Here is a 57,671-nt window from a genome sequence, read left to right on the forward strand (position 1 = left end):
CGCCAGGCTCAATGACAGCTCAGATCTAGCCAAAATCATCATGCCGCTGCTCGAGGCTTGGCGTAGCGTACGCCTACGCGCTGCCGAGTTAACCCGCCGTCTGATCGGCGATGCACGCCAGAACGAGGCTTGCCAGCTGCTCATGTCCATCCCAGGAGTCGGGGTCGTCACCGCAACCGCCTTTGCCACCGCCATTGAAGACCCAGCCAACTTTCAGAAGTCGCGATCCGTCGGTGCCTGGCTCGGCCTCACCACTCGTCGATACCAATCCGGTCAGGTCGACTACAACGGACATATCTCAAGGCGAGGCGATCATCAGGTACGGAATCTTCTTTACGAAGCAGCCTGCGTCATGCTGACTCGTAGCTCGGCTGAAAGCACCCTGCGAGACTGGGGCATGAAACTTCGCGAACGCGTGGGCTTCAAGCGCGCTGCCGTCGCCGTGGCAAGGAAGCTTGCCGTCGTGATGCATGCCATGCTCAAGTCAGGCGAACTGTTTGACAGGACCGGGACCGCTCCAGCGTAGCATCTTCGCCGGCAGGCCGCCGGCGAGCAGATCGTCCCTGCCGGGACGTGGGCTGAACCATTCCGCTTGATGGGATGCACCGGCTTCTACCGAGTGCGCCGTCCACATTGGAAAGTTCCGTCCGCCGAAGACCCACCGTGCGGCAGCTCATGCTGACCGCGAAGACGACCCTGAACTCGGCATACGATCAGCTCAAAATCTGCTTGCAAAAGAGGCTGCGATTAGACGACCCCATCACCCATCCCGACTGTCTTATTCCATCAGCCGTTCGCGAAATCGGCGCCGATCACGCGATAGAGGAGGATGCGGTTGCGGACCAGCGCCAGTTCCGTCGCGATCGCGCTTTGCTGGGCGTTGTAGAGGCTGCGCTGGCTGGTCAGGCTGTTGAGGAAAGTGTCGATCCCCGCCCGGTAGCGCTCGTCGGCGAGCGCATAGCTGCGCTGGCTGGCCACCACCAGCCGTTGCTGGGCGGCCTGCTGGTCGTCGATCGTGCCTTCGCGGGCGAGGGCGTCGGATACTTCCTGAAAGGCGGTCTGGATCGCCTTTTCATATTGGGCGAGGGTGAGGTCTCGCTGCGCCTTGCTATAGTCGAGATTGCCGCGCGCGGCGCCGCCGAAGATCGGCATGCTGGCCGAAGGAGCGGCCGACCAGGCGAAGCCGCCGCCGGTGAAGAGCGAGGACAGCGCCGAGCTGGCGACGCCGATCGCCGCCGTCAGGCTGATCTTCGGGAACATGGCCGCGCGGGCCGCGCCGATATCGGCATTGGCGGCCTTGAGCTGATGTTCGGCCTGCAGCACATCGGGGCGCTGGAGCAATATGTCCGAGGAGAGGCCCGCGGGCACCTTCGCGATGCTGCCGGTCAGCGCGTCCAGCGACTGCGGCAGCAGCGCGTCTTCCACCGGCGCACCGGCGAGCAGGTCGAGGGCGTTGCGGTCCTGCGCCACCTGGGTCGTATTGGCGGCGATATCGCTGCGCGCCTGTTCCACCGTGGTTTCCGCCTGATGGACGTCGAGCTTGCCCACAAGGCCCGCCTGGTTGAGCGACCGGGTGAGCGAGAGCGAGCGTTCGGCGCTGGCGAGGGTCTGGCGGGACAGCGCCAGCAATTGCTGATCGGCGGCGAGCGTGGCGTAGGCCGTCGCCGTTTCCGCGATCAGGGTGATGCGGGTGGCGCGTGCGCCCTCTTCCGTCGCGAGATAGGTTTCGAGCGCCGCCCGGCTGAGATTCTTCACCCGGCCGAACAGGTCGAGCTCGAAGGCGCTGAAGCCGATGTCGGCGCTGTAGCTGTTCTGGCGACTGTCGTCCTGACGGGAAAAGCTGGCGGCGGCTGCCCCGGTCACGGCGGGAAGCTGGGCGGCGCGCTGGACCCGATATTGGGCGCGGGCCGATTGCACATTGGCGAGCGCGGCGCGCAGGTCCCGGTTGTTGGCGAGCGCCCGGTCGATCACCGTCCGCAACCGTTGGTCGGCGATCAGCGCGGTCCAGGGCAGGCCCGGCTTTTCCGTGGCCGCGGCTGGCGCATAGGCCGGACCGGCGGGGAAGCTGGCCGGCACGGGCGGCGCCGGGCGGACATAATGCGGCGCCATGTTGCAGGCCGACAGGCCGGTCAGCGACGCGAGGAGGAGGGCGCGCTTCATGCCGGAAGCTCCGTTGCGGGGGGGCTGGCGGCGGGCGGCGTATCCTTGCGGTTGAAGATGCGCATGATCGTCAGGAAGAAGAGGGGGACGTAGAAGATGGCGAGGACGGTCGCAGTGAGCATGCCGCCCACCACCGCCGTGCCGATGGCGACGCGGCTCTGCGCGCCCGCGCCGGTGGCGATGGCGAGCGGGATGACGCCCGCGATGAAGGCGAGCGACGTCATCAGGATCGGGCGGAAGCGCAGGCGCGCGGCCTCGATCGCGGCAGCATAGGCATCCTTGCCCTGAAGCCAGGCGAGTTCGGCGAACTCCACGATCAGGATCGCGTTCTTCGCGGCCAGGCCCATGGTGGTGAGCAGGCCGACCTGGAAATAGATGTTGTTTTCCAGCCCCCGCAGCGTCACCGCCAGCACCGCGCCGACCAGGCCGAGCGGGATCACCAGCAGCACCGCGAGCGGGATCGACCAGCTTTCATACAGCGCGGCGAGGCAGAGGAAGACCACCAGCACCGACAGGCCGTAGAGCAGGGGCGCCTGCCCGCCGGAAAGCTGTTCCTGATAGGACAGGCCGCTCCAGGCATAGCCGGTGCCGGGGGCGAGCTGTTTCTGGAGCTTGACCATTTCGTCCATCGCCTCGCCCGAACTGGAACCGGGAGCCGACTGGCCCTGAATTTCGTAGGAGGACAGGCCGTTGAAGCGCGCCAGCGTGGTCGGCCCCATGGTCCAGTGGCTGGTGGCGAAGGCGGAGAAGGGCACCATTTCGCCGGTCGAGCTGCTGCGCACCTGCCAGTTGTCGAGATCGTTGGGCAGGGCGCGGAACGGGGCGTCGGCCTGCATATAGACGCGCTTCACCCGGCCACGGTCGACGAAATCGTTGATATAGCGGCTGCCCCAGGCGGAGCTCAGCACATTGTCGACATCGCTTTGCGTCAGGCCCAGCACGGCCAGCTTTTCGGAATCGATATCGACCTTGAGCTGGGGCGTGTCCTCCAGCGTGGCGGCGCGGACGCCCGCCAGCTTGGGATCGTCGCCCGCGGCCTTGAGCAACTGGTTGCGCAGTTCCAGGAAGCGTTCGCGGCTGAGACCCCCGGTGTTGAGCAGTTCGAAGGTGAAGCCGTTGGACTGGCCCAGGCCGCGAATGGCGGGCGGCGTCATCGCCAGCGCCTTCGCGTCGCGGATGGCGGCCAGCTTCTTGGTCGCGCGGTTGGCAATGCCGGTCGCGCCGTTGGTGGCGCCCTTGCGCTGGTCCCAGGGCGTGAGGGCGATGAAGCCCTGGGCCGTATTCTCGCCCTGTCCGGCGAAGCTGAAGCCCTGGGCCACGAAGATGAAGGCGACATTGTCCTTCTCATCGTTCAGGAAATAATTCTGGATCTGTTCGAGAGCGGCCGAGGTGCGGGAGGATTTGGCGCCCGCGGGCAGCGTGACCTGCACCATCACCTGTCCCTGATCCTCCACCGGCAGGAAGCTGGTGGGCAGGCGGACGAACAGCAGCCAGAGCAGGCCGAGGACCAGCACATAGCCGACCCAGAAGGCTGTGCGCCGCCCGATGAAGCGTTCCAGCCGGCGCATATAGCCATGCGTCACCCGTTCGAACCAGCGGTTGAACCTGCCGTGCCAGCCGCTGTCGCGATGTTCCTGCGCGATCGGCTTGAGGATCGTGGCGCAGAGCGCGGGCGACAGGATGAGGGCGACCAGCACCGAGAGCAGCATCGAGGAGACGATGGTGATCGAGAATTGCCGGTAGATGACGCCGGTGGACCCGCCGAAAAAGGCCATCGGCAGGAGCACGGCGGAGAGGACCAGCGCGATGCCCACCAGCGCGCTGCCGATTTCCTCCATCGACTTGATCGTGGCGTCGCGAGGCGAAAGCCCCTCCTGCTCCATGAGCCGTTCGACATTCTCCACCACCACGATGGCGTCGTCGACCAGCAGGCCGATCGCCAGCACCATGCCGAACAGCGTCAGCGTGTTGATCGAATAGCCGAACAGCGCCAGCACGCCGAACGTGCCGAGCAGCACCACCGGCACGGCGATGGCGGGCACCAGCGTTGCGCGCCAGCTTTGCAGGAACAGGAACATCACGACGACGACCAGCCCGACCGCTTCGATCAGCGTCTGGATGACCTCTTCGACCGACAGCTTGATGAAGGGAGTGGTGTCGCGCGGATAGGTGACGGCATAGCCATGGGGCAGATTGGCCGACAGTTCGGCGACCTTCGCCTTCACCAGTTCCGCGGTCTTGAGCGCATCGGCGCCCGGCGCGAGCTGAAGCGCGATGCCCGAGGCCGGGTGGCCGTTGAGATTGGCCGAGGAGGTGTAGCTTTCATTGCCAAGCTCGACCCGCGCTACATCCGAGAGATGCACGACCGAACCGTCCGACTGCGTCTTGACGATGATGTTGCGGAACTGTTCGGGGGTTTGCAGGCGCGAGCGGGACGTGACGGTCGCGTTGATCTGCTGGCCGGGGGGGGCGGGATCGGCGCCGATCTGTCCGGCCGAAACCTCCACATTCTGGGCCGAGATCGCGGTCGCGATATCCGAAGGCATCAGCTTGACGGTGGCAAGCTTGTAGGGGTCGAGCCAGATCCGCATCGCATATTGCGAGCCGAAGATCTGCGAGGAGCCGATGCCGTCGATGCGGGCGATCGGATCCTGGAAATTGTTGACCAGATAGTCGGCGATGTCGGCCTGCGAAGCCGTGTCCGTCCTGTCGTAGATGCCCACCAGCATCAGGAAGTCGGTCTGCGACTTGGTAACGGTCAGGCCCTGTTGCTGCACCGCATTGGGCAGGCGGCTGAGGGCCTGCTGCACCTTGTTCTGCACCTGCACCTGCGCGGTGTCCGGATCGGTGCCCTTCTTGAAGGTGACGGTGATCCGCGCCTGGCCGTTGGCGGTCGAGGAGGAGGAGAAATAGAGGAGGCCGTCAATGCCGGTCAGCTGCTGTTCGATGACCTGCGTGACGCTGGTTTCGACGGTGTCCGCCGATGCGCCCGGATAATTGGCGCTGATGCCGACCGAAGGCGGTGCGATGTCGGGATATTGCGCGATCGGCAATGTCAACATCGCGCCCAGGCCGCCCAGCATGATGCCGATGGCGATGACCCAGGCGAAGATCGGCCGTTCGATGAAAAAGCGACTGAGCAAGGTCCGGCTCCCCCTATTTCGCCGGTTGCTGGGCGGGGCCGGACTGAACGGGGCCGGACTGGACGGGGACTGGCTTGACGCTGTCGTCGGGCTGCACCTTGTCCGTGCCCTCCACGATCAGCCGGTCGCCCGGCTTCAGCCCGCTGGTGATCAGCCATGCGTCGCCGATCGCCTGCGCGGCGGTGACGATGCGCCGTTCGACCTTGTTCGCGCGGTTCACGACGAGGGCGGTCGCATTGCCCTTGGGATCGCGGCTGATGCCCGTCTGGGGCGCCAATATCGCGTTGGGGACCACCGACTGCGGGGCGACCACGCGCACGAACATGCCGGGCAGCAGCAGGCCGTCGGGATTGGCGAAGCGCGCCCGCAGGGTGATGGTTCCGCTGTTGGGATCGACGATCGGCTCCGCGAACTCGATCCGGCCTTCCAGCGGATAGTCGGTGCCGTCGTCCAGTTTGAGGCGGATGCTGGCGCTGGCGGGGAGCGCCTTGCCGGCGGCGAGAGCACGGCGCAGTTCCAGCACCTTGGCGCTGGACTGGGTGATGTCGACGAAGATCGGGTCGAGCTGCTGGATGGTGGCGAGCGCGGTCGTCTGGCTGGCTGTGACCAGCGCGCCGGGCGTCACCGAGGAACGGCCGATGCGCCCGCTGATCGGGGCGCGGACCTGGGTGAAATTGAGGTTGATGCCCGCCGTCTGGAGCGTCGCGCGGGCCTGTTGCACGGCGGCGCTCGCCTGGCGGGCGGTGGCGATGACATCGTCGCGGTCCTGCGCGCTGACCGCTTCGCTGGTTCCCAGGGTGCGATAGCGGTTGGCCTTGGCCTGGGCGGCGGCGGCGGTCGCCTGCGCGCTGGCGAGGGTCGCCTGCGCCTCGTCACGCGATGCGCGGTAGAGGGAGGGATCGATCTGGTAGAGCGGCTGCCCGGCCCGGACATAGGAGCCTTCGGTGAACAGCCGTTTCTGGACCACCCCGGCGACCTGGGGGCGAACCTCCGACATCATGGTGGAGGCGGTGCGGCCGGGCAATTCGGTGGAGACGGTGACATTGCGGGCCGTCAGCGTCACCACGCCGACCTCCACCGGTCCCTTTTTCGGCGCTTCCCTGTGGCCGCAGGCGGCGGTCATGACGCAGAGCATGACGGGGGCGGACCGGAGGATGGTGAAACGGCTGGGCATGTCGAAACGCGTATCCCGATCGAGGAAAAAGGGTCTTCGCCCGGCGCAGGGGGAGGGGAGGGACGCGCCGGGCGAAGGTCGGCGCCATCGCATGAGGCCGACCCTGCCCTCATCCCCGCTTGGCGCGTAGCACGCTAGTGCGACTTATTGTCCGGCTGGATCATTGTGTAGCGGATTGTATCGCTCTGTATCGTAGCGGCGTTCGAGCCAAGACTTGCCGGGGAAAAGCGGCTAGGGCATGGTCCGATCCAGCTGAATCGGACCATGCTCCACTTGCCTTGGTTTTCCGCATTTTCCGAGCCAGCAGGTGATGCCACCTGCTTCGAAAATGCTCTAGGAAGCGTTCATGCCCGAACTGTCGTCCCGCCAGCCCCGCGTGATTGTTGTCGATGATGACGAAGATATCCGGAGCCTGATCGTCGGCCAGCTCGCGCAGGAACATTATGACGTCCTGTCGGCGGGCAGCCTTGCCGAACTGGGCGCGGCGATGGCGGTGCAGCCGGTCGACCTGATCGTGCTGGACCTCAACCTGCCCGACGGGGACGGCCTGTCGCTGTGCCGGGAATTGCGGTCGCAGGGCAGCGGGGTGCAGATCATCATGGTCACCGCCCGGGGTGGCGCCATCGACCGGGTGCTGGGGCTGGAACTGGGCGCGGACGATTATCTGACCAAGCCCTTCGAGCCGCGCGAGCTGCTGGTGCGTATCCGCAACCTGTTGCGCCGGTCGCGGAGCGCCGAGAAGGCGCAGCAGAAGGCGGCGCGGATCGCCCGGTTCGGTTCCTGGAGGCTGGACCTGTTCCAGCGGCGGCTGATCGCGGGGGACGACCGCCTGATCATGCTGTCGTCGGCGGAGTTCCGGCTGCTGTCGCGCTTCATCGAGGAACCCAATGTCGTCCTGTCGCGCGAGACGCTGGTGCCGGAGCGGCGGGCGACGGCGGCGTTCGACCGGTCCATCGACCTGCAGGTCAGCCGGCTTCGGCAGAAGCTGGCCGGAAGTCCGGGCGGAGAAGGGCTGATCCTGACGGTGCGCGGCGAGGGCTATGTGCTGGCCAGCACGGTGATCTACGAATGATACGGGCATGATCATACCGGTGGTCGCGCGGGCGCGCAGCTTCTTCCGGTCGCTGGTGGGCCAGATTTTCCTGCTGCTGACGGTCGGCATGACGACGGCGGCGGTGCTGGCGCTGGTGGTCGCCGAACAGACCCGCCATCTCGATTTCGAGCGCTGGCGGCTGCAGCGCGTGGTGGCGAGCGCGGCGGACATAGCGCAGCGCCTGAGTCATGATCCCGTCCGGATCCAGGCGATGCTGAGCGACCAGCAGATCATGGGCGCCCGGATCGCGCCCGGCGGGATCGCCCTGACGGAGCCGGACCCGGCGCTGGCGGCGGCGCTCAGGGACCGTTTCGGCCCGCATTCCAATCCGGAGGCGGGGCAGGTGCCGATCGGCCTTTGCTTCGGTCCCAGCAAGGCCGATCCGAACAATCGCGCGGCCGGGCTGATCGGCGCACCCCGGCCCGATTGCTGGATCGTGCGCTTCACCGACTTGATGGGCGAGCGGCGGTCGCTGGCGCTGTATCTGCCCCGGCTGGTCAAGCCGCCCAGCAACCTCGCCAATCCGGTCTATCTGCTGCTGATCCTGCTGTCTTCGGCGGGCCTGGCGATCATCGTCGCGCGTTTCGTCTCCAAGCCGTTGCGCCGGCTGGAGCAGGCGGCCGAAGCCTTTTCGGTGTCGATCGATCCGGAGGAAATCCCCGAGCGCGGGCCGGAGGAGGTGCGCGCCGCGCTCTCCACCTTCAACCTGATGCAGCGCCGGGTACGCGCGGGCTTTGCCGAACGGACCCAGTTGCTGGCGGCGATCAGCCATGATCTCCAGACGCCCCTCACGCGGCTGCGGCTGCGGCTGGAACTGGTCGAGAATGAGGAGTTGCGGACCCGGTTGCTGCAGGATCACCAGGCGATGATGACGCTGGTGCGCGAGGGGCTGGATCTGGCGGAAAGCACCGAATCGCAGGAAGACTGGTCGGTGATCGACATCGATTCGCTGCTGATCAGCATGACCGAGGACGCGCAGGATCTGGGCGCGCCGGTGCGGTTCCTGAAGGGGTGCGGCGGCACCGTGCGGGTCAAGCCCAATGCGCTGACCCGCTGCATCAGCAACCTTGTCACCAATGCGGTCAAATATGGCGGCAGTGCCGACATTAGCTGCGCACGGCAGGCGGGTCATGTGCTGATCGAGGTGCGGGATCATGGTCCGGGCATTCCGCCCGGCCAACTGGACCAGATGTTCGAACCCTTCACCCGCGGCGCCGCGAGTCAGCCCGGCGGACGGCCCGGAACCGGCATCGGCCTGACCATCGCCCGGTCGCTGGCGCTGAGTTTCGAGGGGGCGGTGCGGCTGGCCAACGCCACCGGAGGCGGGCTGATCGCCACGATCGACATGAAGGGTTGAGAGTCGGCTCGAAGATCGCACCTTTCGGCGCCTGGCGGTGCCGGCTTCTCCCCCCACCCAGCCGCCCGACGGCCATATCCTGTGCGTGGCCGGGTGACGGGAGACGGCCGCTGCCGCACGAAAATCCGCTTTTCAGCGCATTTCCGAACAGCCCGTGAGGGAACTTAAGGCCGGGCCGGACGATTTCTCCATTACCCTCTTCCCTCTGACGGCCTCAGGTGACACTATGCCACTATCGCGGCGGGGGACGTCGCGCTGATTTGATGTTGCACGACCGCGGCGTGACGCCTGATGTCGTCACCCGAACAATGATCAGTCGTGCCTGTGCCGGAAATGCTCTTGCATCGCCGGCGAGTAGACTTGCGTTCATCTTGCGGACATTTTCAGATGAATTTTTGGAAAGGTTCAGATTTTTTAGACTATCCTTCCTCTATTGCACTGTTTTTACAGTCCGTAAGGGGCTATATTGACTTGCACGGCTACTTTAGCGGGAGTCGCCAGTGACGAAGAATGAGCTGTTTTCCAGCTTCACGCGGAAGTTCGACGATCGGCGCCAGGCCGAAATGTCCATCGAAGACTATCTGCTGGGATGTCGCAACGATCCATTGATGCACGCGTCCGCCGCCGAGCGGCTGCTGGCCGCGATCGGCGAGCCGGAGATCATCGATACGTCGCGCGATCAGCGGCTGGGCCGGATCTTCATGAACCGGACGATCCGCCGCTACAAGAGCTTCACCAACTTCTACGGCATGGAAGGGACGATCGAACATATCGTCAGCTTCCTGCGCCATGCGTCCCAGGGGCTGGAGGAGCGCAAGCAGATCCTCTATCTGCTGGGTCCGGTAGGCGGCGGCAAATCCTCCCTCGCTGAACGGCTGAAGGCGCTGATGGAGGTCCATCCCATCTATGTGCTGAAGGCGGGAGACGAGATCAGCCCGATCTTCGAGAGCCCGCTGGCGCTGTTCGATGCGGAGCAGCATGGCGACTTCATCGAGCAGAATTATGCGATTCCCCGGCGGCGGCTGACCGGCATGATCAGCCCCTGGTGTCGCAAGCGGCTGGACGAGTTCGGCGGCGACCTGTCTCAGTTCAAGGTCATCCGCATGATGCCCTCGCGCATGCGCCAAGTCGCGATCGCCAAGACCGAGCCGGGCGACGAGAACAACCAGGATATCAGCTCGCTGGTCGGCAAGGTCGACATCCGCAAGCTGGAGATGCTCTCGCAGAATGATCCCGACGCCTACAGCTATTCGGGCGGCCTCAACCGGGCCAACCAGGGGATGCTGGAATTCGTCGAGATGTTCAAGGCGCCGATCAAGATGCTCCACCCGTTGCTGACCGCGACGCAGGAGGGCAATTATATCGGCACGGAGAATATCGGCGCCATTCCCTATACCGGGATCATCATGGCGCATTCCAATGAATCGGAATGGGCGAATTTCAAGAACAACAAGAATAATGAAGCTTTCATCGACCGTATCTATGTCATCAAGGTGCCCTATAGTCTGCAGGCGACCGAAGAACGGCACGTCTATGAGAAATTGCTGAGGGAATCCGACCTCAGCAAGGCGCCCTGCGCGCCGGGGACGCTCGACATGCTGGCGCGTTTTTCGGTGCTGACGCGGCTGCGGGAGCATGAGAACAGCAATCTCTACTCCAAGATGCGCGTCTATGACGGCGAAATGCTGCGGGAGATCGATCCGCGGGCGAAAAGCCTGCAGGAATATCGCGACGCGGCGGGCGTGGACGAGGGCATGTCGGGCATTTCGACCCGCTTCGCCTTCAAGGCGCTGTCGGCGACCTTCAACCATGACACGATCGAGATCGCGGCCGACCCCGTCCACCTCATGTATGTGCTGGAAGGCATGGTGCGGCAGGAACAGTTCCCGGCCGAGGTCGAGGCCCGCTATCTGGAGTTCATCAAAGGCGAACTGGCCCCGCGCTACGCCGAGTTCATCGGCAATGAGATCCAGAAGGCCTATCTGGAATCCTACCATGATTATGGCCAGAATCTTTTCGACCGCTATGTCGCCTATGCCGATGCGTGGATCGAGGATCTGGACTTCAAGGACCCGGACACCGGGCAGCTGCTGGACCGGGAGGTCATCAACCAGGAACTGTCCAAGACCGAAAAGCCCGCGGGCATCGCCAATCCCAAGGATTTCCGCAACGAGGTGGTGAAATTCGCGCTGCGCATGCGGGCCAGCAATGACGGGCGCAATCCGAGCTGGACCAGCTACGAGAAGATCCGCGAGGTGATCGAGAAGCGGATGTTCAGCCAGGTCGAGGATCTGCTGCCGGTCATCAGCTTCGGGTCGAAGAAGGATGGCGAGACCGCGACCAAGCATGACGAATTCGTCGCGCGGATGATCGAAAGAGGCTATACTGAGCGGCAGGTCCGGCGGCTTGTCGAATGGTATATCCGGGTCAAGCAGGCGGGTTGATGGTTTACGCGGAGGTGCCCAAGGCCTCATGCACATAGTCGACAGACGGCTGAATCCGGGAGGCAAGAGCCTGGTCAACAGGCAGCGCTTCCTGCGAAGGGCGAGAGCTTATGTGCAACAGGCGGTGCGCGACAGCCTGAAGGACCGGAGCATCAAGGATCTGGACAAGGAAGGCCAGATCACCATCCAGCGCGACGCGATCCATGAACCGACGCTGCACCGCGCCGCGCAGGGCGGCAATCGCGAGCGCGTCTTCCCCGGCAATCACGACTATATGGAAGGCGACAAGATCAAGCGGCCCGACGGCGGTCAGGGCGCGGGATCGCAGGCCGGGCAAGGCGAGGGGAATGACGATTTCCAGTTCGCCCTCAGCCGCGAGGAGTTTCTGGGCCTGTTCCTCGACGATCTGGAACTGCCCGACCTTGCCAAGCGGCGGCTGATCGGCGGGGCGGTCGACGGGATCAGGCGGGCGGGCTATTCGGTGGTCGGCAATCCTTCCAACCTTTCCGTGCCGCGCACCATGCAAAGGGCGATGTCGCGCCGTATCGCGCTGCGGCGGCCCAAGGGCGCGGATCTGGAGAAGGTCGAGGCGGAAATCGCGCTGATCGAGGCGCGCGATCCGCCTTTGCCCGACGATGCGGTGCGGCTGGAGGCGTTGCGGGAGGAGCGGTCGCACATCATCCGCCGCCGCAACCTCATCGCTTATATCGATCCGGTCGACCTGCGCTATCGCCGGTTCGAGACGGTGCCCAAGCCGGTCGCGCAGGCGGTGATGTTCTGCCTGATGGACGTTTCCGGATCCATGACGGAGCATATGAAGGATCTGGCCAAGCGCTTCTTCGCGCTGCTGCACCTGTTCCTGACGCGCTGCTACGAGCATGTGGAGGTGGTGTTCATCCACCATACCGACCGGGCGGCGGAGGTTGACGAGCAGACCTTCTTCTACAGCACGGTGACGGGCGGGACGCTGGTTTCGAGCGCGCTCGACAAGCTGATGGAAGTGGTCAAGGAACGCTACCGGCCGGACGACTGGAACATCTATGTCGCGCAGGCTTCGGACGGCGACACGATGCAGTCGGACAATGGCCGGGTCGTGAGCCTGATGAACGATGAAATCTTGCCCATTTCGCAATATGTCGCCTATCTGGAGGTCGGACGGGAGGAATTTGCCGATATCGAGACGGTGGGGACGATGACCGGCCTGTGGCAGGCCTATGCGCCGGTCAGCGAGGCCAACCGTAATTTCGTGATGCGCAAGGTGCATCACCGGCGCGAAATCTATCCGGTGTTCCGCGAGCTGTTCCAGCGCAAGGGCGTGGCGGAGCGCAGTGCATGATGGTGGAACGGGCATGACGGCCAAGCTGGCGAACGCGCCGCTGTTCACGGGCAGCGATTGGGATTTCGGCCTTATAAACCGCATCTATGAAGCGATCGAACCGATCGCGCTCAAGGAAATGAAGCTGGATATCTATCCCAACCAGATAGAGATCATCAGCGCGGAACAGATGCTGGACGCCTATTCCTCCATAGGCATGCCGCTTTTCTACAAGCATTGGTCGTTCGGCAAGCAGTTCGTGACCAATGAGATGATGTACCGCAAGGGGCTGCGCGGCTTGGCCTATGAGCTGGTGATCAATTCAGACCCCTGCATCAACTATCTGATGCAGGAAAACAGCGCGACGATGCAGACGCTGGTCATCGCCCATGCGGCCTTTGGCCATAATCATTTCTTCAAGAATAATTATGTCTTCAAGCAATGGACGGACGCGGAAGGCATTTTGGACTATCTGGAATTCGCCAAGCGCTACATCGCCCAATGCGAGGAGCGTTATGGCCAATTGCCGGTGGAGCGGGTGCTGGACGCGGCCCATGCGCTGATGAACCAGGGCGTGCATCGCTATCCGCGCATCCGGCCCCGCGACCTCAAGAGCGAGGCGGCGCGCGAGGCCGAGCGGCAGGCCTATCGCGACCGCATCTATGACGATCTGTGGCGGACCATCCCGGTGGGCGCGAAGGCCGATGCCGTGCCCGGCGATGCGCGGCGGGAGGCTTTGGGCCTGCCGCAGGAGAATATCCTCTATTTCCTGGAGAAGACCGGCCCCCGGCTGGAAAGCTGGCAGCGGGAGATATTGCGGATCGTCCGGCTGATCGCCCAATATTTCTATCCGCAACGCCAGACCAAGGCGATGAATGAGGGCTGCGCGACCTTCACCCATTACCGCATCATGACGACGCTGCATGAGCGCGGCCTGATCACGGACGGCGCCTTCCTGGAATTCATCCAGTCGCATACCGGCGTGGTCTATCAGCCGACCTATGATTCCGGGCATTTCGGGGGCTTCAATCCCTATGCGCTGGGCTTCGGGATCATGTCGGACATCGAGCGCATCTGCCGCGAGCCGACCGAGGAGGATCGCGAATGGTTCCCCGAAATCGCCGGGGCGGGCGACGCGGTGGAGGTGCTGAAGGACATATGGGCCAACTACAGGGACGAAAGTTTCGTCTCGCAATTCCTCAGCCCCCATCTGATCCGGCAATGGCGGCTGTTCAAGATCATGGACAAGGCGGGCGAGTCGGAACTGCGGGTCGATGCCATTCATGACGAGCGCGGTTATCGACGGATTCGGCGGTCTCTGGCGCGGGAATATGATATCGGACGGCAGGAGCCGGACATTCAGGTGGTCGATGTCGACCTGGCCGGGGACCGGCGGCTGATCGTGGAACATGCCGTGATGGATGGCGTGCAGCTCGATCCCGGCGATGCGGCTATGGTCTTGCAAAATCTGGCAAATTTATGGGGTTATGAGGTCGTGTTGAAGGAAATCGACTCGGAGACCCGCAAGGAACTGAAAAGCCATAGCGGAAACCCCAATCCGGCCTGGCTGCGCTGAATGGGGGCAGGTGACCGACGGGCGCGGCGGCGCTCCAAGATTCCATTTTCAATCCGTGGCCGAAAAGGATAAGTTGCGGGCCGGTTTTTCGTGGGCTGGACCAATGTCTGCCGCTGTTGCGTCAGGTCTTTGCCGCCAGTCCGGGACAGGCAGGAGTTCGGTTCATGACCAATGCTCTCAATCCGGAAGAGTGTCTTGAGCGGGCAAGAATGCATGAGCAATTGGCGGCGACCACGGCGGATGCCTCGGCCCGGATGATGCATCAGGCGATGGCGGCCGAATTCCGGCGGCGGGCCGAGAATGGCGCGATGGCCGCGCATCAGGCTGCCAACAGGCCGATCGTGGAATTGTGTCCCAACGTCGCCTGACGATGTGACGGCCGCCCCGGGGGCGACCCAACTCCTGTCATCGCTGGCGGACCGCTTTCGAGGCAGAGGCCTTGCGCCGGTCAGGGGCGCCTGCGCAGCAGGTAGATGTCCATGATCCAGCCATGCTCCCTGCGCAGGGCGGCCCGGCGCTTGATGATGTCCGGTCCCGCCGCATGGAGCGGCCCGCTGGCGAGCGCCTGATGTGGCATGCCGAGATAGGCGCCCCACCATATGTCGACCGGCTGGCCGGTCAGGGTCTGGAAGGCGCAATGGCCGTCCAGCATGACGACCAGCGTCCTGGCCGCGCCCGGCCAACCCTTCTCGCGCAATTGGCGGCCCGTGGTGATGAGCACGGGTTCGGCCAGTTCGTTGAGGCAGATGCCGTGCGCCGCGGTCAGTGCCTGGATGCTGGTGATGCCGGGGATCACCTTGACGCTTGCTCCGGCGATGCGCTGCACGATGCGCAGGCTGCTGTCGTAGAGGGAGGGATCGCCCCAGACCAGCAAGGCGAGCGTGCCGCCGCCGGGCAGGTGCCGGTCGATCTGTTCCTGCCACAGGGCGGCGATGGCGTCGTGCCAGTCGGTCACGGCGTCGATATAGCGGCCCTGATCGGCGCGTCTGGGCATGTCGAACTCGACGATCCTGACCGGCCTGGTCAGCAGCTCCGCGCAGATGGTGCGGCGCAGGTCGGCAAGGCCGGACTTTTCCTCGCCCTTCCGGGGCAGCAGGATCAGGTCGGCCTCGTTCATCGCCTTGACCGCCGCATGGGTCAGATGATCGGGATTGCCGGTGCCGATGCCGATGAGGTTGAGGGTGATCATGCGTTTCGCTCCGATGCGGGTGCGATGAGGTGGAAGAAGCTGCCGGTCACATGACCACGGAAGGAGCCGGTGGAGGCGACGGGCCGACCTTGGGCGTCGGTGACGGCGGCAAGCGGGCTGTCGGGCTGGTCGATGATGGTCGAATAGTGGAATTCATGCCCATTCAGGACTGTTTCCTCAGGGAAGCCGCCCATCGGCGCCGCCAGCCGGGCCTGGCGATAGCCCAGATGCAGGCGGCGCTGCGCGAAGCTGGTGACGAGGCCGAGCAGCCCCGCCATGCGATGCGCCTCGCCCTTCGCGTCCAGCAGCGCCTGCCCCAGCACCATATAGCCGCCGCATTCGCCATGGACGGGGCGGTTTCGGGCGTGATGGCGCAGCGCCGACAGGAAGCGGCCGGCGCCGGCGAGGCGGCCCGCATGCAGTTCGGGATAGCCGCCGGGAAGCCAGACGATGTCGGCATCGGCGGCAGGCGCTTCGTCGGCCAGCGGAGAGAAGGGCAGGATTTCCGCGCCCGCCCTGCGCCATTGGGCCAGCAGATGCGCATAGGTGAAGGAAAAGGCTTCATCCTGCGCGATGGCGATCCGCTGACCGGGGGGCGGGAAGGCGATTTCCTCGCCATGCGATCCATCGGGCAGCGACGCAGCCACCGCGCGAACGGCGGGAAGATCGACATGGGAAGCGATGATGTCCGCCATCCGGTCGATCATGGGGTCGAGTTCGCCCTGTTCGCTGGCCTGCACCAGTCCCAGATGCCGTTCGGGCAAGGTCAGTTCCCCGCACCGGGGAATGGCCCCGAACACGGCTATTCCGGCCTCTGCCATGGCCTGGCGGATGAGCTGTTCATGGCGGTCGCTGGCGACGCGGTTCAATATCGCCCCAGCCATGGAGATGCCGGGACGCAGGCTGCGGAAACCCTGGGCGATGGCGGCGGCGGACTGGCTCTGGCCGCTGACGTCCATGACGAGCATGACGGGCCAGCCGAGCGCGGCGGCGATGTCGGCGCTTGACCCGTTGCCGCTTTCGCCCCGGCAGGGGGCGCCGTCGAACAGGCCCATCACGCCTTCAGCGATGATGAGGTCCGCATCGTCCGCCTGCGCCGCGATGCGGGCGATTTGCGGGCGGGGCATGGCCCAGCTGTCGAGATTATGGGATGGGCGGCGGCTTGCGGCCTGCTGGAAACCTGGATCGATATAGTCGGGGCCGGACTTGAAGGGCTGCACCTTCAGGCCCGCGCGGGTGAAGGCGCGGAGCAGGCCCAGCGTTACCATGGTCTTGCCTGATCCGGAACGCGGTGCGGCGATGAGGATTCCGGGAGTCATGTCCTGTCCACGAAGATCGACTCCGCGCTCGACGGGCGGAAGCGGCGGTCATAGCCGGGGGCATAGAGGCTGCTTTCGGCGAAATTTTCGTCGCCCAGGACCGGGCCGACAAGGATGATGGCGGTCCGCTCCGGTCCGTTGGCGGCGGCTTCCCCGATCGTGGCGAGCGTTGCGCGGGCGATCCGTTGATCGGGCCAGCTGGCGCGCCAGACCACGGCGGCGGGACAGCCCGCGCCATAATGCGGGGTCAGGTCCGCGACCACCTGCGCCAGATTGTGGATCGACAGATGGATGGCGAGGGTGGCGCCGGTGGCGGCGAAGGCGCTCAGGCTCTCGCGCGGAGGCATGCCGCTGGCCCGGCCGGGCGTGCGGGTGAGAACCAGCGACTGGCCGAGTTCGGGCAGGGTCAGCTCCGTCCCCAGCGCGGCGGCGGCGGCGGCGAAGGACGGGACGCCGGGCGTGATGCTGTAGGGGATGTCCAGCGCCTTCAGGCGGCGGAGTTGCTCGCCCATGGCGGACCAGACCGACAGGTCGCCGGAATGGAGGCGGGCCACGTCCTGGCCTGCTTCATGCGCGTCGCGGAGTGTGGCGATGATCCCGTCCAGCGTCATGGGCGCGCTGTTGATGATCCGGGCGCCGGGCGGGCAATGATCCAGCAGGGCGGCGGGCACCAGCGAGCCTGCATAGAGGCAGACGGGAGAGGCGGCGATCAGGTCGCGGCCGCGCAGGGTGATGAGATCGGGCGCGCCGGGACCGGCGCCGATGAAATGGACGGTCATGCGGGCTGTCTTTCGTGAAAGTTGCTGGCGGCAAGGGCGCAGGTCGCCAGGCGATCCGGCGAAACATGGCGCGGCGAGAGAAGGCGGGCGGCAGGGCCGGCGGCGGCAAGGGCCGTGGCTTCTGCGACGCTGCCGGTGCCATGGATAGCCTCTGACATGGGGGAATGGGTGACGACGGATTGCCTTGCCAGCGTTTCGCGCGCGACCTGAAGGAGCGGCAGGCCCAGCTTTCGCGCGAGCGGGGCGAGTTGGTCCGCCTTGCTGTCGAGAGTCGCCAGCGCCGCAACGGAAAGGCTATCATGGGCAGCGGCCCGCAAGGCGCCTTCGAGCGAGGCGAGCGTCGCGCCCTCGCGGAAGCCGAAGCCCGCGACGATCACAGGGTGACGCTCCATTGCACCAGCGGATAGGCCGAGCGCCATGCGCGGCGACTGCCGAGGGGGACGGATTCCGCCAGTTCGATCCGCAACAGTTCGCCGCCCTTTTCGCCATGCCAGCGGGCGAGCAGAGCCTCCGATTCGAGCGTGACGGCGTTGGCGACAAGGCGGGTGGGACCGCCGGGCAGGCTGAACAGAATTTCCAGCAGGGACTGGCTGAGGCCGCCGCCGATAAAGATTGCGTCAGGCCGCCGCCGGTCGCGCAGCAGATCCGGTGCCCGGCCTTCGATGATCGTGAGGCGGTCGGTGCCGAGGGCGGCGGCATTGGTGCGGGCTCGCGCCGCGCGCGAGGCATCGGCCTCGAAAGCGACGGCCTGTGTCGAGGGGTGGGCAAGCAGCCATTCGATGGCGATGGACCCCGAACCGGTGCCGATGTCCCAGAGCGACTCGCCCGGACGGGGGGCGAGGGCCGAGAGGGTCAGGGCGCGGGCGGGGCGCTTGGTGATCTGGCCGTCATGGTCGAACCAGTCGTCGGCTATGCCGCTGCTGAGGGGGAGCGTCCTGCCGCCGCCCGCGACAGTCAGGCCGACCGCGACCGGATGGGCGATATCATCGAAATTCAGCATATGGGCGGCGCTTTTTCTGATCCGCTCGCGCGGCCCGCCGAGCGCTTCCAGCACATGGAGGGTGGAGGCGCCGAAGCCCGCCTTCGTCAGATCATCGGCCAATTGTCCGACCGCCGGGCCGTCGCGCAGCAGGATGAGTGCGCGGCGGCCGGGCGTCAGGTCGGGGCGCAGCCGCGACAGGGGCGCGGCATGGAGGCCGTGGCATGCGACGTCCTGGATCGACCAGCCGAGACGGGCGGCCGCGAGGGTGAAGGTGGAGGGGGCGGGATGGGCGGTCCATTCGCCGGGCGACAGATGCCGGGTGATGCTGGCGCCCGCGCCGAACCAGAAGGGATCGCCGGAGGCGAGCATGACGGTGGGCCGGCCACGGCGGGCCAGCAATGTGGCCACGCCATCCTCGAACGGGACTGGCCAGGGATGGAGTTCCGCCCTACAGGGGGCCAGCAGCGACAGGTGGCGGGGCGCTCCGCTGATGAAGGCCGCGCCCTCCAGTGCTTCGCGCGCGGCGCGGGACAGGCCGTCGGGGCCGTCTTCGCCGATGCCGATGATCGTCAGCCAAGGCCCCGAGGACAGGGCGTCAGGAGTTTCGGCCATTTCCAACATCCTCATATTGGGCGGGACGACCGAGGCCAGCGCGCTTGCCAGCGCCCTGGCGGAGCGGGGGGAGCGGGCGGTGTTGAGCTATGCCGGGCGCACCGGCCAGCCCCGCGCGCAGCCCGTGCCGGTGCGGGTCGGCGGCTTTGGCGGGGTGGCGGGGCTCGTCGATTATCTGCGCGGGGAAGGGGTGACGCATCTGGTGGACGCGACCCATCCCTTTGCCGCGACGATGAGTGGCCATGCGGTGGCCGCCGCGCGGGAGGCGGGCATCGCGCATATCATGCTGACGCGGCCGCCATGGGTCGCGGGCGAGGGCGATCGCTGGACCCATGTGCCGGATATTTCCGCTGCCGTCGATGCGCTGGGGGGTAAGGCGAAACGGATCATGCTGGCGCTGGGGCGGATGCATGTGGATCGCTTCGGTGCGCAGCCGCAGCATCATTATCTGCTGCGTTTCGTCGATGCGCCGGATCAGGCCCCGGCTCTGCCCCGGCACAGTCTGATCGTCGATCGTGGGCCGTTCACCGTCGATGGCGATATGGGGCTGATGCGCGAGCATGGCATCGAACTGATCGTGTCGAAAAATGCCGGGGGTGACGGGGCGGAGGCCAAGCTGACCGCGGCGCGGAGGCTGGGGCTGTCGGTGCTGATGATCGACCGGCCGCCCTGTCCCGCAGCGCGGGTGACGCATGAGGTCGGGGAGGTGCTGGACTGGCTGCGTCATTCGGCCGAGCGGGGGGTGTAGAGGATCGGCTGGCCGGGGCGCTTGATCAGGCGGGTGCGGCTCGATCCGACGATGACCATGGTCCGCATGTCGGCCATGTCCGGCGTTGCCTCCCCCAGGGAGACGATGCGCAGCTTTTCCTCCGGCGTGGAGACGGCGCGGGCGAAGAGGATCAGGCGATCGTCCCCACATTCCTCGCGCAGGAGGGTGAGGGCGCGGGCAAAGCCATCCGGGCGCGCCCTGGAGCGCGGATTGTAGAAAGCCATGGCGAAGTCGGCCTGCGCGGCGAGGCGCAGGCGGCGTTCGATCAACGCCCAGGGTTTGAGATTGTCGGAGAGGTTGATGGCGCAGAAATCATGGCCGAGCGGCGCCCCTGCCCTGGCGGCGGCGGCGAGCATGGCGGTGATGCCGGGCAGGACGCGGATGTCGAGCGTGCGCCAATGGTCCGGGCCGGTTTCGAGCGCCTCGAACAGCGCCGAGGCCATGGCGAAGACGCCGGGGTCGCCGGAGGACACCACCACGACCCTCTTGCCCTCCGCCGCCAGCGTCAGGGCATGGCCGGCGCGCTCCAGTTCGACGCGGTTGTCGCTGGCGTGGAGGGTGAGGCCGGGGCGTTCGGCCACGCGGGCGACATAGGGGATGTAGCCGATCATGTCGGTGGCCTGCGCGAGCGTCTCCAACACTTCGGGGGTGATCTGCGCTTCGGCGCCGGGACCAAGGCCCGCCACGGCGATCCAGCCGGTCATGGGCGGCGGCCCTGTCCGTGGATCAGCAGGATCGAGAAATAGGCGGTGACATGGTCCGCTTCGGCCAGCGGGGTGATCCGCTGGTCGGCCATGGTCGCATATTCGACCAGCCAGGCGCAGTCCTGTTTGCCCGCGGCCTCGACCGCCCGGCGCAGCTTGGGCAGGTTGCGGCCGATCTTCATGACGACCAGCGCATTGGTGTCGTGGATGCGCCGGGCCAGCTCCTCTTCGGGAAGCGTCGCCATCAGCACGGTCGTCACATCGTCGCCCCAGCTGATCGGCGTGCCGCTGGCGGTCCAGGCGCCGGACATGCCGGTGATGCCGGGCACGATCTTCACCGGCGCGGCGAGGCGGCTGTGCAGGTGCATGAAGCTGCCGTAGAAGAAGGGGTCGCCTTCGCACAGGACGACGACTTCCTCGCCGGACGCGGCCAAGGCGTCCAGATGCGCGGTGCATGCCGCGTAGAAGTTCGACAGAATCTCGTTGTAGCGCGGATCGGTCAGCGGAATTTCCGTGGTCACGGGATATTCCATCGCAAATTCGACGACATCGGGATGCAGCAGGCCGTCGACGATGCGGCGGGCATGGCCGGATTTGCCCGCCTTGCGGAAATAGGCGACGTGGCGGGCGTTCCGGATCAGGCGGTCGGCGCGGACGCTCATCAGGTCCTGCGCGCCGGGGCCGAGGCCGACGCCATGGATGGTGCCGGTGGTCATTCCGCTGCGCTCGCTATGGCGTTGATGGCCGCTACCGTGATGGCGCTGCCGCCCAGGCGGCCCTCGACGATGCAGCAGGGTACGGGCTGGCCTTGCCAGAGGGCATGTTTGGATTCCGCCGCGCCGACGAAGCCCACCGGGCAACCGATGATCGCGGCTGGGCGGGGGCAGGCGGGGTCTTCCAGCATGTTGAGCAGGTGAAAGAGCGCCGTCGGGGCGTTGCCGATCGCGACAAGGGCGCCTGTGAGATGGGGGCGCCAGAGTTCGAGCGCGACGGCGGAACGGGTGTTGGCCATGCGCTCCGCGAAGCCGGGTACCTGCGGATCATGGAGCGTGCAGAGGATCGGATTGGCGGCAGGCAGGCGCCTGGTCGTGATTCCTTCCGACACCATGCGTGCGTCGCAGAGGATGGGGGCGCCCGCCTCCAGCGCGGCGATCGCTTCCCTGGCGAAGGTCGGGGAGAAGCGGATATGCGGGGCAAGGTCCACCAGCCCCGCCGCGTGGATCATGCGGACGGCGATGCGCTCTTCCTCCGGAGTGAAGCGGGCGAGGTCCGCCTCCGCGCGGATTGTGCGGAAGGATTGGCGGTAGATGGCGGCGCCGTCGGTTTCGTAGAGATGGGGCATTTTCTAACGGGCTCCGAAAAGAGCGAGGATCTGGTCGGGGGTCAGGGCGGCATGTTCGGCAGGCGATCCGGCGCGCGCCTTGCGGGCGAGGTCGAAGCCCCCATCCCGGCCGGTGAGGACGATATCGGCGGGCGCGGGGCGGGCGCAGCCCTTGGCGCAGCCGGACACATGCAGCGACTCGCCGACATGCGGCGCGAGGCGGGCGGCGAGCCCGCGGGTGGCGACGCTCGCCTGCGGGCAGGCCGGGGCGCCGGGGCAGGCATCCACGCGCAGCAGCGGATCGGAGGCGGCGAGTCCGGAGTTTTGGGTACCTCCCTCCACGACCAGCCCGCGCCAGGGGGTGAGGCGCAGGGCGATGACGCCCGGATGCGACGCCATGGCGGCCAGATCGCCAGCCTCGATCTGGCCGAAGGGGATGCCATGAAATGGGCCGGGCGCTTGCGCGAGGGCGGTCTGGAGGGAACGGGCGGCGGCAGGGGCCATGTCCGCTTCGCCGGGCATCGGGGCATGATGACGGGCCATGCGTCCGGAGGCCGTACCGCCGCTGGCGACGAACCAGCGGGCAAGGGCGATCAGCGCCTGAGCGGACAGACCGGTCCTGACGGGCGTGCCCATGGCGCGGCCGTCCGCGCGCAGGATGATGGCTCCGCTTTCGCTGCGTTCGAAGCGGAAGTCGGCTGGCACTTGCTGGAGCGCGGGTGCGGGGCCGGTGTCGATCGCGATGCCGATCTTGGGTGGAAGGTTGGGCAGATCGTCCAGCCGTTCCAGCAGCGCCTGGGCAATGCGGTAGCTGTCATCGCCAGCCTGCCAGTCGGGGGTCAGGATGATGGCGCGGCGCGCTTCGCGGGCGGGATCGGCATCGGTCAGGCCGAGTGCGACCAGTTGCGCGATCAGGACAGGATGGCTTTGCGCGGAGACGCCCCGGATCTGAAGGGCGGCCCGGTTGGTGAGGTCGATCAGGCCATTGCCATGCTGGCGGCCAAGATGGGCCAGCGCCACGGCCTGCATTGCGGTCAGCCGCCCCAGCGGCGGGCGCACGCGAACCAGCAGGCCGTCCCCCGCCTCCATCGGACGCCAGGCCGTCGGGCACCAGCCGCGAATGGCGGGCGCGGATGGCGCGGCTTGCGCGTCTGGCACTGGACTTCACCTCCCACGTCGCAACGGTGGGCTGAAGGCAAGCCTCCAGCCGCACATCCGTCGCCCGTGCGGAGAACCGAGCCGTGACCATCCCCTGGACCATGGCAAGAGCGACCCTTTGCGTACGGCAGGTCTCCTGGCTTGCGGGTCACAGCTTTGGCAGGGGCCTTCCCGGATCGCTCCAGTGGCTGACTTTCCCCGGTTCCCTGGGGGCGTCGTCCTTGCCTCGCTCGCCGCTCACAGTTGCAGGGACAGCCGCGGATTGGGAAGTTTCCTTCCGCACCGCATTCCCATTCAAGCCCTTTCAGGGCACCGACGCGATCGAATGGAACCAGCACCGCCGGTTCCAGCCGCGCTTCATAAGGCGAGTGGCAGCGAAAGGGAAGTGGGTTGGTCTATCGCGTGACGACCGTCGAATGCCAGTCGGTGCGATGTTCCCAGCCGCGCCTTTCCAGTTCGGGCGTGGCCTCCTCGCTGGTGGGATAGCCCAGGCACAAAAGGCCCAGGCAGCGCCAGCTTGGCGGGACTTCCAGCATCGCGTCGACCGTGGCGGGGTCGAGGATCGAGACCCAGCCCATGCCGATCCCGCGCGTGCGGGCGGCGAGCCAGAGGGTGTGGATCGCCATGACGCAACTGTAGCGGCGCGCTTCGGGCATGGTCATGGCGCCCAGCCGGTGGCCGGTTTCGGTGCCTTCGTCGCAATAGACCGCAAAGAGGGCCGGGGCTTCGCGCAGGCCGTGGAGCTTCAGGCTGCGATACAGCCTGTCTTCCTGCCCTTCATAGATTTTTCCGGCCCTGGCGACCTGTTCATCCACATGGGCGGCGAGCGCTTCGCGCAGGGCTGGCGTCGCGATCCGGACGAAGCGCCATGGCTGGGACAGGCCGACGGATGGCGCGCTATGGGCAAGGGCAAGCAGCCGGTCCACCTCCGCCTCATCCAGCGGGTCGCACAGAAAATGACGGACATCGCGGCGGGCGTGGATCAGATCCTCGAAGGCGGCGATGTCAAAGAGGGTCTGGGTCAGAATTCGATTCCTGCCTGAGCCTTCACGCCGCTGCGGAAGGGATGTTTGACAAGGGTCATTTCGGTGACGAGGTCGGCGGCCTCGATCAGTCCGTCGGGCGCGTTGCGGCCGGTGATGACGACATGCTTCATCGGGGCGCGGGCGGTCACGGCCTCCAGCACTTCCTCCAGCGGCAGATAGTCGTAGCGCAGCACGATGTTGAGCTCATCGGCCAAGACCATGTCGTAGCTGGGATCGGCAATCATTCTTTTCACCTCATCCCATGCTTCGCGGGCAAGGGCAATGTCACGCGTGCGGTCCTGGGTATTCCAGGTGAAGCCTTCGCCCATCGGCTTGAATTCCACCTGGTCGGGGAACGCATCGAACACGGCTTTTTCTCCCGTGGTCATGGCGCCCTTCACGAACTGGACGACGCCGACTTTACGGCCATGGCCGATGGAACGGACGACCATGCCCAGCGCGGCCGTGGTCTTGCCCTTGCCCTTGCCGGTGTGGACGATCAGCAGGCCCTTTTCCTGGGTCTTGGTCGCCATGATCTTGTCATGGGCGGCCTGCTTCTTCTTCATCTTTTCAGCATGTTGTTCGGGGGTGCGTTCGATCATGGGCGGTCTTCCTCGATGTCGGATAGGAGCATGGCGGCGCTGTTCGATCTGGGTTTCCACAAACCGCGGTCGAGTGCTTCGCGCAGGCGCGCGGCGGTTTCGCGCAGCGCGGCGGGGTTGGCCTCCGCCATGAAGGCGCGGACGGCCTCGTCCTCGATGAAGGCGGCGTGGACGGCGTCGAAATGATGATCCTTCACCGCATGGGTGGTCGCGGCGAAGGCGAAGAGATAATCGACCGAGGCGGCGATCTCGAATGCGCCCTTGTAGCCGTGGCGCATCATGCCCGCGATCCATTTGGGGTTGGTGACGCGCGCCCTGACGATGCGGCCGATCTCATCCTCCAGCGTGCGGACGACGGGGCGTTCCGGGCGGCTATGGTCGTTGTGGTAGGATAGCGGCCTCCTGCCCGAGAGATGCTCGACCGCAGCGGCGATGCCGCCCTCGAACTGGTAATAATCGTCGCTGTCGAGCAGGTCATGCTCGCGATTGTCCTGATTCTGGATCAGCGCGTCGGCCTGGGTCAGCCGCTCCGCGAACAGGCTGCGTTCGGCATCGCCCTCCACGCCGCCGCCATAGGCATAGCTACCCCAGTCGAGATAGACGTTGGCGAGGTCGGCACGGTCGTGCCAGATCTTCTCGTCGATCATCGCTTGCAGGCCAGCGCCATAGGCGCCGGGTTTCGAGCCGAAGACGCGGGCGCCTGCGCGGCGGGCGGCGGCCTTTTCGGGCGCGCCCTGCGCGATCAGGCCGGCGGTTTCGGCGTGGTGGCGGGCGGCGGCGGGATTGTCCTCCTCCGGCTCGTCCAGCGCCATGACGGCGCGGGCGGCGCTGTCCAGCAGGTCGATCTGCTCCGGGAAGGCGTCGCGGAAGAAGCCGGATACGCGGAAGGTGACGTCCACGCGGGGGCGGTTCAGTTCGGCGAGCTTCATTACCTCGAAGCCGGTGACGCGGCCCGAGGCCCAGTCCCATTTTGGGCGGACTCCCATGAGGGCGAGCGCCTGCGCTATGTCGTCGCCGCCGGTGCGCATATTGGCTGTGCCCCATGCCGACAGGGCGATGGCGCTGGGATAGGCGCCCTCGCGCTGGAGATAGTCCTGCACGATGAGTTCGGCGGAACGCTGGCCAAGGTTCCATGCGGCGACCGTGGGCACGGCGCGGGTGTCGACCGAATAGAAGTTGCGGCCGGTGGGCAGGACGTCCGGGCGCCCTCTGGTGGGCGCGCCCGATGGGCCGGGGAGGACGAAGCGGCCATCGAGCGCGGCGAGAAGGGCGGCCCTTTCGGCGTCGCCGCAAGCCGCGACGCGGGGGGCGAGATCAGTTTCGATCGCGGCGAGGACGGCCGCGCTGTGCGGACCGGGCGGGGACGCGCCGCCGTCGAGCAGGTGGATGGCGAGGAGTTCCAGACGCTCGACCGTATCGCCGGTGGTGCGCCATGGCGAGAGGGTGAGGTCTTGCAGCAGCGGGGGCCGGGGACCAGACCATGGCGTGCCCATGGTGCAGTCGAGCGGGTCGAAATCCAATGCCAGATCGTTGGCCAGAGCGCGCGGAAGGGACTGCTGGCCGTCATGGTCCAATCCGCGCGGACAACGGGCAAGCGCGATCAGCAGGTCGCGGCGGAGTTCGGCTTCCGGGCTTCGGGTGAAGACATGCAGCCCGTTGCGGATCTGCATTTCCTTGAGATCGCAGAGATAATTGTCGATGGCGGCGAGAGCATCCTCTCCATTGCCTTGCGCGCCCGCGTCCTTGTCGAGACCCTGGGAGGCGGCAAGGGTGATTATGTCCTTGCGCAGCGTTTCCAGGCGGCGCGGGTCCATGCCGGCGGCGAGATAATATTCGTCGACCAGCGCCTCCAGTTCCTTGAGCGGGCCATAGGTTTCCGCGCGGGTGAGAGGCGGCGTCAGATGATCGATGATGCAGGCGCCGATGCGGCGCTTCGCCTGCGTGCCCTCGCCTGGATCGTTGACGATGAAGGGGTAGATTTGCGGGACCGGCCCGGCGCAGATTTCCGGGAAGCAGTTTTCCGACAGGGCGATGGCCTTGCCGGGCAACCATTCCAGATTGCCATGCTTGCCGACATGGACGACGGCGTGCGCTTCGAACGCCTGCGCCAGCCAGAGATGGAAAGCGAGATAGGCGTGGGGCGGGGGCAGGGCCGGGTCGTGATAGCTGGCCTTGGGATCGATATGATAGCCGCGTGAGGGCTGGACCGCGACCGCGACCTTGCCGAAGCGGTGGACGGGGAGGTGGAAGGCGCCATCATGGAAGAAGGGGTCGTCTTCCGGTTTTCCCCAGCGGATCTGGATGGCTTCGCGGGCGCTAGGAGGAAGGGTGGCGAGGGCGGCGCAATAGGCGGGGAGGGACAGGGCGACTTCTCCACGCTTGCCGGGCGTCGCGTTGGTGATGCCCCCTGTCATGTGGCGCATCAGGGTTGCGCCGTCGGTGGGCGCGTCGCCGGTATCATAGCCGCTTTCAGCAAGGGCGTTCAGGATCGCGGCGGCGCTGGCGGGGGTATCAAGGCCGACGCCATTGCCGATGCGGCCATCCTTGTTGGGATAGTTGGCGAGGACCAGCGCGACGTTGCGATCCGCCGGGCGGGAGCGGCGTAGTTTTGCCCAATTTACAGCAAGCTGTGATACGAAGCTCACGCGATCTTCAAGGATGCGCGGGACGATGATGCTGCATTCCGTGCGCTGGTCGAAGCGGGCGGCGGCCTTGAAGGCGACCGCGCGGGTGAAGAGGCGGCCATCCACTTCAGGCAGGGCGATGTGCATGGCAAGGTCGCGAGGGCCGAGGCCGCGCGCGCTTTCCTGCCATGCGCCCTGTTCGGCACTGGCGAAGATGGTCTGGAGGATCGGGCAATCGGCTCGTTCGAGGATCGAGGGAGTGCGCGGCTCGCCAGGGGCGCTGGCGGTGAAAGCCGTGGCGTTGAGGATGACGTCCGGCGGGCATGTTGCCATCAGGCCTTGCAGGAAGTCTCTCGCAAAGGGTTCCCGCAAGGCGCGGACATGCACGGGAAGGACGTTGAGCCCCGCCGCTTCGAGGCCAGCAATCATGGCATCCACCGCTTCCAGCGTCCCGGCGATGAGGAGGGCGCGGTAGAAGAGGAAGAGGGCGGTGGGGCGGCCTGCGGTCCAGCGGGCCTTGACCTGATCCAGCGTGGGTCGGTCGGTGCCGGGAAGGTAGAGGCCCGCATCGGCGACCGGCACCGGTGCATCGGGCGGACCTGCGTCAAGGCCGGCGAGGCGCGCGGCGCTTTTCAGGAAGGCAACAGCGTTGGCAACGCCGCCCTGGCGCAGATAGTCGCGGAGCTGGTCGCAGCTTTCGGGCGGCAGGGTGGAGGCAGCGCGCAGTTCCGGGTCATCTTCCCGGCCGTCGGCTATGGCGGCGAAGGCGATGCCCTTGTTGCGGGCCATATTGGCAATTTCTTCAATGCCATAGGACCAATAGCTCTTGCCGCCTAGCAGGACCACGCAGACGAATTTCGCTCTGGTGATGACATTTTCGACATAGAGGTCGACGGAATAAGGGTGTTTCAGTTGCAGCAGGTTGGCGAGGCGGATGGTGGGGGCCGCATCGCCCAGTTCCTGTGCCAGCGCGGCGGCGGCACTGGCGAAGCAGGCCAGTTCGCTGTCCGCCACGGTCAGCAGCACCATGTCTCCCGGCGACTGGCCGAGGTCGATGGCCTCGTCCCCGTTGGAGACGGTGCCGGGCGTGGCGGTCAGCAGGTGCATCAGGCGGCAACCATCTGGGCGCCCAGTGCGGCGGCGATAGCGGCGCGGTCGAGGCCTTGCTGGCCAATCACCACGAGACGCGAGGCGCGGGATTCCTGCGCCTGCCACGGACGGTCATAATGATGCTGGATGCGGGGACCCACGGCTTGCAGGACCAGGCGGGCCGCGCGATCCTTGACCGCGAGAAAGCCCTTCACCCGCAATATGTCGTGCGCGGCGATGGTTTCGGCCAGCGCCTCCAGCAGCGGCTCGGGGCTGCCCAATTCTCCGACATTGACGATGAAGCTTTCGAAATCGTCATGGTCGTGATCCTCCTCATCATCATGATGGGAGGGGCGTGCGTCGATCTGGTCTTCCACGCCAGCGTCGAGGCCGAGCAGGATGGCGGGGTCGATCTGTCCTCTGGCGGTGCGGATGATGCGGACGCCTGGCCGGATGTCCCCAGCCAGATCCTGTTCCAGCGTGGCGAGGCTGTCGGCGGGCACCAGATCGCTCTTGTTGAGCAGGACAAGGTCGGCGCAGGCCAACTGGTCCTCGAACAGTTCCTCGATCGGGCTGTCATGGTCCAGCGTCGGGTCCGCGGCGCGGGTGGCGGCGAGCGCCGCCTCGTCATGGGCGAAGCGGCCCGCGGCCAGCGCATCGGCATCGATCAGGGCGATCACGCCGTCGACCGTCGCGCGGGTGCGGATATCGGGCCACTGGAACGCCTTGACCAGCGGCTTGGGCAGGGCGAGGCCGGAGGTTTCGATGATGATATGGTCGGGCGGCACCGGGCGGTCGAGCAAGCGCTGCATGGTCGGCAGGAAATCGTCCGCCACGGTGCAGCAGATGCAGCCATTGGCCAGTTCGATGATGTCCTCGTCGGGGCAGGCTTCGTCGCCGCAACCCTTCACCAGCGCGCCGTCGACGCCGACATCACCGAACTCGTTGATGATGAGGGCGAGACGGCGGCCGCCCGCATTTTCGATCAGATGGCGGATAAGGGTGGTCTTTCCGGCGCCCAGAAAGCCGGTGATGACGGTGGCGGGAATTTTCATGCGGAATATCCTTGGTTGGCGTGGACGACCTCGATCTCGTCAAAGCCTTTCCAGCGGTAGATGGCCCAGCTCACGATCCAGCAGGCCGCGAACAGGCCGACGATGAAGAAGCCCAGGCTGTTGAAATGCTCGCCCAGATCGGCGGCCAAGGTCCAGATGCCGCCGCTGAGGCCGAGCTTGTCGCCCAGCAGGGCGGCCGCCTCGATCCCGCCGATGAGAATGGCGACGATGGCCGACACGAGCGTGATGGTGATGTTGTAGTAGAGTTTGCGGATCGGCTTGACGAAAGCCCATTGATAGGCGCCCATCATCAGTGCGCCGTCGGCCGTGTCAATCAGTGCCATGCCCGCCGCGAAGAGCAGGGGGAAGATGAGGACGGTCGCGATCGACAGGCCGTTCGCCGCCTGCCCGGCCGAGAGGCCGAGAATGGCGACTTCGGTCGCCGTGTCGAAGCCGAGGCCGAAGAGGAAGCCGAGCGGTGCCATGTGCCAGCTCCGTGTAACCAGCCGGAACAGCGGCTTGAAGATGCGCGCCAGAAAGCCGCGATTGCCGAGAAGAATATCCATATCCTCATCGGCATAAGCGCCACCATTGCGAACATGGTTGAAGGTCTTGAGAACCGATCTCAGGATGATGATGTTCATCGCGGCGATGGTGAAGAGGAAGGTCGCGGAAATGATCGTCGCGATGGTGCCGCCAATGGCGCCTGCCGCCTCGACCCGACTCAGCGCATTGGCGGCGACGGCGATGGTGACGGCGGCGATCAGGACGATGCCGCTATGGCCGATGGCGAACCAGAAGCCGACGGTCAGCGGCCGCTGGCCATCCTGCATCAGCTTGCGCGTCACATTGTCGATGGCGGCGATGTGATCGGCATCGACCGCGTGGCGCAGCCCGAGGCTCCATGCGAGCAGGGCCGTGCCCAGCATCATCGTGTTGCCCGCGAAGATCAGAAAGGCCCATATCCAGCAGGCGAGATTGGCGGCGATCAGCGCGGCGAACATGCCCGTCGCGCGGCGGCGCAGCAGGCCCGGCGCCACGGCCGTGCCCGAAATGGGCAGGTTGGAAACACTTGTCATCAGGGACGATCCCCCGTCGGCGTCGGCGAAACCGGACGGGAGCAGCCTTCATGCCGGGCGGACGCCAGAGCGCCCGGCATGCGGACAGCAGCTCCCGCTGCTTCAAGCGTCGCTCAGACGGAGTACCGTGCCGCGGCCATCCCCTGGACCAAGGCAAGAGCGACCATACGCAGGCAGGTTTCCTGGCTTGCGGGTCGCAGCTCGACGCATGGCCTTCCCAGGCCTCGCAGGATTTAGCGTCCGGCCCAGTGGCTGATCCCCTGGGCGGCCCCAGGGCATCGATATGCGTCTCGCTCACCGCTTACAGTTGCAGGGACAGCTGCGGCTTTACCGCATTCCCTATTAAGCCCCTTGGGAGGGCACCGGCGCGATCAGTGAAAAATGGCCGGAGCCAGATTTCGCGGCACTGCATAGAGGCTGGGACGGGGAATGGGAAGGGGGCTAATCTATACCGGTCCGGCGATGTCCGGCATCTCCGCCGACCGCTGTTCTTCCAGCAGGGTCTGGAGGAAAGCGCGCCCGGTCGGCGAAATATCCTCATGGTGGATCAGCCAGAGCGAACTCATGACCGGCACGTCGAAGGGCCGGTTGACCACATTGTCGACATGCAGCCGCGCCATCGACTGGGCGATGACGGTGGGGCCGAAGCCCGCCGCGACCAGGCCGAGCAGCGTGGCGAGGCTGCGCGCCTCGTGGGAGATTTTGGGGGTGAAACCGGCGCTGGCGCAGAGCGCCAGGAAATGCTCGGTGAAACCGGCGCCGTTGGGGGCGCCGTAGAGCACCAGCGGTTCGTCCGCCAGATCGGCGATGGCGGGTGGTGCCGACCGCAGCGCCAGCCAATGGTCGGCGCGCAGGGCGAGGACCATTTCCTCCTTCAACAGGCATTGCGACACCATGCCTTCGGGGAGGACCGGCGCTTCGAAATCACGGACGATGCCCATGTCGAACTGGCGGCTGCGGACGCTTTCGACCTGTTCGTCGCGTCCCTGTTCGCGCAGGATCAGTTCGACATTCGGGTAGGTCTGGCGAAAGCGGTAGAGGGCGCGGGCCACCGGAGGCACGAACGGGCCGGAGGTGGTGAAGGCAAGTCCGAGATGACCGATCTCCGCACGATGGGCCATGCGGGCGATCTGGGCCGCCCGATCGGCCTGGGCGATCGTCTGCCGGGCCTCCGGTTCGAAAAGCTGGCCTGCCTCCGTCAGGCGTACCCGCCGGCTGGTCCGGTCGAACAGCCGGACGCCCAATTCCTCCTCCAGGGCGCGGATCTGCTGACTGAGTGGCGGTTGGGAAATGCCCAGGCGCAGCGCGGCCCGGCCGAAATGCATTTCTTCGGCGACGCAGAGGAAGTAGCGGAGGTGGCGAAGGTCCATGGAATCATGTCGTTCAGGCTATCGATCATGCCATATTATATATTAGACGCAGAAGAACCAAGGGCGCATGGGCGATCCGGATGTGGCGGCGCTTGACGATCGTCAGGCCGATGTGCGCGGGTTATGCCCCCTCATGCCGCAGCACTCCGTCGATGTACGGAAGGCGCCGTCACATTCTTGCGCATTTCCCGCGCTGCTTCGTCTCTGCGTCTCGGGGGCGGAAGAGGATCAGGAAAGGCAGGGTGATATGCGCCGCAGCGCCTGCCGCGACGCATCGGTGGAGTCGTGAATGATCGGTATCGTCAAGCTTGCCCTGCATCGCCCGCTTACCTTCATCGTGATGGCGATCCTCATCGCGATCGGGGGGATATTGGCGGCGGTGCGCACGCCGGTCGACATCTTCCCCAATATCCGCATTCCGGTCGTCGCCGTCGCCTGGCAATATTCCGGCCTTTCGCCCGAGGACATGGGGAACAGGATCGTCAGCCCCTACGAACGGGTCCTGACCACGACGGTCAATGATATCGAACATATTGAGAGCCAGTCGCTGCAGGGCATCGGCATCATCAAAATCTATTTCCAGCCGGGGGCCGATATCCGTACGGCCACGGCGCAGGTCACATCCATTTCCCAGACGGTGCTGCGCCAGATGCCGCCGGGCATCACCCCGCCGCTGATCCTGAACTACAGCGCGTCGACCGTGCCGATTCTTCAACTGGCACTGTCGGGCAAGGGACTGTCCGAACAGCAGTTGTTCGACCTGGGCGTCAATCAGATCCGCCCGCCATTGGTCACCATTCCGGGGCTGGCCATGCCCTTCCCGTCCGGAGGCAAGCAAAGGCAGGTGCAGATCGACCTCAACCCGCTGGCGCTTCAGTCCAAGGGGCTTTCCGCCCAGGATGTGGGCAACGCCATCGCCGCGCAGAACCAGATCAACCCGGCGGGTTTCGTGAAGATCGGGGAGACGCAATATAGCGTGAGGCTGAACAACGCCCCGCAGTCGATCGAAGCCTTGAACGACCTGCCGGTCAAGGTGGTGAACGGCGCGACCATCACCATGCGCGACGTCGCTCATGTGCGTGACGGCAGCGGCCCGCAGCAGAATGTCGTGCATGTCGAAGGCAGCCGGTCGGTGCTGCTGACGGTGCTGAAGAACGGCGCGACTTCCACCCTCTCCATCGTCCAGGGGGTGAAGGACAAGCTGCCGCAGATTGCCGCGACGCTGCCGGACAATCTGAAGATCCTGCCCATCGGCGACCAGTCGCTGTTCGTGAAGGCGGCGGTGGAAGGCGTCATTCAGGAAGGCGCGATCGCGGCTGCGCTGACGTCGATGATGATCCTGCTGTTCCTGGGTTCCTGGCGATCGACCGTCATCATCGCCCTGTCGATACCGCTCGCCATATTGGCGGCGATCGCGGCGCTGGCGGCATTCGGCCAGACGCTGAACGTCATGACGCTGGGCGGGCTGGCGCTGGCGGTGGGCATATTGGTCGACGATGCAACGGTGACGATCGAGAATATCAACTGGCATCTGGAACAGGGCAAGGGGGTCTGGGACGCGATCCTGGACGGTGCCGCGCAGATCGTGACCCCGGCCTTCGTCTCGCTGCTGTGCATCTGCATCGTGTTCGTGCCGATGTTCTTCCTGCCCGGCGTCGCGGGGTTCCTGTTCGTGCCCATGGCATTGTCCGTTATCTTCGCCATGGTTGCGTCCTTCATCCTGTCGCGTACGCTGGTCCCGACCATGGCCATGTATCTACTCAAGCCCCATCTTGGGCATGGCGACGAATCCGCGGCCGCTGCGGCGGGATCGGATAATATGTTCGCGCGGTTCCAGCGCGGGTTCGAGCGTCGCTTTTCCCGCCTGCGCAGCGACTATGTCGGGCTGCTGAACCGGGCGTTGAATGCGCGCAGACCCTTTCTGGCGGGTTTTCTGGCGGTGGTGCTGCTGTCCTTCGGCCTGTTGCCGATGCTGGGCAGCAATTTCTTTCCCTCGGTCGATTCGGGCCAGATCGCCATGCATGTCCGCGTGCCGGTGGGGGCGCGGATAGAGGATACGTCCGCCCGCTTCGAACGCATCGCCCGCGAAGTCCGCTCGCTCGTCCCGGCGGAGGAACTGGCGTCGATCACCGACAATATCGGCCTGCCGGTCAGCGCCATCAACGCAGTCTACAACAATAGCGGAACCATCGGCCCGCAGGATGGCGACATGATGATCGCGCTGACGAAGGATCACCGGCCGACCGGCGAGATCGTGGCCATGCTGCGCCGCGAACTGCCGCGCCGCTTTCCTGGCACGACCTTCTCCTTCCTGCCGGCCGATATCACCAGCCAGATCCTGAATTTCGGCGCGCCCGCCCCGATCGACATCCAGATCGCGGGCAAGAATGTCGCCGCCAACCGTGTCTATGCGCAAAAGCTGCTTGCCAGGATTTCCTCCATTTCCGGCCTGGCCGACGCGCGCATCCAGCAGCCGGGGCGCTCGCCGCAGCTCGATGTCGAGGTGGACCGTTCGCGTGTCGGCCAATATGGGCTGTCGGAACGGGATGTGACCACCAGCCTTGCCAGCCAGCTCGCGGGGACTTCGCAGACCGCGCCCGTGTTCTTCGTGAACCCGGAAAATGGCATCCAATATCCGGTGGTCGCGCAGGCGCCGGAATATCTGGTCGGGTCGATCAGCGACCTCAGCAACGTGCCGGTGTCGGGCAGCGCGGCGGGAACGGTGGTGCAGCCTTTGGGCGGACTGGCCACCATCAAGCGGTCGAACACCGTGCCGGTCGTGTCCCACTATAATATCGCGCCGGTACTCGACATCTTCGCGACGACGCAGGGGCGTGATCTGGGCGCGGTGGCAGGCGACGTGCAGCGGGCGATCAAATCGCTGGAGGCTGAACAGCCCAAGGGCGCCACCGTCACCATCCTGGGCCAATATGCGACGATGAACACCGCCTTTTCGGGTCTGGGCTGGGGCCTGGCCGGGGCGATCATCCTCATCTACCTGCTGATCGTCGTCAATTTCCAGAGCTGGGTCGACCCCTTCGTCATCATCACCGCATTGCCTGCCGCCCTGGCCGGGATCGTGTGGATGCTGTTCGTCACCGGCACGACCCTGTCGGTTCCGGCGCTGACCGGGGCGATCATGTGCATGGGCGTGGCGACCGCCAACTCCATCCTGGTCGTGAGCTTCGCGCGGGAGAAGCTGGCCGAACTGGGCGACGCCACCCAGGCGGCGATGGAGGCGGGCATGGTCCGCTTCCGTCCCGTGCTGATGACCGCGCTCGCGATGATCATCGGCATGGCGCCGATGGCGCTGGGCCTGGGCGATGGCGGCGAGCAGAATGCGCCGCTGGGCCGGGCGGTCATCGGCGGGCTGATCTGTGCCACCATAGCGACCCTGTTCTTCGTTCCCACCATCTTTGCCTTCGTCCATCGCAAGCATGGACGGAAGGCGCCCTCCATGGAAATGCAGCCGAGCCATGTCCGAGCATAATCCCCCGATCGACAATCCCGAGGCCCAGGGCCCGGACAGCCGCACCCTGAAGCGCGTGGGAATCGGCGCGGCGGTGGTGGCCCTCGCCCTTGTCGGCTTCGGCATCGCATCGCGGATCAGCGCGACCAACGAACTGAAGCAGGTCGCAGCGGACTCGTCCATTCCGACCGTGACGGTCATCTCGCCGAAGGCCGCCAGCCAGGGGGACGCGCTGGTGCTGCCGGGCAATGTGCAGGCCTATAACAGCGCCGCGATCTTTGCCCGGACCAACGGCTATGTGCGGCGCTGGCTGGCGGATATCGGCGATCATGTGCGGGCCGGGCAGCCGCTCGCCATTCTCGACGCGCCGGAGGTGGACCAGCAACTGGCGCAGGCACAGGCCGATTACCAGACGGCGCTGGCCAATGAACGGCTCGCCGCGACCACGTCCAGGCGCTGGGCCTCGATGCTGGCGCAGGATGCCGTGTCGCGGCAGGAGGCGGATGAGAAGGCGGGCGATCTTGCCGCGCGCCGGGCGCTGTCCAACGCCGCACTCGCCAATGTGAAGCGGTTGCAGGCCTTGCAGGGCTTCACTCGATTGTCCGCGCCTTTCAGCGGGGTTGTCACCAGCCGGTCGGCGCAGATCGGCGCGCTGGTGGTGGCGGGCAACGCCGCCGCGCAGCCGCTGTTCACCGTGTCCGACATCCACCGGATGCGCATCTATGTCCGGGTGCCGCAGGGCTATTCCGCATCGATCCGGCCCGGTATGACAGCCAGCCTGACACTGCCCGAATATCCGGGACGGACCTTCCAGGCGACGCTGACCAGCAGTTCGGGCGCGGTCGACGCGCAATCGGGCGCCGTGCTGGTGCAGTTGCAGGCCGATAATGGCGATGGGGCGCTGAAGCCCGGCGCCTTCGCGCAGGTCAGCTTCAAGGTCGGGGCCGGTGCCGGCACCGGCGTCACCCTGCCGGGCAGCGCGATCCTCTACGGCAATGAAGGGCCAACGGTGGTGGTGGCCGGTGCCGATGGGCGCGTGACGGTGAAGCCGGTGATCATCGCCCGCGACGAGGGCAATATGGTGCAGATCTCGGGCGGGATCGGCCCGAACGACCGGGTGATCGACACGCCCCCGGACGCGATTCGCAGTGGGGACCGGGTGCGTGTGCAGGCCGCCGCGAAGGAGGCGCCCCATGGCCGTTGACGGCAGGGCCGCAGCCCTGTTGCTGGCGCTGCTGACCGGCTGCTCCATGGCGCCGGCCTATCGGCCCCCGGCCACCGCCGTGCCGCAGGCCTTCAAGGAGGTGGAGGGTTGGACGACCGCCACGCCGATGGACGGCGCACCGCGCGGGAAATGGTGGGAAGCCTTCAACGACCCGGTGCTGAACGATCTGGAGGAGCGGGCGGAACAAGCCAGTCCGACGCTCGGCGCCGCGCTGGCGCGCTACGACCAGGCGCGCGCGGCGGTGCAGGCCGAAAGCGCCGATCTGTTCCCGGACATCGGCGTCGGCGGCTCCGCCAGCAGGAACCGTCTGTCGCAAGGGCGGCCGGGCAGTAATGGATCCGTGGCCCGCTACGATGATGTCAGGGTGGGCGGATCGCTGGCCTATGAACTGGATCTTTGGGGTCGTATCCGCAACAGCGTGAAAGCGGCGCGGGCCGATGCGCAGGCCAGCGGCGCCGATCTGGGATCGGCCCGGCTCAGTCTTCAGGCGGCGGTGGCCGACGCCTATGCGCGGCTGCGGGGGCTGGATGCCGAGGCGGCCTTGCTGAACCAGACCGTGGACGCCTTCGGCAAGGCCTATCGGCTTACGGCGACGCGGCACGACGGCGGCATTGCGTCGGGGATCGATGTCAATCGGGCCAGGACCGTGCTCGACAATGCCCGGGCCCAGATATCCGCTGTCGCCAACGAGCGCGCGGCGACCGAGCATGAGATTGCGGCGCTGGTGGGGGCGGTCGCCTCCGACTTTTCCATTCCGGTAAGGGTGCAGCCGCTGGTGGCTCCGTCCCTGCCCGCGGGTGCGCCATCGCAGTTGCTGCAGCGGCGGCCGGACATCGCGGCGGCCGAGCGGCGCATGTTCGCTGCCAATGCGCGGATCGGGGTAGCCAGGGCGGCCTTCTTCCCGACGCTGACGCTGGGGCTGTCGGGGGGATATGAAACCACCAACGGCCAGTTGTTCAGCGCCCCCAACAGCTTCTGGGGACTGGGCCCGGCAGCGGCGGTTCTGGCCCTGTTCGATGGCGGGCGGCGCGCCGCGCAGGTGAAGATATCCCGCGCCGAATATGAGGAATTGAGCGCCGATTATCGCCAGACCGTCCTCACCGCCTTCCGCCAGGTGGAGGATGCGATCGCGGCCAACCGGCTTCTGGCCGAACAGGCCGTCGATCAGCGCGGCGCGGCGACGGCGGCGGGGCGGACCAGCGATCTGGCGCTGACCCGCTATCGCGATGGTGCATCCGACTATCTGGAAGTGGTCACGGCGCAGACCGATGCGCTGGACGCGCAACGGGCGCTGCTGGCGGTGGAGACGCAGCGGATGCGGGCGAGCATCGCGCTGGTGAGGGCGCTGGGCGGACCGGTTTAGGCTCCAGGCCTAAAACCCGCCCCTCTAATGGACCTCAGCCTTCAGCCGCTCCACCAGCTTCTCGATCTCATAGGGTTCCAATATCCAGGTGCGGGTCTTGCGGCCCTCGCGGTGGACAGGCTGGGTCAGCAGGACACGCGCCTGCTCCTTCGCATGGGGCTTGAAGATGGCAAAATGCTGGGCGCAATCGCGGATCGTGCCGATGATCGGCGCCTTGCCGTCAAGGTCGATCATGGTGGCTGGCTGGTCCCAGGGAATGGAGAGCATGGTTGATCCTGTCCTGAACGATGAAGCGGTCAGCGCCGCTAGCGGATGACGTGGCGGAAGCCGATCGGCTGGTGGAAGTCCACGGCCTGCGGATGGCAGGCAGCGGGGCGGGAGCACCGGCAATCGTGCGGTGCGCGGAGATGGGAACCGCACTTCAGCACTTCGGCCTGGGCAATCTCCGCGAAAGCGCCGCCTTCGATGAAGCGCTTGCCTTGCGTGACGGAAACCGGTGCGTCGATCATGGACCCACCATAGCGAGGGATGGGCCAGGAGTATCGGGCAAAAGAAAGACGCCGGAAGCGTTGCTTCCGGCGTCCGGGTCGATCCGCTTCAGAAATCCTTGCGGACGGTGACGCCGATCTTGCGCGGCGTGCCGATATTATAGCCCAGCCGGCCCCGCCCGCCGCGCTCACGGTCGAGCGAGTAGAGCGGATTTTCATCGAACAGATTGTTGACGAACAGGGTGACGGACAGGCCGCTGTCCCAACTGGCCCCGGTCGACAGATTGACCAGATCGTAGGCGCTGAGCTTGTAGGAACCGAAATTATAGGCGCCGGTGCCATAGGTGCCGTTGGCCGGATTATAATAGATGGAGTTGGTGAAGCTGCCGGCGCCCGACTCCTGATCGGCAAGCTGGGTATAGCGGTCGCCGACATGCTGGTAGCTGGCGGTGAAGGACCAGCTGGTCTGCGCCGCAATCTCCATCGTGTAGGTTGCCGCCGCCGCCATCTGGAATTTCGGCACGGTGGGCAGGCGGTTGCCTTTGCGGATTCCCGCGATGGTCGCGCCGCCCGCGTCGGTCACATTGCTGTCGATCTTCGAATCGATATAGCTGCCGCTCAAGGACAGATCGAGATTGGGCGAGAGGCGAGCGCTCAGTTCGGCTTCCAACCCCGCCGTGTGCGCCTTGGGCACGTTGAAGACGACGCGGGAGGAGCAACTGCCCGCATCGGCCGTCACCTGCAGATTCTTGATGTCGTTATAGAAGACCGCGGCGTTCAGGGTGATGCCGCGGCTCGAAGCCTTCACGCCGGCTTCATAGTTCCACAGCGTTTCATCGTCGAAGGTCGGGCGGTTGCCATAGGTGGCGGCATCCGGTCCCGTCGCCCCGCCGGAACAGAGCGGCAGGTTCAGCGGATCGTTCACGCCGCCCAGGCGGAAGCCCTTGGACGCCTGCGCATTGAAGGTGAGGTCGCGACTCGCCTCATAGCTGGCGATGAAGCGCGGGGAGAAGCCGGTCGATCCGGTCTTGTCGCCCACCCGGTTGTCGCCGTTGGAAAAGACGCCGCCGGTCTTGAAGTCGCGCTCTTCCTTGAAGTCATAATAGCGTCCACCGGCGGTGAGCTTGAACTGGCCGAACTTGTAGCTGGCCTCGCCGAAGGCCGCATATTGTTTGATGATATACGGGATGTCGGCATTGTAGGGCGAGTTGAGCGGGAAGCCGTTGGCCGCCGCCGCGGACGTGCCAGCCCCCAGCGCGGCATCGATGAAAGCGTCGTAGCCCGGTGTCGGCAAGCGCTGGGCATAGGTGCGGTCGACATGGCTGTAGAAGCCGCCGAACACCCATTGGAAGGGATCGTTGCCGGTGGAGGCGAGGCGCACTTCCTGCGTCCATTGCTTGAGCTTTGTGGTGTCGCGCAGGTTCGACGGCAGGTTGGCGAGGGCGGGATTGGCGCCCAGGGCCATGATGAAGGGCGTCACCGACACGGAACCCGTAAGCGCCGAAGCGTCGCGGCTGACCAGAATGTCGCGGTGAATATAGGTGGTGATCGACGTCAGCGCGATGTCCGAACCGAGATCGACATTGGCGGTGAAGTCCGCCAGCGTGGTCTTGTCGCGAAATTCTTCCCGCAACTTCAGATATTGGGTGCGTTCGGGAAAGATATCGGCCGCGCTGATCAGCGGATTATAATAGAGATGATAGCTGTCCTCGCGATTGAAGCCGTTGGTGCGGATATCCTGATAGATGATGCGCGGCGTCAACTTGATGCCCGGCGCGGGTTCCCAGAGCAGGCTGAGGCGTCCGCCATAGCGGCGGCCATCATTGACATTTTTGCCGGCGGCGGGGCCGATGGCGTCGATGAAGCCTGCATAATGTTCACCATAGCCGACGGCGCGGATGGCGGCATTGTCACCCAGGGGAAGGTTGATCGCGCCCTTGCCCGAATAGCCGACATCGCCGCCCTTCAGCACATTGACGCCCGCCTCGACCGTTCCCTCGGTCCGTCCGAGCCTGGGTTGCTTGGTGATGTAGCGGACGGTGCCGCCTTCCGAACCCGAACCGAACAGCGTTCCCTGCGGACCGCGCAGCGTTTCCACGCGGTCGAGATCGAACAGGTCGAAATCCGGCGTGAAGAGCGACATGGAGATGACGGATTCGTCGAGATAGACGCCGACCTGTTCCTTGACGCCCGGCTGGTCGCGGACGACCTGGCCCGCCGAAACGCCACGCACCGACACCTGGCTCTGACCGGGCCCGAGATTCTGGACGGTCAGGCCAGCGACGCTGCGCGACACGTCCTCGATCGAAGTAGCGCCCATGCGCTGCATCGCCTCGGCGGTCTGCGCATTGATGGAGAAGGGCACATTCTGGATGGATTCGTTGCGCTTCGTCGCAGTGACGATGATCTCGTTGCCTGCCCAGTCCGACGTATTGTCGGTCGCCTGCGCCAGGGCGCCGCTCGACAGGCCGGCCAGCGCCAAAGCAAGGCATGAGGCCGACCAGCGGACCATAGAGTCATGGCGTGAAGATTTACCCATTTCATCCTCCCTGTAGTGAACGTCCTGTTATCTTTATTCGAGGATTTCGGCGTTTATCTTATGGTGCCGAAAGATATTCACTTGAAGCTAACCTAGATCATGTCATTCGATGGATGCAATGAAAATTGCGCGGTAGGGATCGAATCTTGCCGAGTTGTAGCTTCCTTGCCTCACTTTCGGGGGCGGAGCTGCGGTTGCCGTCGGGCTACTGCGCCTTTCGCCTTGCCGTGCACCATGAGGCGGCGGTATGACGACCGCTCTTGAGGGGGGCTTTGCACGGACATATCCGGCGAGCTTGGGGGACAAGCCTTTGAGCGGATTGGGGAAGATCATTGGAGGGCTGGCATGGGCAGGCGCCCTGAGCCTGTCCGTCGCGTCGCATGCGCAGACCGGCAGCACCCTGTTGAGTGACAGTTTCCGCGTCGGCAGCGAAGGCGGCGCGCTGTGCCAGGCGCAGAGCGCGGCTGGCGATCCGGCGGTGCGGACCATGTTCGACCGATCATGGGCGCTGGTGTGCCGGGATGCGGCGCAGCCGGTGGGGCAGATCTATGCGCTGAGGCGCGGCTCCGGCGACATGGACGCGGTGTTGCTGGACCGGCTGGCTGCCTCGCGCAGGGCCGGGGTGGAATGCGGCGCGGCGGGCGGCGCAACCCTGCCGGATATCGGCGCGGCGATCGTGCGAAATTGTACCGGGGCGGCCGGAACCTATCGTATCCTGACGGTGGCGCGGGGGCGGACGCTTTACGTCGCGCAGGGCTATGCCGCCTATGCGAGCGCGCTCGACCTGGGGCTGCGGTCCGTGATGCGGGGCCGGATCGTGCCGGGCAAGATCGATATCGCGACGACCGGCAGCGATGTGGCCGGTTTCGCGCGCTTGCAGGCGGCGACGCTGGACCCGCAGACCGTGCTGGCCGAGGGTTATCGGCGCAATGCGTCGGGCAATTATGCGGAAGCCGCCGAATTTTTCGACAGCCTGACCGACCGACTGGCGCGCGATGCCGACGGCAACAGCCTGACCCCGGCGGAGCGATCCAACCGGGCGCATGAATATCTGGTCAATCGCGGCCTGCAACTGTCCAATCTCGGCCTGTTCGATCAGGCGGATGCAGCCTTCGCCAAGGCGAGGGCAATTCCCACGGCCGACGCCGTGCAAATCCGCCTGCGTCGCAATTTCGAGGCCATGCACCACATCAACCGGCAGGATCTGGACGGGGCATTGGCCATTCTCGACCGTCCGTTGGCGGGCGGCGGCGGTGCGTTGACGGGAGGTGAGGGCGCCGTCGTGCTGCCCCCGGAAGTGGCGGCGGAAATGAGCAGCGGCGCGTCCCAGGCCCGCGCGCTGGGCGTGCGGCAGGACAGGACGCTGACCCCGGCCGAACGCGCGGCGATCATAGACGCGCAGGCGCAGCAGCTGCGCGGCACCATCCTGCGACTGTCGGGGCAACCGGCGGCGGCGCGGGAGATCTTGACCAAAGCATTGGCGAGCGCGGTCGCGATCCGTGACGGGCGGGTCACGTCGATCACCCGCCTGCGCGCGCAATTGCTGGGCGAGATTGCGCTGACCTACGAAGCGGAAGGGGATTTCGGGCAGGCGGAAGCCAATCTCAATCAGGCGTTGGCCCTGCTGGCGGCGCAATATCCCGAGACGGTGGCGCTGAACGGCGCGCGGGCGCGGCTGGGTGCCTTCCTTGTCCGGCACGGGCGGAATGACGATGCGCTGGCCATCTATCGCAGCATCATGGCGTCGACCATCGGCAATCGCGCGACGCTGACGGGGATGGCGAACCAGCTCCAGCCCTATTTCACGCTGCTGGCGCGGCAGATTGCGCAGCGCCCCGAACTGACCGCAGACCTGTTTGCGGCATCGCAATTGCTGATCCGGCCAGGTGCAGCCGATACGCTGGAGCAGCTTTCCCGCGAATTGTCCGCGGGCAATGGCGAAGCGGCGCGGCTGTTCCGCCAATCCGTATCCCTTTCCCGCGATATCGAGCGGGAACGGATCATGCTGGCGCAGTTGCGGCAGGCGGCGCAGGCCAATGAAGGCCTCTCGCCGCAGATCGCGCAGGCGCAAAGCGATATCGAGCAGCTTGCGGCCGATCAGTCGAGCACGTTGACGGCGCTGGCAGCCTATCCGCAATATCGCGCCGTCAGTCCGCAGATATTGAGCCTGACCGACATGCAGGCCACGCTGAAGCCGGGCGAGGGTTATTTCAAACTGGCCCAGTTGGGGGACGCGCTCTACGCGGTCTGGATCGATGGTGCGGGCGCGACCGGCTATCGGCTGGCGGCCAGCGCGGGCGAGGTTGCGCGCAAGGTGGCGGCGCTGCGCGAGACCATCTCCATCGAGGTCAATGGCGCGCAGACGACCTATGCGCTGGACGTACCGGTGGCGCGCAGCCTCTATCTGGACCTGTTCGCGCCGATCGACCAGCGGCTGGCGGCGGTGAAGCATCTGATCTTCGAGCCGGACGGGGCGATGCTGCAATTGCCGGTCAATCTGCTGATCGCCTCGCAGCCGGGCGTCGACGCCTATGCGGCGCGGGTGGCGCAGGGCGGCGACGAGTTCGATTTCCGGGGGATCGACTGGCTGGGCCGCGACCATGCGGTCAGCACCGCGCTGTCGGCGCGGGCGTTCCGCGATGCGCGGGCGGCGGCGCCGTCGAACGCCGTGCAAAGCTATATCGGTTTCGGGGACAATGCGCCGCTTTCGAAGGCGGTGCTGACCGCATCCACGCGGGGTGCGGTGAACGACGGAACGGCTGGAGACTGCAACTGGTCGCCGCTGCAATGGAACCGCCCCATCCCCGCGACCGAATTGCGCGAGGCGGCGCAGGCCATTGGCGGGCAGGGCAGCCAACTCGTGACCGGCGCGGCCTTCACCGATGAGGCAGTGATGGCGCGCGGTGATCTCGACAGCTTCCGCATCCTGCATTTCGCGACCCATGGTCTGGTGACGCCGCCGCATCCGGGCTGTCCGGCGCGGCCCGCGCTGTTGACCAGCTTTGCGCCGGACAAGGCTTCGGACGGTCTGCTGCAGTTCAGCGAGATTTTCGACCTGCGGCTGAACGCCGATCTGGTGGTGCTGTCGGCCTGCGACACGGCGGGCGAAGCGGGCGTGGAAACCACGCGGGCGGCCGGGCTTTCGGGCGGCGGCGGAGCGCTGGACGGGCTGGTGCGCGCCTTCATCGGTGCGGGGAGCCGCGCCGTGATCGCCAGCCATTGGCCCGCGCCGGAGGATTATCACGCCACCGAGCGGCTGATGAGCGGTCTGTTCGCGGCCAGCGCGGATCAGCCCGTCGCGGAAGCGCTTCGGGCCGCGCAGATCAGGCTGATGGACGATCCGGAGACGTCGCATCCCTTCTACTGGTCCGGCTTCGCGATCATCGGTGACGGTGCGCGCCCGCTGATCGCCCGTCGCTGACGGCGGTGCGTCAGCGGGGCCTGCTGCGCCGCGGTGCGCGACTGGTGCGGGATGCCGGGCGCTGGCGGCTGGTGGCGACCGGGCTGATCTTGCTGCTGGCGCTGTTTCTTGCCGGTTGGGACTGGAACCGGCCGCTGGGCAGCGGTGGCCCGAGGGAAATTCCGACCGCCGACGCTGAGCGGGGCCTGTATGACTGGCGGGCCGCGAGCTTCGCCCCGCGCGTCGCGCAGGACAAGCGCATCCTCATGGTCGTCTATGACGACCAGACGCTGATCGCGACGCGCAAGCGATCGCCGCTGGACCGGGGCCTGCTCGCGCGGGCCCTGCGCAATATCGATGCCATGGGCGCGCGGTCCATCGGCATCGATATATTGTTCGACCAGCCGCAGGATGAGGATCAGCAATTGCTGGCGACGCTGCACGCCATGCGTATCCCCGTCTGGCTCGGTTATGCCAATCTGGGCGACAATCAGGAACAGATCATCTTCGAGCAGCAGCAATATCTGGACCGCTTCATCGGGGAGGCGCGGACCGGCCGGGTGCGTCCGGCGAGCATCCGGCTGGAAACCGATGCCGACAATGTCGCGCGGAGCTGGCCTGTCCCGACGCCGGGACAGCCGCCACTGCTGACGCTGGCGATGCATCCTGCGCCGTCCTTTCGCGATTATCGCGGGGCGATCCGCTTTCGCCTGCCGTTGCGGCAGGCGGACGGATCGGAAGAGCCGGTCATCCCCAGCCTTCAGATCGACACGCTGGCCGATCCGGTGATGGCGGCGGCGCTGGCGCCGATGGTGCGCGGGCGGCATGTGCTGATCGGCGGCGACATTGTCGATATCGACCAGTTCGAAACGCCGTTGTCGGGACGGCAGGCCCGCTCCACCATGATCGGGCTGGAGGTTCATGCCACCATGCTGGCGCAATTGCTGGACGGCGCAAGGCTGCCCGCGGTGCCGGATGGCTGGCGCTGGGGTGCCGCGTTGCTGGTGGTGCTGGCGGCCGGGGTGACCAGCCTGGCGGAATTGCGCTGGTTCGCCCTCGTCCCGGCGCTGGCGGTTCAGGCCGGGGCGATTGCCGGGATGCCGCTCTGGTTGCAGGCGAAGGGCTGGGACACGAAGGGGTTGCCTGCCGCGGGCTGGGGTCTGGGCTGGATATTAGCCTTCGCCGCCATCGGCGTCGCGGCGCGGGCGGTGACCTCCCAGCAGAGGCGCTTCGCGCAGGCGGCGCTGGGCAAATATCTGCCCCGCGATATCGCCGCGCAAATATTGGCCGAGCCGGAGAAACTGGCTCTTCATGGCGAAAAGCGGGCCATCTTCACCCTGTTCACCGATCTGGAAGGCTTCACCAAACTCAGCCACGCCATCGCACCGGAAATGGTTGCCCAGCTGCTGAACCGCTATCTTGATATGTTGAGCGACGTGGTGCTGGCCCATGGCGGGACCATCGACAAATTTGTGGGCGACGCCGTGGTGGCCTTCTGGGGCGCACCGATCGCCCGGCCCGATGACGGACGCAATGCGGCGCTGGCGGCCTATGCGATGTGGCAGGCGGGGGAGGCGTTCCGCCGCGACCTGCCGCCAGGCGTGCCACCGATCGGGCGGACTCGCGTCGGGTTGCATCATGGCGAGGCGATCGTGGGCAATTTCGGCGGCGAGGGACGCATCCAATATACCGCGCTGGGCGACAGCATGAACACGGCATCCCGGCTGGAGGCGGCGAACAAGTCGCTGGAAACGACCATATTGGTCAGCCGGGAAGCGATGCTGCTGTCCGGACTGGACTGGTGGCGGCCGATGGGACGGGTGCGGCTGAGAGGCCGGGCCACGCCGGTCGACCTGTTCGAACCGGCACCCGATTTCCCGGTCGGGGACCGGGCGGTGCTGGGCCAAATTCTGGCTGCGTTCGACAGCGAGGATGCGGAGGCGCGGACCAGGGCGCTGGAACGTCTCAAAGCGATGATTAACCATCATCCGGATGATGCGGCGCTCGCCAATCTGCTGTATCGTTACGAGTATATCGGGGAAGGAGGAACCTATGGTCTGGGGTAGGATTGCCGCGCGCTGCGCGTTGGCGGGATGGGTCGTTGCGGGCCTGGGCGCGCCGGTCCTGGCTGAAACCATGGTGGTCCGCGCGACCGGTCCCTCCGCCGCCACCTACAAGCCGGGGAGCAAGCTTGCCGATGGCGGGTCGCTGGTGCTGAAGGCCGGAGATGTGGTGACGCTGCTCGACGCCAGGGGAACGCGCACGTTGCGCGGCCCGGGAAGCTTTAATGTCGCGGCTTCCGCCAGCGCCGCGCCTGTCAATGGCGTGATGCTTGCCGCGCTGCTCGATACCAAGCGGGTCCGGCGCGCCCGGACCGGAGCGGTTCGCGGAAATGTGGGCGATGCGCCTGCCGCCCCGCCACACCGGCCCAATCTCTGGATGGTGGATGTCGCCCAGTCCGGGACGCTGTGCGTTGCCGATCCGGCCGCGGTCCGACTGTGGCGCGCCGATGCGGCAAAACCGGCAACGGTGCGGATCAGCGGCGGCGGAGGCAATGCGACGGCGAGCTTCGCGGCGGGCGAATCGATCACCGCCTGGCCGGCGACGGCGCCGGTGCGGGATGGCGCGGCCTATCGCCTGAATGATGGGGCCAAGGCTGCCGAGCTGCGCTTTGCGCTGGTCGATCCAGCGCCGCAGGGTCTGGATGGCACGGCTGCCAGCCTGATGGCCCATCAATGTACGGCGCAGCTCGACCTGCTGGTGGAGACGGCGGCGCTGGCCGACGGGTCTGCGCGGAACTGACGGGCAGCGGCGGGCCGTTAACCGCTGAGGGGTCGTGGGGACGGGGAATGAAGGGTCAAAAGGCCTGCATTCCTGAAAAATGACAGGGAGTGGGCGGCCTGAGGGAATGGGCCGCCTGACGTTTTGGGGACGTCTATGAGGATGAAGGGGCAGGTACGCGCTTCGGCTTTGGCGGCTTTGGCCGCCACCATGCTGACGCCGGTGGCGAGCCACGCGCAGGTCGCGCCGCGTGCGCCGACGCGGGAGGAACTGTCGCGCGGGCAATTACCCGACGAGGCGCGGCAGGGAAGCCGTCTGACGGTCGTGGGCGATGTCGAGCGGGCGCCCTGTCCGCTGGCCGACCCTCGCTATGCCAATGTGACGGTGAATTTCGCCGATGTGCGGTTCGAGGGCCTGCGCATTGTCGATCCGGCTGTGCTTCAGGACAGCTGGCGCGACTTTGCCGGACGCGAGGTGCCGATCGCCAGCCTGTGCGAAGTGCGCGACCGGGCGGCGACGGCGCTAAGGCAGATGGGCTATCTGGCCGCCGTGCAGGTGCCGCCCCAGCGGATCGAAAAGGGTGGCACGGTCCGCTTCGACATTTTCATGGCGCGGCTGGTGGCGATCGAGGTGCGCGGCGATGCGGGCCGCAGCGAGAAGCTGATCGCGGCGCATATGGAAGCGCTGAAGGGGCAGCCGGTGTTCAATGTCCGCGACGCGGAGCGGCATCTGCTGCTGGCGCGCGACCTGCCGGGATATGATGTGCGGCTGGCGCTGCGCCCGGCGGGCACGGCGCCGGGCGAGGTGGTCGGCGAAGTGCAGGTGGTGCGCCAGCGGGTCGAACTGGACGTCAACGTCCAGAATCTCGGCAGCAATGCGGTAGGCCGCTTCGGCGGACTGGCGCGGGTGCGGTTCAACGACATGACCGGGCTGGGCGACAGCACGGTGTTCAGCATCTTCAACACCGCCCAGCCGAGCGAGCAGACGGTGATTCAGGCGGGGCACAGCATGGCGCTGGGCAGCGACGGGCTGCGGCTGTCGGGCGACCTGACCTATGCGTGGAGCAAGCCGGGAATCGCGGGCGTGCCGCTGTCATCCGAAACGCTGATCGGCACAGTGGCCATGGCCTATCCGCTGGTCCGGCGGCAGGTGCATACGCTGCTGGCGACGGGCGGGCTGGACATCGTCAATCAGGATCTGCGCTTCGGTACGGGACCGGTGAAGGTTCCGTTGTCGCGCGACCGGCTGCGCGTGCTGTTCCTGCGGCTCGAGGGTGAACTGATCGATCCGGACAGCCTGGTCAGCACGACCGGCTATTCGGGGATCGAACCGCGATGGCGGCTGGGCGGCATGATGGAGTTGCGCCACGGGCTGGATGGGCTGGGAGCGAGCGAAGGCTGTGGCGTCGCGTTCGCCAACTGCGCCTATCCGAAGGTTCCGATCAGCCAGCTCGACGGCGACCCTTCCGCCTTCGTCATGCGGGCTAGCGCGCAGGCGGAGTATCGGCCCTCTCCCCACTGGACCTTCGCGCTGTCGCCGAGGGTGCAATATAGCCCGGATGTGCTGCTGTCCTATGAGCAGATGAGCGCTGGCAACTATACCATCGGGCGCGGCTATGATCCAGGGACGCTGACAGGCGACAGCGGCGCGGGGCTTTCGGCGGAACTGCGCTACGGCCGGATCACGCCCAAGGGACCGGGCGCGATCGCGCTCCAGCCCTTCATCTTCTTCGATACCGCCTGGCTTTGGCATCGCAGCGCCAATTTCGACGGACTTGATCCGCAGAAGCTCTGTTCGGCGGGCGGCGGCGTGCGCGCCACCTGGAGCAACCATGCGCGGCTCGACCTGACGCTGGCGACGCCCTTGCGCAAGGCCGGTTTCCAGACGGAGCGGGGCAACACGCGGTTGCTCTTCTCCATCACCACGCAGCTTTTGCCGTGGAGGCGGTAATGATGGCCAAATCCCCCAACCCGTCGATCCTTGCCTGCGTCAGCCTGCTCGCGATGGCGGCGGCCTTCACTTCGCCTTCCGCAAGGGCGCAGACGGCCTTCCAGGGAAGCTACACGGTCGAGCCGGGCGGGATCGGGCCTACCATCACGCGCGGGACGACCGACACCATCGTCCTCAACGATGCCGAGACGGTGATCAACTGGCGCCCCACCGACACATCGGGAACGGGCGAGATCGATTTCCTGCCCAGCAACCGCACGGCGCTGTTCACCAACAGCATATCGGGTGTCAGCGACTTCACGGTGCTGAACCGCATCCTGCCCATCGACGCCAGCGGCGTGCAGGTGTCGCGCGTGGTGGCGCTCAACGGCACGGTGCAGAGCCAAATTTCCGGCAATCCGGGCGGCAAGGTCTGGTTCTATGCGCCCGGCGGCATCGTGGCGGGACCGTCCAGCGTCTTCAGTGTCGGATCGTTGGTGCTGACCAGCAATGACATCGATACGACCGGCGGCCTCTATGCCAATGGCGACACGATCCGTTTCCGGGGCGCGTCGAACGTCCTGTCGTCTGTCGAGGTGAAGAGCGGCGCCCAGATCAGCGCCCTCTCGGCGGGCAGCTATGTCGCGCTGGTCGCGCCCCGCGTGGTGCAGGGCGGGACTGTCATGGTCAATGGAACCGCTGCCTATGTGGGCGCGGAGCAGGCGGACATCCGCATCAATGGCGGGCTGTTCGACATCAGCATCAGCGTGGGCACGACGGACCAGAATGGCGTGGTGCACAGCGGTTCCACCGACCGCGTGGACAGGGCCACCAGCGCGGAGGCTCAGCGCGTCTATATGGTCGCCGCGCCCAAGAATAACGTGCTGACCATGCTGCTGTCGGGCAATGTCGGCTATAATGCGGCGGACTCGGTGGTACAGGACGGCAGCGCCGTGATCCTGGCGGCGGGTCAGGATGTGTTCGGCAGCTCCATTGGTTCCGCCAGCACCGGGGCGACAGGCGCGAGCAACATCAGCATTGGCGCCAGCACCTGGCAGCCCAGCGTGACGGGCGCGGCCACGAACGCCATCACGTTGCGCGCCAACCAGGGTGAAACCATCACGGCCGGCGGCGACATGAGCCTGACCGCCGGAAGCGGCGCCGTGGGCGGGCGGATCGACCTGCTGACCTTCGGCGGCAGCGGGTCGACGGCCACCGACGGGCAGATTGCCGTTACGGGCAATCTGACGCTCGACGCCATCGGCAATGGCGATGCGGGTGTCAGTTCGCCGCCATTGACCGGCGCGGATGCCACCGGCGGGACCATCAACCTCATCGCTGCGGGCGGCATGATCCAGGCCGCGAGCCTTACCGCCAATGTATCGGCGGCTGGGGGTTCGGGCAGCGACTTTTCAGGCAACGCCCAAGGCGGCGCGATCAGCCTGTCGGCGCAGGCCTCGGCCGGTCCCGGCGGGACGGCAAGCGGCGCGCTGACATTTGGCGGCGTCACGCTGGATGCGTCGGCAAGGGGCGCTTATGGCCAATATTATTCCTCCACCATCGACAGCGGCAACGCCGTAGGCGGAACCATCAGCGTCGAAGCATTGGGCGGCGCTTTTACGGCGGGTTCGCTTTTCGCCAATGCCAGTGGATCGGCTGGTGATGCCTCGGGCGTCGCGGGCAATGGCCTGGGCGGCAACATCAGCTTGTCAGCCGGCGCGGCCGGCGGGTTGCGCGGCAGCTTTTCGCTGGCGGATTGTGCGCGTGCCTTTTGTCAAGTCCGGGCCGATGGCGCAGGAGCAAGAGGGGCGAACGGATCGAACGGCACGGGCGGATCCATTCTCGTCCATGCCAGCGATGCGGATTTCTCGGCGCTGGGCGAACTGACGCTCCAGGCCGACGGCAGTGGCGGGGGCGCTGCCACTGACGGCTTCGCGGGGCGCGGGGGCGATGGCTTCGGCGGCAGTGTGACGGTGGAGAGCCGCCTGGGCACCGCCGGGACCGGCGTCATGACGTTCGGCGACCTCATTCTCTCGGCAGTGGGCAGTTCCGCTCCCTCCATCGACGGGGTGTTCTACAATGGTGGGGATGCCGGGAACGGGACAGGCGGAACCATCAACCTGTCCGTTCTGGGCGGCACGTTGACGGCTGACGTGCTGGAAACGCGGGCAACCGGTTTGGGCGGAGCGGCCGCGAGCAATTGTCCGATTTGCGAAGGCGGGGGCACAACATCCTTCCAGGCGGGCAGCGGAACGGGGGGCACCAGCCAGTTCCTGATATCCGGCGGCTCGGCGACGATCGGCACGCTGATATTGAGCGCGACGGGTACAGGCGGCGAAGCGGCCGGTGCGGACACATCGTTCGATCCGCAATCCGTGGCGGCGCTGGCCGGGACGGGGCAGGGCGGTGCCGCCCTGCTGGAGTCGCAGGGCGGAACGCTGCAACTCGGCACGCTTGCCGTCGATGCGAGCGGTACAGGCGGCGCGGGCGCATTGGTCTTTCAGGAAGATGGCGCCGATGGTGGCATCGGCCGGGGCGGTAATGCCGGGCTGTCGATGACGACGGGAAGCGGCGGGCAGATTCTGGTCGACGGAGGCGTCATCGTCCAGGCCCTGGGCAAGGGCGGAATAGGCGGTGGGACGGGTTCCGACGGGCCAGGCACCTATCGCGCTGGCCGGGGAGGTACCGGAACCGGCGGCACGGCCGATGTCACGCTGGCGGGCGGTACATTGACCGCGCCTTCGCTGTTGGTGTCGGCGGACGCGACCGGCGGCGCGGGTGGTGACAATGGCAGTGACGGGGCTGGCGGTGATGCCGGGAACGGAACCGGCGGTACGGCGCGCCTTGCCTATCTGAACGAAGGCCACAGGATCGGGGATGTCTCGGTCACGGCAGATGGACTGGGCGGACAGGCGGGCAGCAATCGCTTCATCGCCGGCTTCGATAACAATGGTAATCCGATCTACGATGGCACGGGACCCGGTGGCGCGGGTGGGGCGGGTCTGGGCGGCAGCGCCGACATGCTGGTCGATGTCGACCCGGTCTTCACGAATCTGACCGTCAGCGCCGACGGCATCGGCAGCGTGGGCGGCAGCGGCGGCACCGGCAGTGCGGGTGGGGCCGGGACGGGCGGTGTCGCGGCTCTCAATCTGGCTTTCGGTGCGACGACGGTGAGCGGCCTGTTGAAGGTGACGGCTTCGGGTGTCGGGGGCCTTGGCGGGACCGGCTATGACAATGTCGGCGGGCGGGGAGGCGACGCGACCGGGGGATCTGCGACCTTCGGTCTGTCCGGGACGACCACGACGCTGGATGCGGGCAATATCAGCGTGCTGGCCCAAGCGCTGGGCGGTGCTGGCGGAACGGGCGGCCTTCGCAGCGGAACTGCACTCAACGGTGCGGATGGTGGCAATGCACTGGGGGGGACCGCGATGTTCGCCCTGTCGGCGGGCGCGACGGCGGTCACCGGCGTGTCGTTGCAGGTCAGCGGCAATGCGACGGGCGGAGCCGGTGCGCCCGGTACGGCGGGGCCGGTCGGAGGCAATGGCGGTGCGGGCGGCAACGCCCTGGCCGGGTCCGCGACATTGCGGATCAGCGACGCCCATATCGCGTTCAGCAGTGGCTTGCCCAAGGCGCCCGGCTACAGCATCACGGCAGTTGGACAAGGCGGTGCGGGCGCGGACGGCAGCGCAGGTACAAATGCGGGGCTGACGGGCGGAGCAGGTGGCCGGGGTGGGGATGGTTCCGGCGGCCTGGCCGCGTTCGATGCCGGTAACGGGGATTATCTGCTGGGCGGCCTCACCCTGCTGGCCGATGGTTTGGGCGGCTTTGGCGGCGCCGGAGGGATCGGGCCTGCCGGGGCTTCGGCTGCGGGCGCCACCGGCCTCGGCACGGGCGGCACGGTTGATTTCGCCAACGGCGACGGCGGCCTCATGATGCCGGGCGCGGTGCGGCAGCTCGATTCTCTTTATATGAGCGCAAGCGGCGATATCGGCGGACGGGTCCAGTTTGCCGAGAGCAGCACAGCGGCGAATGGCGGGCTGCGCGTCAATGGATCGATCGCGCTGGCCAGCCTGGGCGCGCCGGTCTCCGGCTTTTCCGGCATTTATGCAGGTGCGGCGGCCAATGCCGTGCAGATCGGTGGCAACGCTGATTTCACGAGCGACGGGCCGCTTTCCTTCGCCTTTACCGGCATGGGAAGCATCAGCGCCGGCGGGGCGCTGACGGCGAGTTCGGCGACGCGCATCGACCTCAGCCATGGCGGGCGTCCCGCCGGCAGCGACAGTCTGATCGCGGACATGATTCTGTTCAACACGCCGGGAGATATCAGCCTGCTGTCCGCCGGGTCGCTGCGCGCGATCAGCGAACTGAGGATGCTGAGTTCGGGCGGCAATATCAACCTTGCCAGTGGGAGCCAGTTGAGTTCAGGCGGTGATCTCCGGCTGTTTGCCCAGGGCAGCCTGAACGGCGCTGGCGCGACCGTGCGTGCGGCGGGGTCCGTCGCGATCGGACTGGGCGCGGGCGGCGATATAGTGCTGGGCAATCTCCTGTCGGGAGGGCTGCTGGATCAGGCCGACGCCAGCGGCAATGCGCTGGGTGCCGGGGGGCTGTCGACAGGAGGCAATTTTGCGGTCGGCGGGCAGTTGAGCATCGGACCCGGCAGTGGGACGATCTCGGCCGCCACGATCAGCATCGGCAACCTGACTGCCGACAGCCAGCAACTGACGGCGACGGGCGGCGCAGTGCAGATCGGCAATGCGACGATGACCGGCGGTCTGACGGTGACGGGTCAGGGCATCAGCGCCGGACAGATGTTGGTTGGGGGGCAAAGCCTGCTCAATGCCGGAACCGGTAGCCTGACCGTCAGCGATATCGTCTCGATCGGTCCGATCACCGCTACGGGCGGCACGATCAACCTCGGTTCCACGGGCGCCATGACCATTGCACAGGCGAATGCGTCCGGAGGACCGCTCATCCTGAATGCGGCGGGTGCGCTTGCCATCACCCAGGCGATTTCCGGTGGCGCCATGACGCTGAACGGGGCCACGATCGATGCGACCGCGCTCGATGCGGTGGGGACGGTGACGGCCATTGCCGCAGGGGACGCACGCTTTGGCGATGTATCGTCGCAGACCGGCGATATGGTCTTGACCGCGGGCGGAACGGCCACCCTGTCGGGAACGGCTAGCGCACGCGCCATCACCGTCGGGTCGGGCGATATCGTCATCGGTCCCGCGGCTCTGGTCGGAACCCCCACCGCCACGATTACCTTCAACGCCATCAACACGCTGCGGCCCGCCTATGTGGGGGGCAATGATGTGGCGGGCAGCTACAGTCTTTCGGCAGTGGAACTGGCCAGGGTCCTGGCGGGTAATCTGACCATCAGTGCGGCGCGCCAGGCCGTGCCGGGGTCGCCGGATCTGATTGTGCAGAATCTGACTTTGGGAACGGGCAACCTGGCCGCCGGGGGCGTGTTGACGCTGGCCACCGCCGGGCGGCTGCGCGTCCAGGGCGCATTGGCGTTGACCGGGCGGTCAGGGCAAGGTGGCGTGACCCTGACGGCTGGCGAAGTCCTTGAGATCATTGCCGGAGCTGGCAGCATCGACGTCAGCGATGCGAATGGCGGCCTGGGTGGCGTGATGATGCTTGGCAGCCCCAGCATCATCGCGGCGACGCTGTCCGCCATGGCCGATGTCCGTGCGACCTCGTCGTTGCAGGCGCGCGAATTGCGGCTGGCGCAGAATGACGGGTTGATGATCGATGTGGGCCTGCTGCGCGCGGGCGTCATCCGGGCGAATGTGACGGATGGCTTCTTCATTCAGAATATCGGCCTTTCCACTGACTTTTCCGCGCGGCGGGGCTTTACCGCCCAAGACCTGCTGATCTCGACGCAGGGGCTGACCCCGATCGCCATCAACGGTCAGTTGCTTCTGCCGACCGGCGCTTTTGCGACCGGGCGGGACGTCATTCCGCTCGTGGCGATCAATGGCGTGCGCGGCGGGCGGGCGGGCGGCTATGCGCCGGATTCGAAGATCAACGGTTGCCTGATTGCCAGTGCGGGTGCCTGTGTCACGCCAGGCTTCGACAGCCGTGATACCTGGAATGGGGTGCTTGATCCATCCGTCGCGGTCGGGCGCATCTTCACCCTGTCGCTGATCGAACTGCGCGACATCATCGCCCAGGGCTATCCCCCGTTAATCGATGAGCCGGTAACGGGCGCGGGGAATGAGGATTTGTGGGAACGCCATTGCGGCGGGCCGGATGAACCGGCCTGTAGCGATGGCGGCACGCATTGAACGCAAGCGCCATCATGCACGAAACGGGATTGAAACAACGGGTTGAACCCGTAGAGAGAAGGGCGCGGTCGGACGCGGGGGGTGTGAATGCGTCCGAATCGGCTGGCACGGGGGCGTGGCGAATGGGGGCGGGGGCAGCATGATGATCGGCAGGTCCGTGGCGGGCATGGCGCTTTGCGTCCTGCTGCTGGCGGTAGCGCTGCTCTGCGGCCTGCCGGGCGGCGGGGCAGGCGTTGCGGATGCCGCGGGCGCAAGCCGGACCTATGTCGGTGTCGCCTCCTGCGCCGGATCGACCTGCCACGGCCGGATGGAGGGAGATGGCAAGATCGTGCGTCAGGATGAGCTGATGCGCTGGCAGGAACCCTCGACGCCGGGCGGCGCGCACAGTCGCGCCTTTGCCGTGCTCGGCGGAACCCGCGGGCGGCAGATCGCAGCGACATTGGGGCTTGGCGATCCGACTTCCGCACCGGCCTGCCTCGGCTGCCATTCGACTCCTGCAGGAGAGCGCGGCGTGCGGTTTCTGGCGCAGGACGGCGTGGGCTGCGAGGCCTGCCACGGTCCCGCGAGCGGCTGGATCGCATCCCATTATGCCGTGGCTGCGAGCCATGCCGCCAATGTCGCGGCGGGCATGACGCCGCTTGACCGGCCGCAGGTGCGCGCTTCGGTCTGTCTCGACTGCCATTTCGGCAGCGCGCGTGATGGGCAGTTCGTCACTCATCGCATCATGGCGGCGGGGCATCCGCGCATTTCCTTCGAACTGGACCTCTTCTCGGCGATGCAGGCACATCATGATGAAGATGCCGATTATGCGCAGCGCAAGGGGCGGACCGACAGTCTGAAACTCTGGGCCGTGGGGCAGGCCATGGCTGTCGAGCGGGCGCTGACCCTCTATGCCGGGGGCAAGGGGACCGAAGGCAGCTTTCCCGAATTTTATTTCTTCGACTGTCAGAGCTGTCATCGCCGCATCTACGATCAGGCGGAACGCAGCAAGAGTTGGGAAGCCAATCCGGGGCGGCCGATCCCGGCGGGGATGCCGCCCTTCAACGACGAGAATATGATCATGCTTTCGGCGGCCGCGCGGGTGGCGGCGCCGGGGCTGGCCGGGCGGTTCGATGCCGACAGCCGCGCCTTCCACGCGGCGATCGCGAGGGATCGGGTTTCGGCCGTCGCGGCGGCAGGCCGACTGGCGCAGAGCGCGCATGCCCTGGCCGATGCCTTCGCGGCGGGCGGGATGCAGGGCGGTATGGCCTTCGCCATCGTGCGCGAGATTGCGGGCAGCGCCATCGCGCCGCGCTTCACCGACTATGAAGGGTCGGTACAGGCGGTGATGGCGATCGACACCCTGCTCAACAGCCTGGTGAAGTCGGGCCGCGTGACCGTCGGCGCGGCGGCGGGCATCCGCGCGGACGTCAATCGCGCCTATGCGGCGGTGAAAGAGCCGAACGGTTATCGGCCAGACGATTTCCGTTCCGCTTTGGGCAGCGCGGCGCGCAGCATCGGGGCGCTGCAATGAGGGGACGGCAGCATCGTTTGAGCGCGTTGACGGCCAGCGCGGCGCTGGTCCTGTCGTCCTGCGGCGGCGGAGGGGGCAGCAGCAGTGGCACCTCAACGCCCAGTCCCACGCCGACTCCGACCCCAACCAGCCTTTACGCGGTGCCTGCACAGGAATCCCTGACGGTCGCGGATGTCGAAACGGTGGTGGCCCACGCCGTTGCCGAGGCGCAGAAGCGGAACCTGCCCGCCGTCGTCGCCGTGACCGACCGGGTGGGCAATGTGCTGGCGGTGTTCCGCATGACGGGCGCGCGGGCCAGCGCGACCACCAGCGCTGCGCCCAATGGCGACAATATCGACGCGCAGAACCTGACCGTCCCCGCGGAGGCCGGGGCCATCGCCAAGGCCATCACCGGCGCCTATCTGTCGAGCGGCGGCAATGCCTTTTCGACGCGCACAGCCAGCATGATCGTGCAACAGCATTTCCCACCCGCGCCCACCACGGCGGGGCTGGAGAGCGGGCCGCTGTTCGGTGTGCAGTTCAGCCAGCTTCCCTGCTCGGACCTCAGCGCGCGTTTCGCTTCTTCGGGCGCGCAGGCGATGATCGGGCCCAAGCGATCGCCGCTTGGCCTCGCGGCCGATCCCGGCGGGTTTCCGCTCTACAAAAATGGTGTGGTCGTCGGCGGCATCGGCGTGATGGCGGACGGGGTCTATGGTTCCGATTCCAATGTCCTCGACAATGACAATGACCCCG

General features: G+C 66.4%; 39 protein-coding genes and 2 riboswitches (1 of these 41 running past the window's edge). Of the genes, 18 read left to right on the forward strand and 21 right to left on the reverse strand.

The annotated features are described in order from the left end of the window. The coding region (locus MJ601_RS16080; RefSeq protein WP_242128237.1) for an IS110 family RNA-guided transposase at positions 1–526 on the forward strand (526 nt) is incomplete at its 5' end. Between the two features lie 260 nt (positions 527–786). On the opposite strand, the gene MJ601_RS16085 is transcribed toward MJ601_RS16080, so the two are convergent. From MJ601_RS16085 to MJ601_RS16095, 3 genes are read right to left on the reverse strand one after another with little or no spacing between them, the layout of a single operon-like run. Beyond that, positions 787–2,160, reverse strand: coding sequence for an efflux transporter outer membrane subunit (locus MJ601_RS16085; protein ID WP_242128239.1), 1,374 nt, complete (start codon positions 2,158–2,160; stop codon positions 787–789). Further along, positions 2,157–5,303, reverse strand: a complete 3,147-nt coding sequence (locus MJ601_RS16090) for an efflux RND transporter permease subunit (RefSeq protein ID WP_281061350.1) — start codon at positions 5,301–5,303, stop codon at positions 2,157–2,159. The genes MJ601_RS16085 and MJ601_RS16090 overlap by 4 nt, the downstream gene beginning before the upstream one ends. 13 nt (positions 5,304–5,316) lie before the next feature. Further along, the gene (locus MJ601_RS16095; protein WP_242128240.1) at positions 5,317–6,477 is read right to left on the reverse strand and encodes an efflux RND transporter periplasmic adaptor subunit; all 1,161 of its coding nucleotides are present in this window, start codon (positions 6,475–6,477) and stop codon (positions 5,317–5,319) included. Positions 6,478–6,823: 346 nt separating this feature from the next. Between MJ601_RS16095 and MJ601_RS16100 the strand changes: the two genes are divergently transcribed. The 6 genes from MJ601_RS16100 (at position 6,824) to MJ601_RS16125 (ending at position 14,630) form a co-directional block, all read left to right on the forward strand. Next, complete coding sequence (locus MJ601_RS16100; protein ID WP_242128242.1) at positions 6,824–7,549, forward strand: response regulator transcription factor; 726 nt, start codon at positions 6,824–6,826, stop codon at positions 7,547–7,549. 7 nt (positions 7,550–7,556) lie between these two features. Further along, positions 7,557–8,927: an ATP-binding protein gene (locus MJ601_RS16105; RefSeq protein WP_242128244.1), complete on the forward strand. Its 1,371-nt coding sequence runs from the start codon at positions 7,557–7,559 to the stop codon at positions 8,925–8,927. Positions 8,928–9,427: 500 nt separating this feature from the next. Continuing rightward, entirely contained in the window at positions 9,428–11,371 is a 1,944-nt protein-coding gene (locus tag MJ601_RS16110) for a PrkA family serine protein kinase (protein ID WP_348635591.1), read from the forward strand. Positions 11,372–11,399: 28 nt separating this feature from the next. After that, entirely contained in the window at positions 11,400–12,707 is a 1,308-nt protein-coding gene (locus MJ601_RS16115; protein ID WP_242128246.1) for a YeaH/YhbH family protein, read from the forward strand. A gap of 13 nt (positions 12,708–12,720) precedes the next feature. Beyond that, positions 12,721–14,262 carry a SpoVR family protein gene (locus MJ601_RS16120; protein WP_242128248.1) on the forward strand — a complete coding sequence of 514 codons (1,542 nt, stop codon included), beginning with the start codon at positions 12,721–12,723 and terminating at the stop codon, positions 14,260–14,262. A gap of 164 nt (positions 14,263–14,426) precedes the next feature. After that, the gene (locus MJ601_RS16125) at positions 14,427–14,630 is read left to right on the forward strand and encodes a hypothetical protein (RefSeq protein WP_242128250.1); all 204 of its coding nucleotides are present in this window, start codon (positions 14,427–14,429) and stop codon (positions 14,628–14,630) included. 80 nt (positions 14,631–14,710) lie between these two features. On the opposite strand, the gene cobF is transcribed toward MJ601_RS16125, so the two are convergent. The 5 genes from cobF to cbiE are packed head-to-tail and all read right to left on the reverse strand — an operon-like array spanning position 14,711 to position 19,143. Further along, a complete protein-coding gene (gene cobF, locus MJ601_RS16130) occupies positions 14,711–15,451 on the reverse strand; it encodes a precorrin-6A synthase (deacetylating) (protein ID WP_242128252.1) in 741 nt (246 codons plus the stop codon). Further along, a complete protein-coding gene (locus tag MJ601_RS16135; protein ID WP_242128254.1) occupies positions 15,448–16,770 on the reverse strand; it encodes a cobyrinic acid a,c-diamide synthase CobB in 1,323 nt (440 codons plus the stop codon). The genes cobF and MJ601_RS16135 overlap by 4 nt, the downstream gene beginning before the upstream one ends. Further along, on the reverse strand, positions 16,767–17,549 hold the full coding sequence (gene cobM, locus MJ601_RS16140) for a precorrin-4 C(11)-methyltransferase (RefSeq protein ID WP_242128256.1): 783 nt from the start codon (positions 17,547–17,549) through the stop codon (positions 16,767–16,769). The genes MJ601_RS16135 and cobM overlap by 4 nt, the downstream gene beginning before the upstream one ends. Further along, positions 17,546–17,926, reverse strand: a complete 381-nt coding sequence (locus tag MJ601_RS16145) for a cobalamin biosynthesis protein (protein ID WP_242128258.1) — start codon at positions 17,924–17,926, stop codon at positions 17,546–17,548. The genes cobM and MJ601_RS16145 overlap by 4 nt, the downstream gene beginning before the upstream one ends. Continuing rightward, positions 17,923–19,143 (reverse strand): precorrin-6y C5,15-methyltransferase (decarboxylating) subunit CbiE, encoded by a 1,221-nt coding sequence (gene cbiE, locus MJ601_RS16150; protein ID WP_242128260.1) that lies wholly within the window; start codon positions 19,141–19,143, stop codon positions 17,923–17,925. The genes MJ601_RS16145 and cbiE overlap by 4 nt, the downstream gene beginning before the upstream one ends. Here cbiE and MJ601_RS16155 point away from each other — a divergent pair. Beyond that, a complete protein-coding gene (locus MJ601_RS16155) occupies positions 19,142–19,891 on the forward strand; it encodes a cobalt-precorrin-6A reductase (RefSeq protein ID WP_242128339.1) in 750 nt (249 codons plus the stop codon). The two genes, cbiE and MJ601_RS16155, sit on opposite strands and share 2 nt — an antisense overlap. On the opposite strand, the gene cobJ is transcribed toward MJ601_RS16155, so the two are convergent. From cobJ to MJ601_RS16205, 10 genes are all read right to left on the reverse strand, one after another. Continuing rightward, positions 19,867–20,616, reverse strand: coding sequence for a precorrin-3B C(17)-methyltransferase (gene cobJ, locus MJ601_RS16160; protein WP_242128262.1), 750 nt, complete (start codon positions 20,614–20,616; stop codon positions 19,867–19,869). The two genes, MJ601_RS16155 and cobJ, sit on opposite strands and share 25 nt — an antisense overlap. Continuing rightward, on the reverse strand, positions 20,613–21,332 hold the full coding sequence (gene cobI, locus MJ601_RS16165; RefSeq protein ID WP_242128263.1) for a precorrin-2 C(20)-methyltransferase: 720 nt from the start codon (positions 21,330–21,332) through the stop codon (positions 20,613–20,615). Before cobI ends, cobJ begins: the two co-directional genes overlap by 4 nt. Next, entirely contained in the window at positions 21,329–21,958 is a 630-nt protein-coding gene (locus MJ601_RS16170) for a precorrin-8X methylmutase (protein WP_242128266.1), read from the reverse strand. Before MJ601_RS16170 ends, cobI begins: the two co-directional genes overlap by 4 nt. Positions 21,959–21,961: 3 nt before the next feature. After that, a complete protein-coding gene (locus MJ601_RS16175) occupies positions 21,962–23,026 on the reverse strand; it encodes a ferredoxin-like domain-containing protein (RefSeq protein WP_242128341.1) in 1,065 nt (354 codons plus the stop codon). A 177-nt stretch (positions 23,027–23,203) separates the two neighbouring features. Continuing rightward, positions 23,204–23,427: riboswitch (cobalamin riboswitch) on the reverse strand. Positions 23,428–23,490: 63 nt separating this feature from the next. Beyond that, on the reverse strand, positions 23,491–24,099 hold the full coding sequence (gene bluB / locus MJ601_RS16180) for a 5,6-dimethylbenzimidazole synthase (RefSeq protein WP_348635592.1): 609 nt from the start codon (positions 24,097–24,099) through the stop codon (positions 23,491–23,493). A 17-nt stretch (positions 24,100–24,116) separates the two neighbouring features. Next, positions 24,117–24,722 (reverse strand): cob(I)yrinic acid a,c-diamide adenosyltransferase, encoded by a 606-nt coding sequence (gene cobO, locus MJ601_RS16185; protein WP_242128268.1) that lies wholly within the window; start codon positions 24,720–24,722, stop codon positions 24,117–24,119. Further along, positions 24,719–28,453, reverse strand: a complete 3,735-nt coding sequence (cobN, locus tag MJ601_RS16190) for a cobaltochelatase subunit CobN (protein WP_242128270.1) — start codon at positions 28,451–28,453, stop codon at positions 24,719–24,721. The genes cobO and cobN overlap by 4 nt, the downstream gene beginning before the upstream one ends. Further along, entirely contained in the window at positions 28,453–29,490 is a 1,038-nt protein-coding gene (gene cobW / locus MJ601_RS16195; protein WP_242128271.1) for a cobalamin biosynthesis protein CobW, read from the reverse strand. The genes cobN and cobW overlap by 1 nt, the downstream gene beginning before the upstream one ends. Further along, positions 29,487–30,569, reverse strand: a complete 1,083-nt coding sequence (locus tag MJ601_RS16200; protein WP_242128273.1) for a HoxN/HupN/NixA family nickel/cobalt transporter — start codon at positions 30,567–30,569, stop codon at positions 29,487–29,489. Before MJ601_RS16200 ends, cobW begins: the two co-directional genes overlap by 4 nt. 155 nt (positions 30,570–30,724) lie before the next feature. Next, positions 30,725–30,951: riboswitch (cobalamin riboswitch) on the reverse strand. A gap of 64 nt (positions 30,952–31,015) precedes the next feature. Beyond that, a complete protein-coding gene (locus MJ601_RS16205) occupies positions 31,016–31,939 on the reverse strand; it encodes a LysR substrate-binding domain-containing protein (protein ID WP_242128275.1) in 924 nt (307 codons plus the stop codon). A 289-nt stretch (positions 31,940–32,228) separates the two neighbouring features. Between MJ601_RS16205 and MJ601_RS16210 the strand changes: the two genes are divergently transcribed. The 3 genes from MJ601_RS16210 to MJ601_RS16220 are packed head-to-tail and all read left to right on the forward strand — an operon-like array spanning position 32,229 to position 37,996. Next, positions 32,229–35,429 (forward strand): efflux RND transporter permease subunit, encoded by a 3,201-nt coding sequence (locus MJ601_RS16210; protein ID WP_242128277.1) that lies wholly within the window; start codon positions 32,229–32,231, stop codon positions 35,427–35,429. Then, entirely contained in the window at positions 35,416–36,612 is a 1,197-nt protein-coding gene (locus tag MJ601_RS16215) for an efflux RND transporter periplasmic adaptor subunit (protein WP_242128279.1), read from the forward strand. Before MJ601_RS16210 ends, MJ601_RS16215 begins: the two co-directional genes overlap by 14 nt. Then, complete coding sequence (locus MJ601_RS16220) at positions 36,602–37,996, forward strand: efflux transporter outer membrane subunit (RefSeq protein ID WP_242128281.1); 1,395 nt, start codon at positions 36,602–36,604, stop codon at positions 37,994–37,996. Before MJ601_RS16215 ends, MJ601_RS16220 begins: the two co-directional genes overlap by 11 nt. 24 nt (positions 37,997–38,020) lie before the next feature. Here MJ601_RS16220 and MJ601_RS16225 read toward each other — a convergent pair whose 3' ends face one another. The 3 genes from MJ601_RS16225 to MJ601_RS16235 all read right to left on the reverse strand — a co-directional run bounded on the left by MJ601_RS16225 (position 38,021) and on the right by MJ601_RS16235 (position 41,023). Further along, the gene (locus MJ601_RS16225) at positions 38,021–38,263 is read right to left on the reverse strand and encodes a hypothetical protein (protein ID WP_242128283.1); all 243 of its coding nucleotides are present in this window, start codon (positions 38,261–38,263) and stop codon (positions 38,021–38,023) included. A 38-nt stretch (positions 38,264–38,301) separates the two neighbouring features. Then, positions 38,302–38,505 (reverse strand): hypothetical protein, encoded by a 204-nt coding sequence (locus MJ601_RS16230; RefSeq protein WP_242128285.1) that lies wholly within the window; start codon positions 38,503–38,505, stop codon positions 38,302–38,304. An 88-nt stretch (positions 38,506–38,593) separates the two neighbouring features. After that, positions 38,594–41,023, reverse strand: a complete 2,430-nt coding sequence (locus MJ601_RS16235; protein WP_242128287.1) for a TonB-dependent receptor — start codon at positions 41,021–41,023, stop codon at positions 38,594–38,596. A 247-nt stretch (positions 41,024–41,270) separates the two neighbouring features. Here MJ601_RS16235 and MJ601_RS16240 point away from each other — a divergent pair, with 247 nt between their 5' ends. From MJ601_RS16240 to MJ601_RS16270, 7 genes are all read left to right on the forward strand, one after another. Next, positions 41,271–44,444 carry a CHAT domain-containing protein gene (locus MJ601_RS16240; protein WP_242128289.1) on the forward strand — a complete coding sequence of 1,058 codons (3,174 nt, stop codon included), beginning with the start codon at positions 41,271–41,273 and terminating at the stop codon, positions 44,442–44,444. Between the two features lie 5 nt (positions 44,445–44,449). Then, positions 44,450–46,489, forward strand: coding sequence for a CHASE2 domain-containing protein (locus MJ601_RS16245; RefSeq protein ID WP_242128291.1), 2,040 nt, complete (start codon positions 44,450–44,452; stop codon positions 46,487–46,489). Then, positions 46,476–47,225 carry a hypothetical protein gene (locus MJ601_RS16250; RefSeq protein WP_242128293.1) on the forward strand — a complete coding sequence of 250 codons (750 nt, stop codon included), beginning with the start codon at positions 46,476–46,478 and terminating at the stop codon, positions 47,223–47,225. Before MJ601_RS16245 ends, MJ601_RS16250 begins: the two co-directional genes overlap by 14 nt. Before the next feature lie 135 nt (positions 47,226–47,360). Beyond that, positions 47,361–49,154 carry a ShlB/FhaC/HecB family hemolysin secretion/activation protein gene (locus tag MJ601_RS16255; RefSeq protein ID WP_242128295.1) on the forward strand — a complete coding sequence of 598 codons (1,794 nt, stop codon included), beginning with the start codon at positions 47,361–47,363 and terminating at the stop codon, positions 49,152–49,154. Then, on the forward strand, positions 49,154–55,426 hold the full coding sequence (locus MJ601_RS16260; protein ID WP_242128296.1) for a beta strand repeat-containing protein: 6,273 nt from the start codon (positions 49,154–49,156) through the stop codon (positions 55,424–55,426). The genes MJ601_RS16255 and MJ601_RS16260 overlap by 1 nt, the downstream gene beginning before the upstream one ends. Before the next feature lie 142 nt (positions 55,427–55,568). Further along, complete coding sequence (locus MJ601_RS16265; protein ID WP_242128298.1) at positions 55,569–56,939, forward strand: cytochrome c family protein; 1,371 nt, start codon at positions 55,569–55,571, stop codon at positions 56,937–56,939. After that, positions 56,936–57,671: the beginning of a heme-binding protein gene (locus tag MJ601_RS16270; RefSeq protein ID WP_242128300.1), read on the forward strand. It continues 1,235 nt past the right edge of the window; 736 of the gene's 1,971 nt are visible here — the first part of the coding sequence; the start codon lies at positions 56,936–56,938; its stop codon lies beyond the right edge, outside the window. Before MJ601_RS16265 ends, MJ601_RS16270 begins: the two co-directional genes overlap by 4 nt.

Origin of the sequence: Sphingobium trunci (genome assembly GCF_022664535.1) — a bacterium.
Taxonomy (GTDB): Bacteria; Pseudomonadota; Alphaproteobacteria; order Sphingomonadales; family Sphingomonadaceae; genus Sphingobium.

What these genes read in the sequence shown, in the direction of transcription:
- MJ601_RS16085 (WP_242128239.1), bottom strand. Translation starts at nt 2,160, where the DNA reads ATGAAGCGCGCCCTCCTCCTCGCGTCGCTGACCGGCCTGTCGGCCTGC.
- MJ601_RS16095 (WP_242128240.1), bottom strand. Translation starts at nt 6,477, where the DNA reads ATGCCCAGCCGTTTCACCATCCTCCGGTCCGCCCCCGTCATGCTCTGC.
- MJ601_RS16100 (WP_242128242.1), top strand. Translation starts at nt 6,824, where the DNA reads ATGCCCGAACTGTCGTCCCGCCAGCCCCGCGTGATTGTTGTCGATGAT.
- MJ601_RS16105 (WP_242128244.1), top strand. Translation starts at nt 7,557, where the DNA reads ATGATCATACCGGTGGTCGCGCGGGCGCGCAGCTTCTTCCGGTCGCTG.
- MJ601_RS16115 (WP_242128246.1), top strand. Translation starts at nt 11,400, where the DNA reads ATGCACATAGTCGACAGACGGCTGAATCCGGGAGGCAAGAGCCTGGTC.
- MJ601_RS16120 (WP_242128248.1), top strand. Translation starts at nt 12,721, where the DNA reads ATGACGGCCAAGCTGGCGAACGCGCCGCTGTTCACGGGCAGCGATTGG.
- MJ601_RS16125 (WP_242128250.1), top strand. Translation starts at nt 14,427, where the DNA reads ATGACCAATGCTCTCAATCCGGAAGAGTGTCTTGAGCGGGCAAGAATG.
- cobF (WP_242128252.1), bottom strand. Translation starts at nt 15,451, where the DNA reads ATGATCACCCTCAACCTCATCGGCATCGGCACCGGCAATCCCGATCAT.
- MJ601_RS16135 (WP_242128254.1), bottom strand. Translation starts at nt 16,770, where the DNA reads ATGACTCCCGGAATCCTCATCGCCGCACCGCGTTCCGGATCAGGCAAG.
- cobM (WP_242128256.1), bottom strand. Translation starts at nt 17,549, where the DNA reads ATGACCGTCCATTTCATCGGCGCCGGTCCCGGCGCGCCCGATCTCATC.
- cbiE (WP_242128260.1), bottom strand. Translation starts at nt 19,143, where the DNA reads ATGGCCGAAACTCCTGACGCCCTGTCCTCGGGGCCTTGGCTGACGATC.
- cobJ (WP_242128262.1), bottom strand. Translation starts at nt 20,616, where the DNA reads ATGACCGGCTGGATCGCCGTGGCGGGCCTTGGTCCCGGCGCCGAAGCG.
- cobI (WP_242128263.1), bottom strand. Translation starts at nt 21,332, where the DNA reads ATGACCACCGGCACCATCCATGGCGTCGGCCTCGGCCCCGGCGCGCAG.
- MJ601_RS16170 (WP_242128266.1), bottom strand. Translation starts at nt 21,958, where the DNA reads ATGCCCCATCTCTACGAAACCGACGGCGCCGCCATCTACCGCCAATCC.
- MJ601_RS16175 (WP_242128341.1), bottom strand. Translation starts at nt 23,026, where the DNA reads ATGGAGGCGGGGGACGGCCTGCTGGTTCGCGTGCGCCCGCCGCTGGGG.
- cobO (WP_242128268.1), bottom strand. Translation starts at nt 24,722, where the DNA reads ATGATCGAACGCACCCCCGAACAACATGCTGAAAAGATGAAGAAGAAG.
- cobN (WP_242128270.1), bottom strand. Translation starts at nt 28,453, where the DNA reads ATGCACCTGCTGACCGCCACGCCCGGCACCGTCTCCAACGGGGACGAG.
- cobW (WP_242128271.1), bottom strand. Translation starts at nt 29,490, where the DNA reads ATGAAAATTCCCGCCACCGTCATCACCGGCTTTCTGGGCGCCGGAAAG.
- MJ601_RS16200 (WP_242128273.1), bottom strand. Translation starts at nt 30,569, where the DNA reads ATGACAAGTGTTTCCAACCTGCCCATTTCGGGCACGGCCGTGGCGCCG.
- MJ601_RS16205 (WP_242128275.1), bottom strand. Translation starts at nt 31,939, where the DNA reads ATGGACCTTCGCCACCTCCGCTACTTCCTCTGCGTCGCCGAAGAAATG.
- MJ601_RS16210 (WP_242128277.1), top strand. Translation starts at nt 32,229, where the DNA reads ATGATCGGTATCGTCAAGCTTGCCCTGCATCGCCCGCTTACCTTCATC.
- MJ601_RS16215 (WP_242128279.1), top strand. Translation starts at nt 35,416, where the DNA reads ATGTCCGAGCATAATCCCCCGATCGACAATCCCGAGGCCCAGGGCCCG.
- MJ601_RS16220 (WP_242128281.1), top strand. Translation starts at nt 36,602, where the DNA reads ATGGCCGTTGACGGCAGGGCCGCAGCCCTGTTGCTGGCGCTGCTGACC.
- MJ601_RS16225 (WP_242128283.1), bottom strand. Translation starts at nt 38,263, where the DNA reads ATGCTCTCCATTCCCTGGGACCAGCCAGCCACCATGATCGACCTTGAC.
- MJ601_RS16230 (WP_242128285.1), bottom strand. Translation starts at nt 38,505, where the DNA reads ATGATCGACGCACCGGTTTCCGTCACGCAAGGCAAGCGCTTCATCGAA.
- MJ601_RS16235 (WP_242128287.1), bottom strand. Translation starts at nt 41,023, where the DNA reads ATGGGTAAATCTTCACGCCATGACTCTATGGTCCGCTGGTCGGCCTCA.
- MJ601_RS16240 (WP_242128289.1), top strand. Translation starts at nt 41,271, where the DNA reads ATGACGACCGCTCTTGAGGGGGGCTTTGCACGGACATATCCGGCGAGC.
- MJ601_RS16250 (WP_242128293.1), top strand. Translation starts at nt 46,476, where the DNA reads ATGGTCTGGGGTAGGATTGCCGCGCGCTGCGCGTTGGCGGGATGGGTC.
- MJ601_RS16255 (WP_242128295.1), top strand. Translation starts at nt 47,361, where the DNA reads ATGAGGATGAAGGGGCAGGTACGCGCTTCGGCTTTGGCGGCTTTGGCC.
- MJ601_RS16260 (WP_242128296.1), top strand. Translation starts at nt 49,154, where the DNA reads ATGATGGCCAAATCCCCCAACCCGTCGATCCTTGCCTGCGTCAGCCTG.
- MJ601_RS16265 (WP_242128298.1), top strand. Translation starts at nt 55,569, where the DNA reads ATGATCGGCAGGTCCGTGGCGGGCATGGCGCTTTGCGTCCTGCTGCTG.